The 57,671-nt window shown below is 63.8% G+C and carries 43 protein-coding genes (1 of these 43 running past the window's edge); 7 read left to right on the forward strand and 36 right to left on the reverse strand.

Translation table 11 applies throughout. The annotated features are described in order from the left end of the window. The 15 genes from ACTHLA_RS10200 to ACTHLA_RS10270 all read right to left on the reverse strand — a co-directional run. A partial coding sequence (locus tag ACTHLA_RS10200) for a hypothetical protein (protein ID WP_440188324.1) occupies positions 1 to 223 on the reverse strand: 223 nt, incomplete at its 3' end. Between the two features lie 3 nt (positions 224 to 226). Continuing rightward, positions 227 to 2,584 (reverse strand): ABC transporter permease, encoded by a 2,358-nt coding sequence (locus ACTHLA_RS10205; protein ID WP_440188327.1) that lies wholly within the window; start codon positions 2,582 to 2,584, stop codon positions 227 to 229. 3 nt (positions 2,585 to 2,587) lie between these two features. After that, positions 2,588 to 3,292 (reverse strand): ABC transporter ATP-binding protein, encoded by a 705-nt coding sequence (locus tag ACTHLA_RS10210; RefSeq protein ID WP_440188330.1) that lies wholly within the window; start codon positions 3,290 to 3,292, stop codon positions 2,588 to 2,590. Between the two features lie 27 nt (positions 3,293 to 3,319). Next, positions 3,320 to 4,222, reverse strand: a complete 903-nt coding sequence (locus tag ACTHLA_RS10215; protein WP_440188333.1) for a universal stress protein — start codon at positions 4,220 to 4,222, stop codon at positions 3,320 to 3,322. Between the two features lie 13 nt (positions 4,223 to 4,235). Further along, entirely contained in the window at positions 4,236 to 4,892 is a 657-nt protein-coding gene (locus ACTHLA_RS10220; RefSeq protein ID WP_440188336.1) for a helix-turn-helix domain-containing protein, read from the reverse strand. Positions 4,893 to 5,107: 215 nt separating this feature from the next. Next, positions 5,108 to 5,755, reverse strand: a complete 648-nt coding sequence (gene fixJ / locus ACTHLA_RS10225; protein WP_440188339.1) for a response regulator FixJ — start codon at positions 5,753 to 5,755, stop codon at positions 5,108 to 5,110. Continuing rightward, entirely contained in the window at positions 5,752 to 7,287 is a 1,536-nt protein-coding gene (locus ACTHLA_RS10230; RefSeq protein ID WP_440188342.1) for a two-component system sensor histidine kinase NtrB, read from the reverse strand. Before ACTHLA_RS10230 ends, fixJ begins: the two co-directional genes overlap by 4 nt. Before the next feature lie 183 nt (positions 7,288 to 7,470). Continuing rightward, complete coding sequence (locus tag ACTHLA_RS10235; protein WP_440188344.1) at positions 7,471 to 8,118, reverse strand: BON domain-containing protein; 648 nt, start codon at positions 8,116 to 8,118, stop codon at positions 7,471 to 7,473. An 88-nt stretch (positions 8,119 to 8,206) separates the two neighbouring features. Continuing rightward, a complete protein-coding gene (locus tag ACTHLA_RS10240; RefSeq protein ID WP_440188347.1) occupies positions 8,207 to 8,821 on the reverse strand; it encodes a response regulator transcription factor in 615 nt (204 codons plus the stop codon). Positions 8,822 to 9,114: 293 nt separating this feature from the next. After that, a complete protein-coding gene (locus ACTHLA_RS10245) occupies positions 9,115 to 9,792 on the reverse strand; it encodes a helix-turn-helix transcriptional regulator (RefSeq protein WP_440188350.1) in 678 nt (225 codons plus the stop codon). 136 nt (positions 9,793 to 9,928) lie between these two features. Next, a complete protein-coding gene (locus ACTHLA_RS10250; protein ID WP_440188353.1) occupies positions 9,929 to 10,813 on the reverse strand; it encodes a hypothetical protein in 885 nt (294 codons plus the stop codon). Then, on the reverse strand, positions 10,770 to 13,322 hold the full coding sequence (locus ACTHLA_RS10255) for a hypothetical protein (RefSeq protein WP_440188356.1): 2,553 nt from the start codon (positions 13,320 to 13,322) through the stop codon (positions 10,770 to 10,772). Before ACTHLA_RS10255 ends, ACTHLA_RS10250 begins: the two co-directional genes overlap by 44 nt. A 2-nt stretch (positions 13,323 to 13,324) precedes the next feature. Continuing rightward, complete coding sequence (locus ACTHLA_RS10260) at positions 13,325 to 14,083, reverse strand: hypothetical protein (RefSeq protein ID WP_440188359.1); 759 nt, start codon at positions 14,081 to 14,083, stop codon at positions 13,325 to 13,327. Between the two features lie 63 nt (positions 14,084 to 14,146). Then, on the reverse strand, positions 14,147 to 14,614 hold the full coding sequence (locus ACTHLA_RS10265; RefSeq protein WP_440188362.1) for a hypothetical protein: 468 nt from the start codon (positions 14,612 to 14,614) through the stop codon (positions 14,147 to 14,149). Between the two features lie 275 nt (positions 14,615 to 14,889). Beyond that, entirely contained in the window at positions 14,890 to 17,388 is a 2,499-nt protein-coding gene (locus ACTHLA_RS10270) for a cation-translocating P-type ATPase (RefSeq protein ID WP_440188365.1), read from the reverse strand. A 134-nt stretch (positions 17,389 to 17,522) separates the two neighbouring features. On the opposite strand from ACTHLA_RS10270, the gene ACTHLA_RS10275 reads away from it, so the two are divergent. Beyond that, positions 17,523 to 18,395, forward strand: a complete 873-nt coding sequence (locus tag ACTHLA_RS10275) for a universal stress protein (RefSeq protein ID WP_440188368.1) — start codon at positions 17,523 to 17,525, stop codon at positions 18,393 to 18,395. A 25-nt stretch (positions 18,396 to 18,420) separates the two neighbouring features. On the opposite strand, the gene ACTHLA_RS10280 is transcribed toward ACTHLA_RS10275, so the two are convergent. The 9 genes from ACTHLA_RS10280 to hutI form a co-directional block, all read right to left on the reverse strand. After that, on the reverse strand, positions 18,421 to 18,648 hold the full coding sequence (locus tag ACTHLA_RS10280) for a hypothetical protein (protein ID WP_440188371.1): 228 nt from the start codon (positions 18,646 to 18,648) through the stop codon (positions 18,421 to 18,423). Positions 18,649 to 18,771: 123 nt separating this feature from the next. Beyond that, complete coding sequence (locus tag ACTHLA_RS10285; RefSeq protein ID WP_440188374.1) at positions 18,772 to 20,166, reverse strand: L-serine ammonia-lyase; 1,395 nt, start codon at positions 20,164 to 20,166, stop codon at positions 18,772 to 18,774. 42 nt (positions 20,167 to 20,208) lie between these two features. Continuing rightward, positions 20,209 to 21,291: an L-threonine 3-dehydrogenase gene (gene tdh, locus ACTHLA_RS10290; protein ID WP_440188377.1), complete on the reverse strand. Its 1,083-nt coding sequence runs from the start codon at positions 21,289 to 21,291 to the stop codon at positions 20,209 to 20,211. Further along, the gene (locus tag ACTHLA_RS10295; protein WP_440188380.1) at positions 21,288 to 22,484 is read right to left on the reverse strand and encodes a glycine C-acetyltransferase; all 1,197 of its coding nucleotides are present in this window, start codon (positions 22,482 to 22,484) and stop codon (positions 21,288 to 21,290) included. The genes tdh and ACTHLA_RS10295 overlap by 4 nt, the downstream gene beginning before the upstream one ends. Positions 22,485 to 22,603: 119 nt before the next feature. Further along, positions 22,604 to 23,020, reverse strand: a complete 417-nt coding sequence (locus tag ACTHLA_RS10300; protein ID WP_440188384.1) for a type II toxin-antitoxin system VapC family toxin — start codon at positions 23,018 to 23,020, stop codon at positions 22,604 to 22,606. Beyond that, a complete protein-coding gene (locus tag ACTHLA_RS10305) occupies positions 23,017 to 23,259 on the reverse strand; it encodes a FitA-like ribbon-helix-helix domain-containing protein (protein WP_440188387.1) in 243 nt (80 codons plus the stop codon). The genes ACTHLA_RS10300 and ACTHLA_RS10305 overlap by 4 nt, the downstream gene beginning before the upstream one ends. A 57-nt stretch (positions 23,260 to 23,316) precedes the next feature. Further along, positions 23,317 to 24,972, reverse strand: coding sequence for a urocanate hydratase (gene hutU, locus ACTHLA_RS10310; protein ID WP_440188390.1), 1,656 nt, complete (start codon positions 24,970 to 24,972; stop codon positions 23,317 to 23,319). After that, positions 24,969 to 26,507 carry a histidine ammonia-lyase gene (gene hutH, locus ACTHLA_RS10315; protein ID WP_440188393.1) on the reverse strand — a complete coding sequence of 513 codons (1,539 nt, stop codon included), beginning with the start codon at positions 26,505 to 26,507 and terminating at the stop codon, positions 24,969 to 24,971. Before hutH ends, hutU begins: the two co-directional genes overlap by 4 nt. Then, positions 26,497 to 27,693 (reverse strand): imidazolonepropionase, encoded by a 1,197-nt coding sequence (gene hutI, locus ACTHLA_RS10320; RefSeq protein ID WP_440188396.1) that lies wholly within the window; start codon positions 27,691 to 27,693, stop codon positions 26,497 to 26,499. The genes hutH and hutI overlap by 11 nt, the downstream gene beginning before the upstream one ends. Before the next feature lie 53 nt (positions 27,694 to 27,746). On the opposite strand from hutI, the gene ACTHLA_RS10325 reads away from it, so the two are divergent. Both ACTHLA_RS10325 and ACTHLA_RS10330 read left to right on the forward strand, forming a co-directional pair. Continuing rightward, the gene (locus ACTHLA_RS10325; RefSeq protein WP_440188399.1) at positions 27,747 to 29,117 is read left to right on the forward strand and encodes a formimidoylglutamate deiminase; all 1,371 of its coding nucleotides are present in this window, start codon (positions 27,747 to 27,749) and stop codon (positions 29,115 to 29,117) included. Further along, positions 29,114 to 29,785 carry a GntR family transcriptional regulator gene (locus ACTHLA_RS10330; RefSeq protein WP_440188402.1) on the forward strand — a complete coding sequence of 224 codons (672 nt, stop codon included), beginning with the start codon at positions 29,114 to 29,116 and terminating at the stop codon, positions 29,783 to 29,785. Before ACTHLA_RS10325 ends, ACTHLA_RS10330 begins: the two co-directional genes overlap by 4 nt. On the opposite strand, the gene ACTHLA_RS10335 is transcribed toward ACTHLA_RS10330, so the two are convergent. From ACTHLA_RS10335 to ACTHLA_RS10390, 12 genes are all read right to left on the reverse strand, one after another. Continuing rightward, complete coding sequence (locus ACTHLA_RS10335; protein WP_440188405.1) at positions 29,782 to 30,354, reverse strand: helix-turn-helix domain-containing protein; 573 nt, start codon at positions 30,352 to 30,354, stop codon at positions 29,782 to 29,784. The genes ACTHLA_RS10330 and ACTHLA_RS10335 overlap by 4 nt on opposite strands. Positions 30,355 to 30,395: 41 nt before the next feature. Next, positions 30,396 to 32,021 carry an ABC-F family ATP-binding cassette domain-containing protein gene (locus ACTHLA_RS10340; RefSeq protein ID WP_440188408.1) on the reverse strand — a complete coding sequence of 542 codons (1,626 nt, stop codon included), beginning with the start codon at positions 32,019 to 32,021 and terminating at the stop codon, positions 30,396 to 30,398. 130 nt (positions 32,022 to 32,151) lie between these two features. Beyond that, a complete protein-coding gene (locus ACTHLA_RS10345; protein WP_440188411.1) occupies positions 32,152 to 33,663 on the reverse strand; it encodes a tryptophan halogenase family protein in 1,512 nt (503 codons plus the stop codon). Between the two features lie 22 nt (positions 33,664 to 33,685). Continuing rightward, positions 33,686 to 35,194 carry a tryptophan halogenase family protein gene (locus ACTHLA_RS10350; RefSeq protein WP_440188414.1) on the reverse strand — a complete coding sequence of 503 codons (1,509 nt, stop codon included), beginning with the start codon at positions 35,192 to 35,194 and terminating at the stop codon, positions 33,686 to 33,688. Then, positions 35,194 to 36,660 carry a tryptophan 7-halogenase gene (locus tag ACTHLA_RS10355; protein ID WP_440188417.1) on the reverse strand — a complete coding sequence of 489 codons (1,467 nt, stop codon included), beginning with the start codon at positions 36,658 to 36,660 and terminating at the stop codon, positions 35,194 to 35,196. Before ACTHLA_RS10355 ends, ACTHLA_RS10350 begins: the two co-directional genes overlap by 1 nt. Beyond that, entirely contained in the window at positions 36,657 to 38,204 is a 1,548-nt protein-coding gene (locus ACTHLA_RS10360; RefSeq protein WP_440188419.1) for a tryptophan halogenase family protein, read from the reverse strand. The genes ACTHLA_RS10355 and ACTHLA_RS10360 overlap by 4 nt, the downstream gene beginning before the upstream one ends. Then, positions 38,201 to 38,902 carry a DUF6445 family protein gene (locus ACTHLA_RS10365; protein ID WP_440188422.1) on the reverse strand — a complete coding sequence of 234 codons (702 nt, stop codon included), beginning with the start codon at positions 38,900 to 38,902 and terminating at the stop codon, positions 38,201 to 38,203. The genes ACTHLA_RS10360 and ACTHLA_RS10365 overlap by 4 nt, the downstream gene beginning before the upstream one ends. 168 nt (positions 38,903 to 39,070) lie before the next feature. Beyond that, positions 39,071 to 39,682 carry a CC0125/CC1285 family lipoprotein gene (locus ACTHLA_RS10370; protein WP_440188424.1) on the reverse strand — a complete coding sequence of 204 codons (612 nt, stop codon included), beginning with the start codon at positions 39,680 to 39,682 and terminating at the stop codon, positions 39,071 to 39,073. A gap of 223 nt (positions 39,683 to 39,905) precedes the next feature. Beyond that, positions 39,906 to 43,295 (reverse strand): TonB-dependent receptor, encoded by a 3,390-nt coding sequence (locus ACTHLA_RS10375; protein ID WP_440188427.1) that lies wholly within the window; start codon positions 43,293 to 43,295, stop codon positions 39,906 to 39,908. 814 nt (positions 43,296 to 44,109) lie between these two features. Beyond that, a complete protein-coding gene (locus ACTHLA_RS10380) occupies positions 44,110 to 45,501 on the reverse strand; it encodes an efflux transporter outer membrane subunit (RefSeq protein WP_440188430.1) in 1,392 nt (463 codons plus the stop codon). Beyond that, positions 45,494 to 48,718 (reverse strand): efflux RND transporter permease subunit, encoded by a 3,225-nt coding sequence (locus tag ACTHLA_RS10385; protein WP_440188433.1) that lies wholly within the window; start codon positions 48,716 to 48,718, stop codon positions 45,494 to 45,496. The genes ACTHLA_RS10380 and ACTHLA_RS10385 overlap by 8 nt, the downstream gene beginning before the upstream one ends. 223 nt (positions 48,719 to 48,941) lie before the next feature. Continuing rightward, positions 48,942 to 50,126: an efflux RND transporter periplasmic adaptor subunit gene (locus ACTHLA_RS10390; RefSeq protein WP_440188436.1), complete on the reverse strand. Its 1,185-nt coding sequence runs from the start codon at positions 50,124 to 50,126 to the stop codon at positions 48,942 to 48,944. Between the two features lie 319 nt (positions 50,127 to 50,445). Between ACTHLA_RS10390 and ACTHLA_RS10395 the strand changes: the two genes are divergently transcribed. The 4 genes from ACTHLA_RS10395 to ACTHLA_RS10410 form a co-directional block, all read left to right on the forward strand. Further along, a complete protein-coding gene (locus tag ACTHLA_RS10395) occupies positions 50,446 to 51,168 on the forward strand; it encodes a TetR/AcrR family transcriptional regulator (RefSeq protein ID WP_440188439.1) in 723 nt (240 codons plus the stop codon). Between the two features lie 446 nt (positions 51,169 to 51,614). Continuing rightward, positions 51,615 to 54,692 (forward strand): TonB-dependent receptor, encoded by a 3,078-nt coding sequence (locus ACTHLA_RS10400; RefSeq protein WP_440188442.1) that lies wholly within the window; start codon positions 51,615 to 51,617, stop codon positions 54,690 to 54,692. A 99-nt stretch (positions 54,693 to 54,791) separates the two neighbouring features. Beyond that, a complete protein-coding gene (locus tag ACTHLA_RS10405; RefSeq protein ID WP_440188445.1) occupies positions 54,792 to 56,042 on the forward strand; it encodes an alginate lyase family protein in 1,251 nt (416 codons plus the stop codon). 1 nt (position 56,043) lies between these two features. After that, a protein-coding gene (locus tag ACTHLA_RS10410) for a hypothetical protein (protein ID WP_440188448.1) crosses the window boundary here: on the forward strand, positions 56,044 to 57,671 show its 5' portion. Its footprint extends 229 nt past the window's final position; the window shows 1,628 of its 1,857 coding nt (coding positions 1-1,628); the start codon lies at positions 56,044 to 56,046; its stop codon lies off the right edge, out of view.

Consider the following 57,671-nt stretch of genomic DNA (forward strand, 5'->3'; position numbering starts at 1 on the left):
GTACGCGCTGCACTTCGCCCGCTACGGGCGTAGAGACGATGTAGATGTCATGAATGCGCGTACGGCCCTGATCGACGAGAGCGTATTGCACCGGACCGCGATCAATGATGGCGGTTTCCACGGATTTGGCGTGGGGCCAGACCAGCGCCGTCAAGCCCATGGCCAGAAGGAGGGCGGCGGTCAGCCAGAAGATTGTGGCGAGGCTAAGCTTGGGCGGCTTCATTGTCTATTCCCTCGCTTTCAGCACGCCGACCATGTCCAGCCGGTCGATGCTGCGGCGCACGACCAGCGCCGCCGCCGCGACGCAGGCCAGGGTGAAGGCGATGGCGAAGGCGTAGCCGGATGGGTTGAAGACAAACGGAAACGAGAAGTTTTCCGTGCCGAACAGATGCGTCATCCAGACCGCCATCGCCGTGCCGAAGATCAGGGCGAAGGGCAGGCTTAACAGACTCAAGAAAGCGATCTCGCCGATCAGCACATAGGAGGCCTCAAGACGCGTAAAGCCCAGAAAGCGCAAGGTGGCCAGATCGCGCTCCTGCTCGGCCAGGGTGACGCGCGCCGCCGAAAAGGCGACCCCGCCCGCCATGACGGCGGCGAAGGACGAATAGATGGTGGTCAAAAGCCCCATATGTTCGCGGAAGTTCCGCCGCATGGCGCGCTCAGCCAGGGACACGAAGCTGGCGCCCGCCAGTACGGGCGTTGTCTTCAGTTCCGCGTTGAATGGCTGATAATGCGCCGGGTCGATGCGGATCTGGGCGCCGCTGATCTGACCGGGTTCGCGCATCCAGCGCGCCAGAGCGGTGCGATCCATATAGGCGGAGCCGCCAATGACCGGATCGACGACGCCGACGACCCGGAGCGGACCAGCGATACGCCGCCCCCCGGTTTCAATGGTCATGATCCTGTCCCCTGCGCGGGCGTCCAGACGGTTCGCCAGACTGCGCGACAGCAAAAGCCCGTCCGGCGGCGGGCTGAGGGCGCTCAAGTTTCGTCCGACCAGACGGCTCAGGCTCTGCCCGGCGTCGAGTCCGATAATCACCTCCTCGACGGTGTGGTTGCGATGGGAGAAGGTGACGGCGTCGGCGCGGAAGGGTTCGGCCTGAAGCACGCCGGGCAGGCGCGCTATGTCGTGCATGACGGCCTCATCACGGGGTTCAGCCAGACTTAGGGTGACGTTCTGGCGGTTGGCCAGACCGAAATGCACGTCGAGCATATAGGTCATCTCCGCCGGAAAGGACTGGATCACGATCAGGATCGACATGCCCAGACCGATACCGATGGCCGTTGTGGCCGCACGGCGCGGAAAGCGGATCACCCGGCGCAGGATGATGCGGCTTTTGTCGTCGAGCGCCTCAAGCCTGGAGCCGGCCTTGGCGTTTGCGCGACCGAAACGGGTCGGCATGGGCGGGGCCAGCGCCGCCGCTGGCGGCAACCGGGCCGCGCGCCATACGGCGGTTCCGGCGCCCAGCAGCGACGCGCCGAACGCCGCCGCCGCCGCCAGCGCGACGACGCCCGGCGACAGGGCGAAGTCGAGGCTGGGAAAATGGTAGAACTGCCGGTACTGACCGGCGATGAAGCGCCCATAGACGACGCCCGCGCCGATCCCGGCGGCCAGCCCCATCCCGGCGAAGATCAGCGCGCTTTCGGCGTAGTGCCAGGCGATGGCGAGATCGCCGTAGCCCATGGCCTTGAGGAGGCCGATATTGGCGCGCTCCATGGCGATGACCCGGTCCATCGACATATTGACGAGAAAGGCGGCGACCAGCAGGAAGAAGGCGGGGATGAAGGTGGCCAGAATGCCGAGCTGGTTCAGTTCCTCGCTGAGGAAACGGTCGGACATCATGCGGTCGCGGCCAAAAACGCCGGTGGCGCCGTAAGGCGCGGTCAGGGCGTCGATGGCGGTCATCGCTGCGCGCGCATCGGCATGGGGCGCCAGTTGCAGGACCGCTTCATTGAAGGCGCCGCGCATATCGTAGGCGTCGCTCAGGGCGTCGCGTCCCATCCAGATGACGGCGAAGCGTTCGGGTTGTGGGAACATTTCGCCCGGCGCGGAGACGAAGACGAACTCGGGCGAATTGGCGATTCCGGCGACGATCAGGCGCTGGCGATGGCCATGCAGGACGGCGTTCAGCGCCGCGCCCGGCTTCAGCTTGACGGCGTTGGCGAAGGCTTCATTGACCAGAACCTCGTCGCCGCGTTCGGGCCAGCGGCCTTGCGTCAGCGCAAGATCGTTGACGCGCGGGCGGCCTGACGCGGGCAGCGAGATCAGCCGCGCCGACACCGGCTCGACAATCTGCGGCAGGTCGAGCAGGGCGTAGCCGGAGACGCGTGTTTCGATGGCCGCCACGCCGGGTGCTGCGGCGATGGCCCGCGCCAGACGCTCGGGCGCGCGCACCAGATTGACGGCCAGATCGGCCATGTGACGCTCGGCGTAATAGTTGGCGCGCGTGCGCTCAAGCGCTTCGCGCATCCCCACCGCCATGATCAGCACGGCCAGCCCGCAGCCCAGCACCAGCACGACGCCGAGCGCGTGCATGCGCATCCGCCAGATGTCGCGCAGCAGTTTGGCGTCCAGCGCGCGCATGGCTCACCACACCAGTTCAGAGGGCAGGGCGGGTCTGGCGTTTTCGTCGATGGCGCGCACCTGACCGTCGGCGAAATGCACGATGCGCGATCCCATGCGGGCGATGTCGGCATTGTGCGTGACCACAAGGGTGGTCGCGCCATAGGCGGAGTTGATGCGCGACAAAGCCTCCAGCACCTGCACGCCGGTTTGCAGGTCGAGCGCCCCGGTCGGTTCGTCGCACAGCAGTATGGCGGGGCGTTTGGCGATGGCGCGGGCGACCGCGACGCGCTGCTGTTCGCCGCCGGACAGTTGCGAGGGAAAATGGTGCATCCGTTCGGTCAGGCCGACCAGACCCAGCGCTTCCTCGGCGGACAGCGGGTCGTCGGCGATCTCGCGCACCAGATCGACGTTTTCGCGCGCGGTCAGGCTGGGGATCAGATTGTAGAACTGAAAGATGAAGCCGACATGGCGTCGGCGATAAAGGGTCAGCGCCTTGTCCTTCAGCGCGGTCAGCACGGTGTCGCCGAAACGCACCTCGCCGCTGCTGGCGTGGTCGAGCCCGCCCAATATGTTGAGCAGGGTGGACTTGCCCGAACCGGACGGGCCGACCAGCATGATCAGTTCGCCCTGCGTGATGTCGAAACTGACATCGTTGAGGGCCTGCACCGTCATCGCTCCGGCGCCATAGCGCTTGCTCAGGGCGCGGATGGAGAAGGAAACCGTCATGCGCCCCCCTTTTCGCCGCCGTTTTCATCAGTGCGTCATAAGGACAGGCAGGTCGGCATGGCGCAGCACATGGCGGCTGGCGCCGCCGATAACGGCCTCGACCAGGCGATTGTGGCTGTAGGCGCCCATGACGAGCAGGTCCGCATTGTCGTCGTCGGCGGCGCGCAGCAGGGCTGCGCCGGTCGAAGGGACAGGCTGATAGTGTCTGACGTCGGCGGCCACGCCCTGTTTGCGCAGATAGATCTGCGCTTCGCGTAAAGCGGGCGCCCGATCGGAGTTTTCCTCCACATAGATCAGGCTGACATGCTCGGCGCCGGTCAGGATGGACAGGCTGGCCTCCATGGCGCGTTGCGCCTGCGCGCCGCCGTCCCAGGCGATGGCGACGCGGCGCGGCTCGAACAGGGCGCAGGCCGGGCGGCAGACGGCGGGCGGCGCGAACAGCAAGGGTTTGCGCGTCGCTAAGAGCGCGGGCAGGACGCCGGACTCCGTGGTCAGGCCGCCGCTGTCCAGACGCACGGTGACGATGATGTCGGCGCCGGCGCTGAAACGCGCGATGGCGGGCGCCGCGAAATCGTCGACCGGGGAGAACAGCGCTGAGGGCGCCGCCGCCGTTTCGAAAGCCTGTTCCGTGACGCATAACGGAAGGGCGTGCTGACCGATGCAGTCGGTGACGTGGCGCCGCGCCACGGCGATTTCGCGCTCGTCGTCGCGGATCAACTGGTCGATGACGGCGCCGCCGCCAATGGCGCCCGCCACCGCGCCGGCGCCGAGCGGATCAAGTATACTCATGGGCGGGCGCGAAATATGCAGGATTCTCAGGTGCGCCCTTTGCCGACGGGCCAGACCCATGGCGACCCCCAGAGCGTTGAGTTCGGACATTTCACCCTGAAACAGGCATAATATGCTGGCGAAGCGATGCGGAGCGATCATGGCGAAACTCCCGTCAGGCGGTCATGTCTTCGAGAACGTCGCGGCGCAGGATTTCCAGATGCCGCGTCGAAGCCAGCCTTATGACGCGCGCCGACTTCAGACGGGTCAGGACGCGCGACACGGTCTCGATGGTCAGGCCGAGATAATCGCCAATGTCCGCGCGGGACATGGGCAGGTCGATTTCACGCAAGGCCTCGCCATCGCGGTCGGCGCCCATCTCCAGCAGGAAGGCGGCGACGCGGCCCATGGCGTCGTTGCGGCCCACGGTCAGAAGATGGTCATGCGCGCGCTCCAGCGAGTTCAGCGCCAGATTGAGCAGTTCACGCGAGGTTTCGACCTCGCCGCCCGGACGCAGGACGCGCAGACCGACAGGATTGACGGCATCGGCGAAGAAGTGTCGTTCCGCCCCGGCCTCAAAGCCGAAAATCTCGCCCGCCCTGTGAAAGGCGCAAATCTGGCGGCGTCCGTCGGCCAGCAGGCGATAGACGCGCACGACGCCATAAACGAGGCGGTAGAGCGCGCCTGAACGGTCGCCTTCGGCATAGATTTCAGCCCCGGCGTTATAGACCGTCACCGGTCCGGCGACGGCGTCTTCGCCGCCGACTCCTGCTGGATAAGGCGCTATGGAGGGCGGCGTTGCGGGCGAGACGGCGTGGCTGAAATCGTACATGAGGGCTTCTCCCTGAAATGTGGCGATCTCACTCATGGCGCGAATTTGGCGCCTGCGGTATCCGGTCATGTCCCTAGGGGTTATTACCTAGACAGGCGGCGCAGGGCGCAAGCGATTGCCTTGTCAGCATTTTTGGCCAGCATTTTTACCGGCGACCGGCTGTGGTGCGTCAAACGGTCCCATGCCGGGGGCGCACATGCCGGGGGGCGCATCTGTCAGTTGCGGTTCCGATCGGGATCGCCGTTGTCCGCATTCAGGTCCACGGCCAGGGTCATGCGCACCAGTTCCGGCAGGCTGCGCGCCTGCATCTTGGCCATGATGCTGGCGCGGTGGGCTTCGACGGTGCGCGGGCTGATCTCCAGATCATAGGCGATGGTCTTGTTCGGCAATCCTGCGACGACGCCCTCCAGAATCTCGCGCTCGCGCGAGGTCAGTTGCCGCAGCCGATGCCGCACGTCGGCCGGCGCGACGCCGAGGCCGGTCTTGCTATGCGCGTCAAATCGCGCGCACACGGCATGAATGGCGTCGATGATCGTCGCTTCGCTGTAGGGCTTTTCGATAAAATCGCTGGCGCCGGCCTTCATGGCCGCGACCGCCATAGGCACATCGCCGTGACCGGTCAGCACGATGGACGGCGCGTCGATTCCCCGGCGACGTATTTCGGTCAGCAGTTCGAGTCCATCCATATCGGGCATGCGCAGATCGGTCAGCAGGCAAACCTCATCCGGTTTCCAGCTCGCCGCCAGGAAGGCGCGCGCGCTGTCGTGCGCCTTGACGGTGAATCCGGCGCTGACCAGCATAAACGCGAGCGAGGCGCGCACCGGCGCCTCATCGTCGACAATATGGATCACACGCCCGGTCATCTATGTCCCTTGCCATCGGGCTTGCCCTCGAAATCTTCTGCGAGCGGCAGGGTGAAGAAGAAGGTCGCGCCCCCGTCGGCATTGCGTTGCGCACCGATAACGCCGTCATGCGCTTCGATGATGCGCTTGGAGATGGACAGGCCGATGCCCATGCCGCCCGGCTTGCCGCTGACGAACGGATGAAAAAGCTGCTGCGCCATATCGTCGCTGACGCCGGGGCCGGTGTCTGAGATTTCGACGCGCACCTGACCGACGCCATCCGGGCGCACGCTCAGGCTTAATTGGCGGCGCGGCGCGGCGGTCATGGCCTCGATGGCGTTGCGGATCAGATTGATCAGCACCTGCTGGATCTGCACCCGGTCGACAAATACGGCGTCGTCCTCGATCAGCCAGCTTGTCCGCGTCTGGATGCGTCGCGGACGCGTGCCCGCCAGCGCCAGTTGCAGCGCCTCGTCGAACACCGGGCGCAAGTGTTCGCGGGCCATGCGCGTCGCGCCATGAGTCGCCGCTTCGCGCAGATGATGGATGATCTGACCGGCGCGCAGGGCCTGGCTGGTGGTTTCGCGTAAGGCTTCGCGCGCGGCTTCCGCCGGTTTTCCGGGCACGTCCGCCAGCAGGCGCAGGCTGCCCTGCACATAGTTGGAGATCACCGACAGGGGTTGGTTCAATTCATGCGCCAGGGTGGACGCCATCTCGCCCAGTTCGTTCAGCCGCGACAGCCGCGCGACCTCGCCATGCAGTTCCTGCACCTCGTTTTCGGCTTTGAGGCGGTCGGTGAGGTCGTGCATGAAGCCCGTGAAATAGAGCTTGTCCCCGGCGGAAAATTCCCCGATCGACAGAAGGATCGGGAAGGTCGATCCGTCCTTGCGTTGCGCGGTGACGATGCGTCCCTTGCCGATAATGCGCTTTTCGCCGGTTCTCAGATAACGCTGAAGGTAGCCGTCGTGCTTCGAGCGGTCCGGCTCCGGCATCAGCAGGCTGACATTTTTGTTCAGCACCTCTTCGGCCGTATAACCGAACTGGAACTCCGCGGCGGCGTTGATCGAAATGATGCGCCCAGTATCGTCGATCACCGTGGCGGCGTCGGGCGCGGTTTGCAGCATGGAGCGGATCTGCTCTTCGCGCCAGTCAAGCTGGCTCTGGATCGCAATGGCGCTGCGCTGCGAGCGGCGCATCAGCTCGCCCAGGACAATCACCAAGGTAGCGGACACCGCATAGGTAGAAAAGCGGCTGGCCGATTCTTCCAGGTTTTCATGAAACGGGGCCAGCTTCAACGCCAGCGTCGCCGCTAACAGAAAGGTCAGAAACCCGGCGCGCAATCCGCCGGTCAATGAGGTCGCCAGCACGGCGAACTCAACCAGCATGAAGGATATGCGCGAGGCGATAAGCGGCTCAATCCACAAATAGGAGATGAAGGCCAGCGGCGCCAATATGATCGCAAGGACGTAGCTGGGCCAGCCTTCAAAGCGGCCTGACATGATGGCTGTTAAAATCGGACGCGAACGCATCGGCGGCGCAAGAGCGATGTCCATCACGGCAGCCGTCTCCGCAGGCCAAAACTGCGCGACCCAAACTTGCGGTGCCCAAACTTGCGGTGACCACGTCTTATTGCGCTTATCGAAGGCCGCATCGTCATGAATGGCGTCTTATCTCCTGAAGCCGCACTAAATCCTGTTTGCGGGCGGGCGGATTTGATCGCAGTTAAATGCGCGTTGTCATTTCAGCGCGAGGTGATCGGCGACCGAGGCGACCCCGCGCGTGGACCAGGCGGCGTGTTCGGCTATGCCGCGTTCATGCCAGGCGCTGACCTTGCCCTCCAAAGTCACCTGTCCGCCGGACACTTCGACCCGGATGGCGTCCGCCTCCAATGCGGCGTAGCGTCGCAGCGCGTTTTCAATATTGCGTTTGATGTCGTCGCTGCTGACGGGCGGGGCGATCAGGAGGTGATTGCTGACGCCGGTGACGCCGCTCAGCCTGTGGACGGCCTCGGCGGCGGCGTCCTTCTGGAATTGCCAGTCCACCTTGCCCTCCAGCGTCACCCAGCCGCTCTGGACCTTGACCTTGACCTGTCCCTCGGGTAGCCGCGCGTCCCAGGCGATAATGTCCAGGGCGCGTCGGGCGATTTCCGCATCGCCGGTCTTCTTATCTTCGGGATAGACGACCTTGATATCCTGCGCGACGGCCAGAACGCCCTTGACGCGCAGGGCGATTTTTTCCGCCGTCACCTTTTCGGCGTAGCTGCCGACCGTTCCGGCCAGGGTGGCGACGCCGCGCGCCACCGCGACCGCTATGCGGGCGGCGTCAATGCCGGGATCGAAGGCCAGTTCGTCCAGGATATCCTGACGCAGTTGCAAGTCGTTCATGATCGGTCTCCGAAACTGGGTTTGCGCCTGACGCATAGCGTCTTTTCCCACGAAGACCTTTGACGGGCGTCAAACGCCTCAGCGCGGCTTAAAGCGCTATGCCACGCGCGCTCAAGGTCAGCCGCACCAGATCGGTCATGCTGGCGGCCCGCATTTTCGCCATGATGCTGGCGCGGTGGAGTTCGACCATGCGTGGGCTGATGTCGAGATCCTGTCCGATGGCGCGGTTGGAATAGCCGGACATGATGTCTTTCAGCACCTGACGCTCCACCGAGGTCAGATCGCGGGCGCGGGCGTCAATCTCAGACGAAGGGGGGAAACGTGAGCCGCCGTCGCTGGCGTCCCGGATGGCGCGCAGAAGCGTCTCTCCGTCGAAGGGCTTTTCGATGACGTCGAAGGCGCCGGCCTGCATGGCGGCGATGGCCAGCGGAATGTCGGCCTGCCCGCTGAGCACAATCGTCGTTATGGCGGGTGTGCGGCGCGAGAGGTGTTGCAGCAGCTCCACCCCGTTCATGTGGGGCATTTTCAGATCGGTGATGAGACATATCCTGCCGTCGCCGTCCGCCTGACTCAGGAAATCGGCGCCGCTCGCATGCGTCGTGACGGACAGACCCGACGCCGTCAGCAGAAAAGCCAGAGCCTTGCGGTTCTGTTCATCGTCATCGACGATGTGAATCTTTAGCCTCTCGTCCCCCGCGCCCACGTCACACCCGATTCTCGTCGGTATGACTTAAGCCTGCGATTTTTTTGACGCTTAACTGGCCTGTCACATAAGCATGCACGGTTCCGACCGTCAGGCCGGTAGGTTTTATCGCTTTCATGGTACCGCAACCTGAGCAGGATCGATCTTGTCGCCATCAGTCCCCTGTCAGGGCGCGCAAGTAAAGTCCATCAATCGAGTTTCAACTTACGGTATGCACCCTATATGAAATGACGCGCTTTCATTTAACCATAATCAAAAAAAATCGCCTAAAAGGCGTCGTCTGCGGTGACAGCTTAATCGCGCAGCCCCAGAACGAGCGCCTGCGTGGCGGCGCTTGAGCGCGTGCCCAGCTTGGCGTAGATGGCGCGTATGTGCGAGCGGACCGTATGCACCGACACCCGGCAGGCCGTGGCGATCAGCTTGGGGCACTGGGCGCGCGCCAGCCCCAGCAGGACGCGCGATTCGATGGGGGTGAGGCCGAAGACCTCGGCGACCGCCGCCAGTTCGCCGTCCAGCACCGGGGCGGCGGGTTTGATCACCAGCTCGATGAGGCCCTCTGACGGTCCATCGGCGTCCTGCAGCAGACGCGAGCGGATCACGGCCCAGTCGCCATTGGCCAGATGCGCGATCTTGCGGCGCCATCTGCGGCCGCTGTTGCGAGATACGACAAGCATTTCGTCGAGATCCGATTGAGATTTCGGCGTCCCCAGGCGCACGCGTCCGCCTGTAAAGCTGACAACGCCCTGTTCAATCAGCTCACGCGCTTTGGCGTTGCCAAACTGGACGCCGAGGTCGAAGCTGAGAATGAAACGGGCGTCCTTGTCGAATTCAAAACTATCGGACAGCCAGCTTTGCTGATCATGCCCGCCCGCCGTCAGGCCGACCGACAGGCGGTCCAGCGACGCTCCGATCGCAACAGGGGCATGATGGTGCGCGTGATGAGACGGTTGAGAGATGGGATATTGCAACATAGGGTCATTTCCTTCGCGTCAGCCCTCGCCGGGGGCTTTTTGAAAGTCCGCTGCAGGTTTGCGTCTGAAGGGACGGCGCCAGACTACCAGAGCGAACCTGTGATGAATTGATACAGGTCAAGCCTGCGGCGCGCGTTCATCGTGGAGAGACGTCGATGGTGATGACGTCGCTGTAATGGCCTGCCATCTTGCCCTCCACGGCGCCGAGCGTGACATCCAGCGGCAGGGAGAGGCCGTCGACGCTGGGCGGGGGATCGAGCGCCCGCAGGTTCACCTGCGTCAGGTTAAGCGCCTTTCCATCCAGATTCGCCGTGTAGGCGACCGGTTCGGCGGACGGCAGAGTCTCGTTGCGCATGACGCCGCCATTGCGCGAGCTTACGACCGCCAGGACCGGGGTGTTGGCGCGCACCTGCACGAAGGCGCGCCTTTGTTCGCCGCTCGACATCTGCCCGAAGTCGAGCGTCGACAGCGTGCCCTGCCCGAAATGACCGGAAGCGCCGGCGATATTGACCTGGGCGCGCGAGGGTACGTTCAGCAGAAAGGCGCCGCGGCTGATGACGCGCGCAGCCTGACCGTCGAGGCGGGCGCTGACCGCCAGAGGCGTTGTATAGCTTCCCGGCGCAAGCACCGCGTCGCGGCTCAGGACAAGCTCCCAGTGCGCCGTGTCGGCGGGATGGTCCGGCGTCAGATGCAGCGTGACGTCCTGACCGGCGGCGAACGCGCCGACAGGCCGAATGTCGAACAAGACGGCAGGTGCGCCGCCAATCGACAGGTGGTCGATCGGGCTAAGGTCGTCCTTCGTCAGGGAGAGAACCGGATCGCAGCCGTCCGGGTCGTCCAGCCGCGCCGTGACGTCTGCGGTCGCGCGCACGGTTGCGAAGGCGAACGGATCATAGGCGACGGGCGAAATGCGCAGATCGCTCAGGGTTACGGCGCAGGCCTGAGCCGTTCCCGCCAGCACAAGCGGGACAAGCGCGCTAACGGCCAGGCTGATCGCCAGATTGGCCGCCAGATTGGCCATTGCGGGAAATATCGATTTTGCCGACATTGATAAGGCCTTTCCTGTCATTGGGGATGGTGAAGCGCGCGACCGGAGCGTCGTTGAAGACGATCTCGTAGTCGCCCGGTCCGAGGCTGTCGGCGGCGAAGCGTCCCGCCGAGTTGGTGAAGATGGTCTGCGGCGCGAACGCCTTGTCGGTCAGGCTGCGCAGCTCGAAGGTCTGCTGGGCCAGCGGCGCGCCATCCTGGCTGAGGTAACCGAGCGCCAGCTTCCAGTAAGGCGAGCCGATCTGCACGCGATAGCCGGTCGCCGCGCCCGGGAAGACATGCGCGGTCGTGTCGCCGAAATCGTAGGTGTCCGGCGCGCCTGTGACGTCATATCCATAGGTGCGCTCAAGATAGACGCCATCAAGCGGAACGACGGCGGGCAGGAGGCCGCCGCGCGCCGCCACACGACCCGCCTCGTCCCGGACAGTGACGCGGGCGCCTTTGAGACTGTCATGCACGGGAAAGGCGATGAAGCCGCGCGGAGCGGGGCGGGCGAGACTCCAGGCGCCGTCGGCGAACACCAGGGCCGAGGAGACGCGCAGGTCCGACAGGCGCGTATCGCCGCCATTGGCGTTGTCGGTATAGATGACATTATCCTCGGCATGGGCCAGCATGCGGTTGCCGTAATAATCGACATAACCGGAGACGCCCTGGTGATCGCTGTCCTGCGAGACCTGGATGCGCCCGCTGACATCGCCGACCGCCTGATCGGCGTAGCGCGAAATATTCAGCGTGCGGCTGTGCGGCGCGCGCGTATCGTAAAGGGCGTTGGCCGAGGTGCGCTCGCCCAGACGCAGGTTGAGCGCCAGCAAGACATAACCGCCGTACCCGCCGCGCGGGCCGCGTTCGACGCCGAGTGTCAGGGCCGTGGACAGGCGTCGATAGGCCCGCGTCGCCGAAAATTCCAGACGGCGTTCCGCCGGACTGTGGCGAAAGTCCTCGGCGTGCAGGCCAAGGGCGAGGGTGCGCAGCGCGCTGCGCCACTCTAAACGGCTGTCGACGCGCCAACGCTCGTCGTTTTGCGATGGCGCGGTCTGCCAGGGCGAAGCAAAATTCGCCGACACGGTCTCAGCCGAGACGGTGGCGACAAAGGATTTTTGCAGCCGCCCCTGATGCTCGTGGCGAAAATCCAGCGCCGCCGCTGAACCGCTGCGGCCGCGGTATCGGCTCACGGCGGCGGTCAGCCCCAGGATGCCGGGACGCGCGCCGAGGCTGAGTTCGCCGGAGGCCAGACTGTTGCCGCCGCCGAACTGTCCGCCGCCGCCCAGGGTGAAGCGGTCGCCGAAGCCGCGCCGCCAGTAGCCGGAGGCGATGATCGGGCCTGCGTATTCGCCCTGATTGAAGCTGGGCCGTTGCGCGGCGGAGAAGGCGAAATCGGTGACGCCGCTGGCCAGAAGATTGGTGGAATTGAATAGGGAAAGCGAGGCGACTTCGCGTCGGCCATAGATGTCTTCGACTATCAGCTTGACGGCGCTGCTGCCATAGGGCGCGCCGAAATCGGAGAACTGGTAACGACCGGGCGACATGCGCATGCGTCGCGTTTCGACGCCGTTGACCAGAACGATGACGGTGGAGTCGCGGTCGAGCGTCAGGGCGCTGCGCCCCGATGGATGGATGTTTTCAAACGGGCGGATGCCGTCATAGTCGCGGCTGACGCTGACGCCCAGCGCCGCGCCGCCGCGTTGAAACCCGGTGACAGGCACGTTGAACTCGCCCGCGCTGACACGGATGGCGCTGTTGAAGAAATCCCGGCTGAGGCTCGTTTGCGCGCGCGTCCATTTGGTCCCCGACGAGAGGTCGGACCACAGCCCGCCGAAGCGGAAGACCGTTCCGCCAAATCCGCCCGCGGTGACGACGCCGTCGATTCCGACCTTGAGCGGTTGGCGCGTCGTCTCGCCGAGCGAGCGCGTATAGACCTGATCGACGGTGGCGTTGATCGCCGCGGCCAGCCGCGCCGGCGGCCGCATGCGCGCAAAATCCGGCGCCCCACGCCCGAAGACGCTGACCTGCTCAATGCGCAGATTGTCGCGACTGGCTTCGATATGCGCCTCCAGGGTGGCCATATCGAAACGGAACACCAGACCCGCTTGCGAGAGTTGCTCGATCGGAACCTCGCTCCGTCCGCCGATCTGGGTTTCCAACGCCGATCGGGCGCTCGGCGACAACAGATCGCCAAGCAGCGCCATCAGACGCACGCAGTCGATGGTCGCATGTCCCGCAGCATCGACCTCAACCGTGATGTCGCCGAGGTTTTTATCGTTCAGGATCAATGGCGCGATCAGCGATGTACGTCGCTCTTGCGGCGGTTTTGGCGACGGTTTTGGCGACGCTTTTGGCGGCGTCTGTGAGGTTGAAGCGGCCGTATTCGACGCCTGGGCGACGGGCGGCGCAGTTTGCGCCAGGGCCTGACTCCAGATCGCCGCTGCGGTCGCCGGCGCGGCGTAAAGCCACTTGCGGCGACCGCGGCCATATGGGCGGAACATGGTCAGCCCGCCGAAGCGAGCTGAAGCTGCGCGCCTTGACCGATGGCGCCGTCAAGAACGACGCGCCGCTGGGCGCCCGGCGCCAGCATGGAGGTCTCGCCGAATTTCAGCTTCATGATCTCCAGATCTTCGCTCTTGCCGTTGCGCAGGAGCCGCCATTTCAACGCGCTGAGATCGGCGACGGCGTCGCCGGAATTGGCGACCGTGGCGACAAATCCCGCCGATTTGGCGTCCTTACCGGCAAGCGGCGTCAGATTGCTGACGATGGCGACATCATCATGCGCCTTGAGAGGCTGCACGACGGCGGTGGTGTTGAAATTCAGCATGATGGCGACGCGCGACGTGGTGCCGGGCTTCACCTCGCGTTCGACATAGTTGATGTTGAGCTGCTTGACGCGCACCACATAGATGCGGCCCTGCGTGATGGCGGGGTCGCCGATATAGCGAACCTGAAAGGATTGCGCAGCGCCCGGCTTGATGCTGGCCTGGGGCGGAAAGATCAGAAACTGGTCGTCCGCAGGCGTAAAGGCGCGTTTGCCGTCAACGTCGACATCGACGCTGAACACCGCCAGCTCGGCGTCGAGCTGAGTGGCGTCGGTGTTGATGACGGTGAGGCGCGTCTGCGATTTTGGGCCCTTGGGCGCCAGAAAATAGGTGAGAGGTTGCACCTGATAGGCGGTGGCGGTGACGCCAAGACATAAGGATGTGGAAAAAGCGGCGAGCGCGATGGCCGCAAAGCGACGGGTGACGGGAGTGACCATGTGAATAAACTCCGCGAAGATCAGAGAAAAAGCGGCGGCGCCGGGCGCCGCCGCTCCGGGGACTTAGTTGACGGTGAGCGTGAAGCTTTCCGAATAAGTCCCCGCCGCCCAGGGCAGACGGCTGACGACCATGGTCATGTCGCCAGGGACGCCCAGGGCCAGCTCCGGTCCCGGCACCAGGGGCACATTGGTCGTGCTGGTGGAGCTGGGGATCTGGTTGGTCTGATAGGCGTTGATCGGACCGGCGAGATCGACGCCATAGGTGTAGGCGATGGCGTCAATGCCGTCATTCTTCAGGTTGCCGTTCGACGGCGTCACCTTCAGGGTCGGGTGCAGACCATAGTTGCATTGCACGACAAGGTCGGCGATGCGTTGCTGCGACAGCTTGTTGATGTCGAACGCCTGGTTGGACACCGTCACGCCGCAGACTTGCGGTACGTTGCCGCTGGTGGTGACGGTGGCGGCGAAGGCCGAACCGGACACGGCGGCGGCGGCGATGGCCGCGATGGCGAGAATACCTGTATAACGCATGATGAATCTCCTATTCTAGAGGGGTCTATGGAAAGCCCTGAGCTTTCGCCCCCTATTCAGACGCAAAACGCGCGCAGCGGCATCGCGCAGCCGTATTAGCAATGTTGCTATTCTTAACTATTTTTAAATACATATATCTATCACTTTGAAATATAATAATTATTTACCACTAGTATTGCGAGCGCCCAACCTGCGAATACACGTCGCACAGGCGATTTGATCTTTATCAATTTGCAGATATGCGTCCGACGTCTTCAAGCGGAGGCGCGGTCTGTTCACCGCGCAAAAGCGCGTCGCCACAACGGCTTGAGCGCTTCCAGAACCGTCACGACGATGACCGCCGCTAAGGGCGCCGGACTGAGCGCGGCCAGTTCCGGCGACGTCATGTCAAGCACAGCATGCAGCCACGGCGTCGTCAGGATCAGCGTCAGCGAGATCGCAACGCCCAGGACCAGCAGGATGAGCGCTCTGCCGGGCTTGCGCACCGCGGCGACCAAAGATCCCTCATAGCTGCGATTGACCAGAACCAGACCGACGAGAACGAGCGTCAGGCTGCAAAACACCAGCATGCGCGCCTGGCTCGCGTCCAGCCATTGCAGGCCGAGGACAAAAACGGCGGCGAGGACGGTGAAACCGACAAGGCCCTGCACCAGACCCCACAAGAGCAGTCGTCCCGGCAGCAGCGGCGCATTGGCGCGGGCGGGTTTGCGCCGCATGATATCGGCTTCGGGCGCTTCGTTCTCGAAGACCAGAGAGCAGGCCGGATCTACGATGAGTTCCAGAAGGGCGATATGCAGCGGACCCAGTATGACCGGAAGACCCGTGAGGAGAGGCAGCAGCGCCATGCCGGCGATCGGCACATGCACGGAGACGATAAAACACATCGCCTTGCGCAGATTATCGTGAATGGTGCGGCCCAGGCGGATGGCGGTGACGATGGCGCTGAAATTGTCGTCCAGCAATACCAGAGCCGCCGCCTCGCGCGCGACGTCGGAGCCGCGTCCGCCCATGGCGACGCCGATATGCGCGGCTTTGAGCGAAGGGGCGTCGTTGACGCCGTCTCCGGTCATGGCGACAATCTCGCCGTCCTTTTTCAGGGCCTCGACGATGCGCAGCTTCTGCAGCGGCGTGATGCGCGCAAAGACGCAGCAGTCGCGCGCGGCCTTGGCCAGGGCGTCGTCGTCCATGGCCTGCATCATATCGCCGGAAATGACGATCTCGCCTGGCAGGCCCGCCTGCCGCGCGATGCTGGCGGCGGTGAGGGGATAGTCGCCGCTGATCATAATGACTCGCACGCCCGCCGCGTTGCAGGCCCTGACGGACTCCGGCACATCCTCGCGCAGCGGGTCGGCCAGCCCCGCCAATCCCAGATAGGCGAAAGTGAAGCCGCGTTGCGTCTCAGGCAGGAGGCCGTCGTGCCGCGCCCCGGCGATCGCCAGCACGCGCATGCCATCGCGCGCCATCAGATCGACGGCGCGCATGACCTTGTCCCTTTGCGCGTCATCCAGTCCGCACAGCTCGCAGACGGCTTCGGGCGCGCCCTTGGCGGCGATGCGCGGCGTGTCATCGGCGTCCCTCCACACCTGAGTCATCGCCATCAGGTCCGGGCGCAGACCATAGGCGCGCACGAGATCGCGATCGTTTTGCAGCCCCATGCGCTCGGCCAGGGTATGAAACGCCGTCTCCATCGGATCGAAGGGCTGGCTCTCGCTGGCGAGAACGCCGGTCAGGGCCAGATCGAGGAAGGCCTCGCCGTCCGGTGACGCGGCCGAACGCCAGATGCGGTCGTCGGGCAGCCGCATCTCCACGACCGACATCTGGTTCTGCGTCATGGTGCCGGTTTTGTCGCTGCACAGCACCGTCGCCGCCCCCAGCGTCTCAATGGCGGCGGCGTCGCGCGTCAGTACACGGGCGCGCGACATCCGCCACGCGCCCATCGCGGTGAAGATGCTGAGGACGAGTGGAAACTCCTCCGGGATCATCGACATGCCCAGAGCGACGCCGCCAAGCGCGGCGGCCAGCCAGTCGCCCCTGAGAAGACCATATGTCACGAAAACGACGGCGCATACGCCTGCGGCCAGCAGTCCGAATATGCGCACAAGGCGCCGGGTTTCGCGGCGCAGGCGCGGCGGCTCGCGCACGAGCGCGCCCAGGCTGCGGCCGATCTGGCCGATCTGGCTGTTAAGGCCAGTCGCGGTCACCTGCGCCAGCCCCCCGCCACGGACGATCAATGCGCCGCCCCAGACCTTGTCGTCGAGCGTCACAGCCTTGCTCACCGGCGCCGATTCGCCCGTCAGCAGCGATTCATCGGCCTGCAGATCGTGGCATCGCAACAGACGCGCATCCGCCGCGACGCGTCCGCCTTCCTCCAGCACGATCAGGTCGCCGCGCGCCACTTCGCGCCCCTCGATCCGTCGCCGGACGCCGTCGCGTATCACCCAGGCGCGCGGACTGGTCATGCGCCGCAGGCTTTCCAGAACGCTCTCGCTGCGCGCTTCCTGAATGATGGCGACGGCGATGGTGATGCTGGTGAAGGCGGACAGGATGGCCGCTTCCAGTCGGCTGCCGAGCAGCAGATAGATCAGGGCCGCCGCCAGCAACAGGCTCACCATAGGCTCGCGTACGACATCGGCGGCGATTCGCCACAAGGCGCGCGCCTCGGAATGCGGCAGTTCATTGAAACCCTCTTTACGCAGGCGCGCCGCGGCTTCGGCCTCGCTCAGCCCGACCGGTTCCTCCGTAGCAACTGCGGGTGGTGGGTTGGTTTCGGACATGATCGCCTCCAGTCCGTTCGCAGACTGTCCTATGTCCGGCCTCTACGGCTTGATCGCGGTCAATGCGGCGACGGAACGCGCCGCCAGACTTACATCGCCAGACTTAAATCGAAATCGCGGCGCCAGGAGGCGTTATGACCGTCAAATCCATTCTTTGCCCGTATCAGGGTTATGAGTATGAGGCTGCTGCGCTTCAGGAAGCCTGTCGGCGCGCCGCTGCGGCGGGAGCGGAGTTGCGCATCCTCTACATCACCGGCCCCATCGCAGCCTATCCCGATCTTTATGGCGCGGATGTCAGGACGCTGGAGACCGAGGCGCTGGATGAGGTCGAGCGCGCGCAGATAGCGGCGGCGGGCGTGGTCAAGAGGTTTAACCTGCCTTTCAGCGTCGAGCGCCTCGCCCCGTCGGCGCCGACCTTGCCCCGCGCGATATTTTCCTCAGCGACCGTATCGGTTTCCGCCGCCCTGCCGCCGTTCGGACGCGTTTCGGACCTTGTGGTCATCGGGCGGGCCGAGACGGGGCCGGAACAGGATCTCCATACCGTCGTGACCGCGATTTTAGAGACAGGCGCGCCCGTTCTGGTCATGCCGCCCGGGCTGGTCATGCCGCCCGCGCCTGCGAAGGCGGCCCCCGGCGAAGGCGCGGTTGTGGTCGCCTGGGACGGAAGCCTGCCGTCGAGCCGGGCTTTGCGGGCCGTCGCCGCCCTGCTGCCGCCCGGGCGTCTGGTGCAGCTTCTGCGCATCCGATCGGCCCGCGAGACATCTCCTGGCTCGGAGTCAGGCGCCGTCAACTGGCTGGAGCTGCAGGGTTACCGGGTCCATGTCAATCATAGCGGACCATTCGCGGTGACGGCGGCGGAAGCGGTGCTGCGCGCCATTGAGGACATGGACGCGAGCCTGGTGTTTATGGGCGGCTATGGCCACAGCCATCAGGGCGAGATGCTGTGGGGCGGGGTCACGCAAGACATGCTCCGGCATGCGCGGACTCCGCTTTGCCTCTGTCACTGAATTCCCGGGTCACTGAATTTCCGGGTCACTGAATTTCCGGGCCTTCATTCGACCGATGCGCCATGAGCATGCCGATGGCGATGCCGGACGCCAGACCGGCGGCGGTCGCGGCGGTCAACGCGACATTGGGATGGGCGATGGCGCTGCGACGCGCCTCTCTGGCGGCGATGCGAAGCGATTGCGCCATGTCCCTGACCTGATGGCGCATATCGGAAATGGCGTGGTTGTCATGTTTGCTGGAGGTGAAGAACATCGCGCGGCTCCTCTGCTGTGCGTTTGAGCCTAGCATTAGGCAGGCCTGAAAACCGGGCCTTGATGAGCGTCAAACATGCCCCTTTTCAATCCTTTCAGTTCAGGCGCGGCGGATGACTTCGCCTCAACACTCGATGACGTTGACCGCCAGACCGCCCTGCGAGGTTTCCTTGTATTTGGAGGACATGTCGATGCCGGTCTGGCGCATGGTCTCGATCACCTGATCGAGCGTGACGCGGTGCTCGCCGGTGTCGCGTATGGCCAGTCGCGCGGCGTTGGCGGCCTTGACCGCGCCGATGGCGTTGCGCTCAATGCACGGTATCTGCACGAGGCCGCCGACCGGATCGCAGGTCAGGCCGAGATTATGCTCCATGCCGATCTCGGCGGCGTGTTCGATCTGGGCCGCGTTCCCGCCCCAGACCGCCGCAAGCCCCGCAGCGCCCATCGAGCAGGCGACGCCGACCTCGCCCTGACAGCCCATCTCCGCGCCGGACAGCGAAGCGCGCTGTTTATAAATCATGCCGATCCCGGCGGCGGTCAAAAGGAAGCGCCCGATCTTCCCGTCCGCGCGCGTATCGCCTTCGTTCCAGCCGTCAAAGGCGCAATAATAGCGGATCAGGGCCGGTATCACCCCCGCCGCGCCGTTGGTGGGGGCGGTGACGACGCGACCGCCGACGGCGTTCTCCTCATTGACCGCCATGGCGAAGACATTGAGCCAGTCGAACAGGCGCTCCGACTCCTGATTGTGCTGCTCGTGCGTCAGGGCCTCGAAAAGCCTGCGCGCGCGGCGCTGGACGCTGAGGCCGCCGGGTAAGACGCCCTCCGAGCGCAGGCCGCGGTCAATCGCGCCGCTCATGGCCTGCCAGACGCGCAGGAGACCTGCATCCGTCTCGGCGCGCGGGCGTTTGGCGTCCTCATTGGCCAGAACGACATCGTAGATATTGCAGGCGTGTCGCGCGCATTGCACAAGTAGTTCCGCCGCCGAGGCGAAGGGCAGGGGGCCGTTGGCGGCCAGGCCGATCAGGTCGTTGTCCGGCGGACGGCTCAGTTGTTCCGCCGAGGCGATGAAGCCGCCGCCGACCGAATAGAAGGTGGTGGCGAAAACCTCCGCGTCCGCCTTGTTATACAGGCTGACCGTCATGCCGTTCGGATGGATGTCCGGCAGGATGTCGCCGCGAAAATCGACGTCGCGGCGATAGTCGAAATCGACCGTCGGGCCGCCGAACAGGCGCATCTCGCCGCCGTTTTTATACCGGGCATAAAGGGCTTGCGCCTCGTCGGGGTCGATCGTGTCCGGCTCTGCGCCGAGAAGGCCGAGAATCGCCGCCTTGTCCGAGCCGTGGCCGATGCCGGTCAGGGCCAGCGATCCCTGCAATTCGACCTTCACCCTGACGGCGCGATTCAGCGCTCCGGCGTGATGCGCGTCGATCAGGGCGCGCTTGGCGATGCGCATCGGCCCGACCGTATGCGAGCTGGACGGGCCGATGCCGATTTTGAAAATGTCGAAGACGGACAGCATGGCCTTATCTTTTCGCAGCAGGAGAGTCTGTTTGGGAAGGCGCTACGCCCAGTTCAGCACGACCTTGCCCGACTGACCAGAGCGCATGATGTCGAAGCCCTGCTCGAAATCGGCGGCGGGCAGGCGGTGGGTAATGATGCGCTCCAGCGGAAAGCCCGCCTCGATCAGGCCCAGCATCTTACGCCAGGTCTCGAACATTTCGCGGCCATAGACGCCGCGCACCGTCACCGCCTTCATGATTACATCCGACCAGTTGAACAGGGTCTCGCCCGCCGGTATGCCGAGCAGGGTCAGAGCGCCGCCCATGCGAAGATGCTGAAGCGCCTGTGGAATCGCCGGTTTGGCGCCGCTCATCTCCAGCGCCACGTCATAGCCGTGCGTCACGCCCAGTTCGTGACGGACATCGTTCAGATCTTCCTTCGAGACATCGACCGTGCGCACATCGGCGACTGTCGCCGCCAGCGCCAGACGATACGGATTGATGTCGGTCAGGGTCACCGACCGCGCGCCCGCAAATTTGGCCACGCCCGCCGCCATGATGCCGATCGGACCGGCGCCGGTGACGAGCACATTCTGGCCCAGCATGTCGGTCTGCTGCACGGTATGGACCGCATTGCCGAACGGGTCCAGCACCGCGCCGAGTTCATTGGACACGCGCTCCGGCAGGGGCACGACATTGAAGGCCGGGACCACGACATAGTCGGCAAACGCGCCGGGCCGGTTGACGCCGATGCCTTTAGTGTCCGGGTCGAGATGGAAGCGGCCCATGCGCGCGGCCTCGGAATTGAGGTCGATGACATGCCCCTCGGCGGAAACGCGCTGACCGAGGCGCAAAGATCGCGTCACCTCGGGTCCGATCTCGACGATCTCGCCGGCAAATTCATGGCCGGTGATCATCGGGACCGGCACATTCTTCTGCGACCAGTCATCCCAGTTATAGATATGGATGTCGGTGCCGCAGATGGCGGTGTGCGTCACCTTGATCAGCACATCCTGCGGGCCGGGTTGCGGCACGGGCGCAGAGGTGCGCCAGATGCCCGGCTCAGGCCTGAGCTTGGCAAGGGCCGTCATCTGAGTCGGCAGGGTGCGCGCGGTCATGCTGAGAGGCCTTATGTCGTCGCTCATTGGACCACCCCCAGCTCGCGCCCGACTTTGGTAAAGGCGGCGATGGCGGAGTCGATCTGTTCAAATGTGTGCGCCGCCGACATCTGGGTTCGTATGCGCGCCTGACCGTCCGGCACGACCGGATAGGAGAAGCCGATGACGTAAACGCCTTCATCCAAGAGGCGCGCAGCCAGGGCCTGCGCCAGACGCGCATCGCCGAGATTGACCGGAATGATCGGATGCCCGCCCGGCAGGAGATTGAAACCGGCGGCCTGCATGCCTGTGCGGAAGCGCTCGGCGTTCGCCGTCAATTGTGCGCGCAAATCATCGCCCGCCTCGGCTAGGTTGATGGCCTTCATGGAGGAGGCCGTGACGGCCGGGGCCAGGGCGTTGGAGAACAGATAGGGCCGGGCGCGCTGACGCAGCAGGTCGATGACCGGCTTTTTCGCCGCAATATAACCGCCCATGGCCCCGCCCAGCGCCTTGCCGAAGGTGCCGGTCAGAATATCGACGCGGTCAGACACGTTCAGCCGATGGGCGGTTCCGGCGCCCTTCGGCCCGACAAAACCGGTGGCGTGGCAGTCGTCCACCATGACCAGAGCGTCATAGCGGTCGGCCAGGGCGCAGACGCCCTCCAGCGGCGCATAATAGCCATCCATCGAAAACACGCCGTCGGTGGCGATCATGATGGTGCGCGCGCCGTCCGCCCGCGCGGCTTTGAGCTGCGCTTCAAGATCGTCGAGATCGGCGTTGCGGAAACGGTAACGTTTCGCCTTGGAAAGCCGCACGCCGTCAATGATGGAGGCGTGGTTGAGGCTGTCGGAGACGATGGCGTCCGCATCGCTTAAGAGTGGCTCGAACACCGCGCCATTGGCGTCGAAACAGGCGGCGAACAGGATGGCGTCTTCCTTGCCGACGTAAGACGCGATGCGCGCCTCAAGCTGCTTGTGCAGGTCCTGCGTGCCGCAGATAAAGCGCACGCTGGCCATGCCGGAGCCGTGGGTGCGCAACGTTTCGCGGCCCGCCTCGATGACGTCGGGATGATCGGCCAGGCCCAGATAGTTGTTGGCGCAGAAATTGATCACTTCGCGCCCGTCCTGCAAGGTCAGGGCGGGGCGCTGCATGGAGGCGATGACATGCTCCGGCTTCTTCAACCCGCGCGCCTCGATATCGGCGAGCGTGTCCAGCACATGGGCGTAAAATTGCGAGCGCATGGCGTTTCTCCATTATAGTGGAGAAAATGTACAATATGATGCGATTTGTTGCAATTGAAATTATAGCGGCTGGCGTCGCAACCGTTCAGACCGGATCGCAAGCAGGCAAGGGCCTTCGATCAGGAGAAGGGATTAAGTAGTGTCAGGCCAAGCGCTTCAAAGTCTTTCACATTACGTGTCGCGATGGCGGCGTCATGCATTCTGGCGATGGCGGCGATCTGGGCGTCGAACTGGCTGATCGGGCGGCCTGTTCGTTCGCGCGCGGCGACAATATCAGCATAGGCGGTCGCGCATTCGGCGTCGAACGCCAGGACGCGACCGGCGAAGTCCTCAGCGAAAATGGCCGTAATCGCCGCCATCAGGCCTTCCCTGCGCCGTCCCGCCTCAAGCCGCGCGACGCCGTAACGGATTTCGGCTTCGGTGATGGCTGTGGTGAAGACCTGCGCAGGCGTCTGCGTTCCCAGCCACATGATCACCGCCGGATCGGGGGCGGGACGCAGCAGTTCGGACAGCACATTGGTGTCGAGGACAATCATTGGAAATCCGGTGGCGTGCGCACGGCTTCGCGCAGCGGCAGATCCAGATCTGCGCTGATGCCATTGAGGCGCCCCAGAATGGATTGCGCCAGATTCTGAGGCTTCGGCGCGCTGGCCGACAGGGCCGCGCGCAGGATGTCGCGCGCCTCATCCTCCATCGAGCGATTGTGCTCGGCGGCGCGAATCCGAAGCCGCGCTTTCAAAGCGTCGTCGAGATTACGGATTGTCACACTGGCCATGGAGCTTGCCTCCCATCAATGATTGCATATTAATCATTGATAGCAATGGGCGCAAGCCTACAAGATCCCCGGCAGGTCCAAACCCTTCTCACGCGCGCAGGCCAGGGCGATGTCGTAACCGGCGTCGGCATGACGCATCACGCCGCTGGCAGGGTCGTTCCACAGCACGCGCCCCAGCCGTTTGTCGGCGGCTTCGGAGCCGTCGCAGACGATTACCATGCCCGCGTGCTGCGAATAGCCCATGCCGACCCCGCCGCCGTGGTGCAAGGAAACCCAGGTCGCGCCGGAGGCCGTATTGAGCAGGGCGTTGAGCAAAGGCCAGTCGGACACCGCGTCTGAGCCATCACGCATCGCCTCGGTTTCCCGGTTCGGCGAGGCGACCGAGCCGGAATCGAGATGGTCGCGCCCGATGACCACAGGCGCCTTCAACTCGCCGTTACGCACCATCGCGTTGAAGGCGAGGCCGAGCCGATGACGGTCGCCCAGCCCCACCCAGCAGATGCGCGCAGGCAGACCCTGAAACCGGATGCGCTTTTGCGCCATGTCGAGCCAGTTATGCAGGTGCGGATCGTCCGGGATCAGTTCTTTGACCTTGGCGTCGGTCCTGTAAATGTCCTCAGGGTCGCCGCTCAGCGCCACCCAGCGGAACGGACCCACGCCGCGGCAGAACAGCGGGCGGATATAGGCGGGCACGAAGCCGGGGAAGTCGAAAGCGTTGTTCACCCCTTCATCGAAGGCGACCTGACGGATATTGTTGCCGTAATCGACCGTCGGCACGCCCGCCTTCTGGAAGTCGAGCATGGCGCGCACATGCTGCGCCATCGCAGCGCGCGCCGCTTTCGCCACGGCCTTCGGGTCGCGTTCGCGCATCTCCATCCAGTGCTCCAGACTCCAGCCCGACGGCAGATAGCCGTTAACCGGATCGTGCGCCGAGGTCTGGTCGGTCAGAAGGTCGGGCCGCACGCCGCGCGCATAGATGTCCGGCAGAAGATCGGCGGCGTTGCCTAAAAGCCCGACCGAAATCGGCCTGTCGGCGCCCTGGATCATGGCCAGAGCCTCATCGAGCGTATCGGCCCGGTGGTCGAGATAGCCGGTGCGCAGCCGCATCTCGATGCGCGAGGCCTGACATTCGATGGCCAGGCACGAAGCGCCCGCCATCACCGCCGCCAGCGGCTGGGCGCCGCCCATGCCGCCAAGCCCCGCCGTCAGCAGCCAGCGGCCCTTCAGATCGCCGCCATAGTGCTGTCGGCCCATCTCGACGAAGGTTTCATAGGTGCCCTGCACGATGCCCTGCGTGCCGATATAGATCCACGACCCCGCCGTCATCTGGCCGTACATCATCAGCCCCTTCCGGTCGAGCTCGTGGAAATGCTCCCATGTGGCCCAGCGCGGCACGAGATTGGAATTGGCGATCAGGACGCGCGGCGCGTTCTCATGCGTCTCGAACACCCCGACCGGCTTACCTGACTGGATCAAAAGGCTCTGATCGTCGCCCAGGCGTTTCAGCGTCTCGACGATGCGGTCGAAACTGTCCCAATCGCGCGCCGCGCGTCCGATGCCGCCATAGACGACCAGCTCCTCAGGTCGCTCGGCGACGTCGGGATGCAGATTGTTCATCAGCATGCGCAGCGGCGCCTCGGTCAGCCACGAACGGGCCGAAAGCTCTGTTCCCGTGGCGGGCCGGATGATGCGGCTGTTGTCGAGACGGTTCATGCGTCAACTCCGGGCAAGGAAAGGTCAGCGGCCTTCAGGACGGCGCCGTTGCGCGCCAGCCTGATCATCGCCTCAAGGTCAGGGTGAAAATGCCGGTCGTGATCCAGCGCGGGCACGGCGTCGCGGATCGTTTTACGCACCCGCTCCAGTGCGGCGGAGGAGGCGAGGGGCTGATGAAAGTCGCAACCCTGCGCGGCGGCCAGAAGCTCGATGGCGATGACGCAAAAGGCGTTGGCTGTCATGTCCATCAGGCGGCGCGCGCCGTGCGCGGCCATGGAGACATGGTCCTCCTGATTGGCCGAGGTCGGGATGGAATCGACGCTGGCCGGATAGGCCTTCTGCTTGTTTTCCGACACCAGCGCCGCCGCCGTCACCTGCGGGATCATGAAGCCGGAATTCAGCCCCGGCCTCGGCGTCAGGAAGGCGGGCAGGCCCGACAGGGCCGGATCGACCAGCATGGCGATGCGGCGTTCGGCGATCGAGCCGATCTCGCATGCGGCCATGGCGATCATGTCGGCGGCGAAGGCGACCGGCTCGGCGTGGAAATTACCGCCGGACAGGGCCTCGTCCGTTTCGGCGAAGATCAGCGGATTGTCGGACACGCCATTGGCCTCGTCCGTCAGGGTCGCGGCGGCCTGACGCAACAGGTCAAGGCAGGCGCCTAAGACCTGCGGCTGGCAGCGCAGGCAATAGGGGTCCTGCACGCGCTCATCCTCCTTCAGGTGCGAAGCGCGGATGGCCGAGCCTTCCATCAATGTGCGCAAACTTGCCGCAACCTCGATCTGGCCCCGGTGGCGGCGCAAGGCGTGGATGCGCGCATCGAACGGCGCGTCCGATCCCTTGGCGGCCTCGGTGGAGAGCGCGCCTGCGACAAGGGCGGTTTGCAACAGTGCCTCAGCCTCAAACAGCCCCGCCAGCGCATTGGCGGTCGAAAACTGCGTGCCATTGAGCAGGGCCAGCCCCTCCTTGGGGCCGAGGACCAGCGGCGGCAGGCCGGCCTGGGCCAGCGCCTCGGCGGCGGGTCGGCGCGCGCCCTGCATGTCCACTTCGCCTTCGCCGATCATCACGGCGGCCATATGCGCCAGCGGCGCCAGATCGCCGGAGGCGCCGACGCTGCCCTGACAGGGAATGACGGGGATGATGTCGAGGCGCAACATATCCTCCAGCCTTCGCAGGGTTTCCACCCGCACCCCCGAAGCGCCCTGCGCCAGGCTGGCCAGTTTCAGCGCCATCATCAGCCGCACGACGGCGCGCGGCGAGGGGGCGCCGACCCCGGCGGCGTGCGACAAGACGATATTGCGTTGCAGGGCCTCCAGATCGTCCGCCGCAATGCGCGTCGAGGCCAGCTTGCCAAAGCCGGTATTGATCCCGTAGACCGGCTCGCCCTTCGCCAGAATGCGCCCGATCGCCTCGGCGCTGGCGCGCACCTTGTCATAGCAGAGCGGATCGAGCGCCGCCCCGGCGCCGAGATAGATGTCGCGCCATGTCGAAAGTGACACGGCGCCGGGATCGAGGCGCACCGGTTTAATGGACATGGGGGACTCCCTTGAAGACGCGGGCGTAAAGCGGGTTGAAGCCAATCGGATAGACAAGCTGTTCGGGACGTTCGACGTTCCAGATCGCCAGATCGCACGCCTTGCCCGCCTCCAGGGTTCCGATCTCCTCGGACAGGCCGAGGGCGCGCGCGGCGTTGCGCGTCACGCCGAGCAGGCATTCCTCGACGGTGAGGCGAAACAGGGTGGCGGCCATATTCATGACCAGTAGCGGCGAGGTCAGCGGCGAGGTGCCGGGATTGCAGTCGCTGGCCAGGGCCATCGGCACGTTTGCTGCGCGCAGCTTGTCAACCGGCGGCGCCTTTGTCTCGCGCAGGTAATAGAAGGCGCCGGGCAAAAGCGTCGCCACGGTTCCGGCCTGCTGCATCGCCGCCACGCCGTCATCGCTCAGATATTCAAGATGGTCGGCGGACAGGGCGCCGTAGCGCGCCGCCAGCGCTGCGCCGCCGAGATCAGAGAGCTGCTCGGCGTGCAGCTTGATCTTGAGGCCCTGCGCTTTTGCGGCAAGAAAGACGCGCTCCGTCTGCTGCGGCGTAAAGCCGACGCCTTCACAAAAGGCGTCCACCGCGTCGGCCAAAGGCGCAATCTGCGCGATCATCGCGCAGACCTCGTCAATATAGGCGTCGGACCGCCCTGCATATTCCGGCGGCAGGGCGTGGGCGCCGAGAAAGGTGGTGACGATGCGCACGGGCCGCAGTTCCTGCAAACGCCGGGCGGCGCGCAGCACCTTGATTTCGTCCGCAAGGGTCAGTCCGTAACCCGACTTGATCTCCACCGTCGCCACGCCCTCGGCCAGCAGGGCGTCGAGACGCGGCAGGGCCTGTTGCACCAGTTCCGCCTCGCTGGCGGCGCGCGTGGCCCGAACCGTTGAGAGAATGCCGCCGCCCGCTTGGGCGATGTCTTCGTAGGACGCCCCCTCCAGCCGCATGCGAAACTCCGCCGCGCGGTCGCCCGCATAAACGAGGTGGGTGTGGGGGTCGATCAGGGCGGGCGTGATGAGACGCCCCTTCACATTGATGCGCTCGCCCCGCATCGGCGGCGCCGTATCTGCCGGTCCGGCATAGAGGATGCGCCCCATGGCCTGTGCGACGACGCCGTTCGCCACGACCCCGGCGTCACGGGTCATGCTGGCGAGGCGGGCATTGGTCCAGATCAGGTCGCAGTGCATATCTCGACACATAATGTATAGACATTATGTCGCGCAAGTGCGATTTTGCATCCATGACCGAGAGCTTCTGGTGTGACCATATCTGGCTGAACGGCGTCTGGGCGCGCCATGTGCGCCTGACGTTGGCGGACGGCTGCGTCGCCAGCCTGACTCATGATGTCGCGCCCGCGCCGCAGGACGAACGCTGCGCCGTCGTTCTGCCCGGCCTGCCCAATCTGCACAGCCACGCCTTCCAGCGCGCCATGGCGGGCCTGACCGAACGCGCCGGACCGGACGGCGACAGTTTCTGGAGCTGGCGCGACCTGATGTACCGCTTCAACGCCCGCATCGGCCCGGACGAGATGCGCGCCATCGCCGCCATGGCCTATGTCGAGATGCTGGAGAGCGGCTTTACGCGCGTCGGCGAATTTCACTACCTGCATCACGCGCCGGACGGACGGCCTTACGCCGATCCGGCCGAGATGGCGGCGGCCCTGTGCGCGGCGGCGGACGCAACCGGCATCGCCATGACCCTGCTGCCGGTCTTTTACGCCCATGCGGGCTTCGGCGGTCAGGCGCCCAGCCCCGCTCAGGCACGCTTTATCAGCGATATTGACGGTTACGCCCGCCTGCTTGAGGCCAGCCGCCGGCATGTGGCGCGCCTGCCTGACGGCGTCGTCGGCGTCGCGCCGCATTCGCTGCGCGCTGTGACGCCGGACGAACTGGCCGCGCTGATCCCGCTGGCGGGGCAGGGGCCGATCCACATCCATATCGCCGAACAGATGCGCGAGGTCGAGGATTGCCTCGCCTTCAATCATCAAAGACCGGTCGAATGGCTGCTCGATCACGCCCCGGTCGATGCGCGCTGGTGCCTGGTCCACGCCACCCATATGACGCAGGCCGAGACGGAGCGCCTCGCCCAAAGCGGCGCCGTGGCGGGGCTGTGCCCGATCACCGAGGCGAATCTCGGCGACGGCCTCTTTCCGGCGGCGGCCTATCTCGAAGCGGGCGGCGCCTTCGGCATAGGCTCGGACTCCAACGTGCTGATCAACGCCTTTGAGGAGTTGCGGCTGCTGGACTACGGCCAACGCCTCGGCCTGCGCGCGCGCAATGTGCTGGCCGCGCCGGGACAATCGAGCGGGGCGCGCCTATTCGAGGCGGTGGTGCGCGGCGGGGGTCGCGCGCTCAACGCCCCAGATGCGCTTGAAACCGCCGCGCTTGCGCCCGGCGCCGCAGCCGATATGGTGACGCTGAACGCGACTCATCCTGCCCTTCTTGCGCGTTCGGGAGACGAGATTTTGGACGCCGCCATCTTCGCCGCCGCTTCCTGCCCGGTGGACTGCGTTTACCGCCGTGGCCGCAAGATCGTCAGCGGCGGTCGCCACGTCGCACGCGACGCGGTGGTCGCTGATTATCGCCGCGCGCTGGAGGCCCTGCGCGCATGACGCGGCCCCTCTATGTCAGCATCCGCGACGATATCGAAACTCAGATCCGCTCCGGCGCGCTGAAGCCCGGCGACCGCCTGCCGGTCGAACACGAACTGATGCAGACCTACGCTTGCGCGCGCATGACGGTGAACAAGGCGCTGAGCGCCCTGGTCGCCGACGGCCTGATCGAGCGGCGTAAGCGCGCGGGCACCTTTGTGCGTTATCCGCAACTGGACGCGCCTGTGCTGGACATTCCCGACATCGAGGCCGAAGCGACGGCGCGCGGCGACGATTACCGCTTCGAGCTTTTATCGCGCCATATTCTTCAAGAGGATGGCGCGCGGCTGCTCCACCTGACCGGCCTGCATCATGTCGGCGGGCGCGTCCTGGCGCTGGAGAAGCGTCTGATCCATCTCGACGCCGTTCCCGCCGCGGAGACGGCGGACTTCACCCGCGGCTCCCCCGGCCACTGGCTGTTGCAGCAGGCGCCGTGGACGCGCGGTGAAACCCGCATCGGCGCCGAACCCGCCGGATCTGCGCGCGCGCGGCAGGCGGCCTGGGACCGCGATACCGCCTGCCTCGTCGTCTGGCGCCAGACCTGGTTGAACGACCGCCGGGTGACGCAGGTGACGCAGCATTTCGACGGCGCCGCCTACCGCGTCACCGCAGCGCTCAGAAAAGCCTAATCCGCCATCACGACCAGAAACGCCTTCAGCCGTCCGTTTCCGGCATTGCTGATGCTGTGCGGCACGTCGGCGCGGTAGCGCAAGGTGTCGCCCGCCTCCGCCTTTTGCTGCGCCTCGGCGGAGATGACCAGCGCTTCGCCGTCGAGAATCGACAGATGTTCGCGCGCCCCTGACGCATGCGGCTGCGAGGTCAGCGAAGCGCCGGGCTCGATCTCCAGCAGATACCATTCCGATGCGCCGGTGGTGTCGGGCGGGCTCAGGATCTGCAAGGTGCAATGGCCGTCAGCGGAGCGGATGCGCGGCACATTGTGCGCCTCGACGCGCTCGATCGCCTGCGCCTGTTCGTCCTCGCCGTCGCCGATCAGTTGCGGAATATCGACACCCAGCGCCTGAGTCAGCGCCCACAGGGTCGCGAAGGTCGGATTGGCCATGCCGCGTTCGATCTGGCTCAGCATGGAGCGCGACACTTTCGACAGGGCCGCCAGATCGTCAAGCGACAGGCCCTGCGCTTTACGCAGGGCGTGCAGCCGCTTGCCGATGTCAGGCGCCTTGCGCGCGCGCGATGTCATGCGGGCAGGGTAAGCGATCGGAGCACGGAAAGGAAATCCTTTTAGCCCGGATGCAGGCCGGGCGCTTCTTGCCCGGTGCGCGCGACATATTCGGTGTAGCCGCCTTCGTAGCGATGCACGCCTTCGGGCGTCAGCTCCAGCACGCGGTTGGACAGGGCCGACAGGAAATGCCGGTCGTGCGACACGAACAGCATGGTTCCCTCAAAGTCGACCAGCGCCTCAACCAGCATCTCCTTGGTCGCCATGTCGAGGTGGTTGGTCGGCTCGTCCAGCACCAGAAGATTAGGCGGATCGAACAGCATCCGGGCCATGACCAGCCGCGCCTTTTCGCCGCCGGACAGGACGCGGCAGGGTTTCTCGACATCGTCGCCGGAAAAGCCGAAACAGCCCGCCAATGTGCGCAGCGCCCCTTGCCCCGCATGCGGAAAGGCGCCGTCCAGCGATTCAAAAATGGTCTCGTCGCCGTCAAGAACGTCCATAGCGTGTTGGGCGAAATAACCCATCTTGACGCTGGCGCCGAGGATGACGGTCCCCCGATCGGGCGCATCCGCGCCCGCCGCCAGTTTCAGTAACGTCGATTTGCCCGCGCCATTGGCGCCCAGCACGCACCAGCGCTCCTTGCGGCGCACCTGAAAATCGAGACCTGTATAGATGACGTGCGCGCCATAGCTCTTATGCACGCCGCGCAAATTCAGCACCTCCTCGCCGGAACGCGGCGGCGCGCGGAACTCGAACTGGATCGACTGTCTGCGGCGCGGCGCCTCGACGCGCTCGATCTTGTCGAGCTTCTTGACCCGGCTCTGCACCTGGGCGGCGTGGCTGGCGCGCGCCTTGAAGCGCTCGATGAACTTGATCTCCTTGGCCAGCATGGCCTGCTGGCGCTCATATTGCGCCTGCCTTTGGGCTTCGGTCAGGGCGCGCTGCTGGTCGTAGAAGTCGAGATCGCCCGAATAGGTGATCAGGGAACCGGCGTCGATCTCGACCACCTTGTTGATGATGCGGTTCATAAAGGCGCGGTCGTGCGACGTCATCAAAAGCGCGCCGTCATAAGATTTCAGGAAGCCTTCCAGCCAGATCAGGCTCTCAAGGTCGAGGTGGTTGCTGGGCTCGTCGAGCAACATGGCCTCCGGCCGCATCAGCAGAATCCGCGCCAACGCCACGCGCATCTTCCAGCCGCCCGACAAAAGGCCGACATCGCCGTCCATGCGCGCCTCGCTGAAGCTCAGGCCCGCCAGCACCTCGCGCGCCCGCGCCTCCAGCGCGTAGCCGTCCAGTTCTTCAAAGCGCGCCTGCACATCGCCGTAGCGCTCGATGATGGCGTCCATCTGATCAGCCTGATCGGGGTCGATCATGGCGGCTTCCAGGTTCGCCATTTCGGCGGCCAGAGCGCTGACCGGCCCGACCCCGTCCATGACGGCGGCGACGGCGCTCTGGCCTGCCATTTCGCCGACCTCCTGGCTGAAATAGCCGATGCGCACGCCTGGATCGATGGCGACCTGCCCGTCATCGGGCGCGTCCTGACCGGTGATCATGCGGAACAGGGTCGATTTGCCCGCGCCGTTCGGCCCGACCAGTCCGACCTTCTCGCCTTTTTGCAGCGTCATCGCGGCGTCGATGAACAGGATCTGGTGGCCGTTTTGTTTGCTGATGGCGTCGAGACGGATCATGAAAGCTTGACTGCGAGACGGAGTGCGACAGACGCGGACGCGCCCTGGCGCAGGGCTTTACAGGCCCGGCCTGCTTTAGGGAAGGGCTGCTTGAGGTTGGCGCCGCAAAAAAGAGCGGCGCCCGCCCGCCTCAGGCTACGTTCAGGCCGTTGCGCTCGATAAAGCTGAGATGGTCGGGCATGCTGTCGAGCGCGCGCGCGGTGACCTGCTCGATCTCACGCATGCGCCTGTCCAGCTCCGCCTCGGGCAGGATATCGGCGACAGGATGATAGCGTTGCGGCGTGATGTGCTGGCCGTGCATGACCGCCAGCCAGCTGACCTCGTTGAACAGCTCGTCATCATGGCGGTAGAGGCGGGCGTTCTCTTTGAAAATGGCGATCCTGTCCGCAAGCGTATTCGGGATGTCCATCGTGCGGCAGTGATTCCAGAACGCGCTGTCGCTGCGTTCAGTCGCCTTGTAATGCAGGATGATAAAATCGCGCACCTGTTCGTATTCGGTCACGGTGCGGCGGTTGTAATAGTCGATATCAGGCTGATTGAAACTCTTATCCGGGAAGTTGTCCATAAGCCGGGCGATGGCGGACTGGATCAGATGGATCGAGGTCGATTCCAGCGGCTCTAAAAAGCCGGACGCCAGGCCGATGGCGACGACGTTTTTGCTCCAGGGTTTGCGCCGTACGCCCGCCTTGAAGCGCAGCAGGTTCGGTTCGGAGATCGCCGCGCCGTCCAGATCCCGGTTAAGGCTGTCGAGCGCGGCGTCATCGCTGAGAAAATCGCTGCAATAGACATGGCCGTTGCCGGTGCGCGATTGCAGTGGAATGCGCCATTGCCAGCCCGCCGACTTGGCGGTGGCGCGCGTGTAGGGCAGGAGATCAGGCGCGCGTTCGCAGGCGCGGGCCACGGCGCGGTCGCACGGCAGCCAGTGGCTCCAGTCGATAAAGCCGGACCGCAGCGTCTTTTCGATCAGCAGCCCGCGAAAGCCGGTGCAGTCGATAAAGAGGTCGCCCCCAACCGTCTCACCTGAGGCTAAGGTCAGGCTTTGAACGTGGCCGCTTTCGCCATTCTGCGCGACATGGACGATCGTGCCTTCGGTGCGCGTAACGCCTGCGGCCTCGGCGATATCGCGCAGGTAGCGCGCATAAAGTCCGGCGTCGAACTGAAAGGCGTACGAAATTTTGCTTAAAGGGGAGTTGGGGCGCTCGTAATCGGGGCGCTGGAATTTGCGGGCGCGGGCGGCCCGAACCATGAGACTATACTGGTCCAAAGGCGCCGCCTTGCCCAGATGCTTATAGCGCAGCCAGAAGTGATGGAAGTGAACGGCCTCCATATTAAAGCCATAGGGGCCGAACGGGTGAATGTAGCTGTCGCCCTTGCGGCCCCAGTCCACGAACTCGATGCCCGCCTTGAAGGTCGCGTTGGTCCTTCGCATGAAGTCGTTCTCATCCAGGCCCAGCAATCGGTTAAAATAGAGGATATGCGGGATCGTCGCCTCGCCGACGCCGACGGTGGCGATGGCGTCCGATTCAATCAGGCGGATCTGGATCGCGTCGTCGCGCAGCAGTTTGGACATGGCGGCGGCGGTCATCCATCCTGCTGTGCCGCCGCCGACGATGACGATGTTGCGAACTCTGAGATCGGTCATGAATGACGTGCCTTAAAGCGCGTTAAGGAAGAGAAGCGGGGCAGTATTGCCGCAGAAAATCGCCATGCGGCAGCATGCCGCCGACAGTCTTGAGCATGGCGGCTCGCATCGAATCGAGGCTTTCGCTCACCATCTTGGGCGGCAGGGCGGCCACGATCGGATCATAGGTTTTGGGCAATATGCCCTGACCGAGAAACACCGCGATCCAACTGGCCTTGGAGAACAGCTCGTCCTCATAGCGAAAGGCGCGTCCGACCTCGTGAAACAGCGCGATCTTGTGCTGCAAGCTGTCCGGTATCGGCATGGTGCGGCAATAGGTCCAGAAGGATGTGTCGTCGCGTTCCGTGGTGCGATAGTGCAGGATGATGAAATCGCGCACCTGTTCGAACTCGACGCGCATGTGGCGGTTATATTCATCGCGCACGATGTCGGGCAGGCTGGCGTCGGGATAGAGGGTGATGAACCGGCTGACCCCCTCCTGAATGAGATATAGCGAGGTCGATTCCAGCGGCTCCAGAAAGCCGGCGGACAGGCCGATGGCGATGACGTTCTTGGTCCAGAAGCTGTCGCGGCGTCCGGCCTTGAAGCGGATCTGCCGCGGCGTCCCCAGCATGGCGCCGGGCAGCGAAGTCACCAGCAGGTCGTGCGCCGTCTCGTCGTCCATATGGGCGCGGCTGTAAATATGGCCATTGCCGGTGCGGCGCTGGGTGGGGATGCGCCATTGCCAGCCCGCCGGACGCGCGGCGGAGCGCGTATAGGGCGTGATCGGGCCGGCGTGCTCGCACGCTACGGCCAGAGCCGAGTCGCAGGGCAGCCAGTGGCTCCAGTCATGATAGGCGACGCCCAGCGTCTTTTCGATCAAAAGGGCGCGAAAGCCGGTGCAGTCAAAGAACAGGTCGCCCTCGACCGTCTGGCCGTGATCGAGGCTGAGCTGCGTGACATAACCGCTGTCTGGATTCTGCCTTATGGTCTCAACCTTGCCCTCAACGCGCCGGACGCCGCGCGCTTCGGCGTAGCCGCGCAGATAGCGCGCGTAGAGCGTGGCGTCAAAATGATAGGCGTAGCGCATATGCGAGCCCGGCTTGCGCGGATCGGGGTCGGGCAGGGCGAAGCGGTTGTCGCGTGCGGCCAGGGCGCACAGGCTGTAATCGTCGATGGGACGCCGATTGCCGCCCGCGCGGCTGTGCAGCCAGTAATGATGAAAGTCGATGCCGTTCATATCGACGCCGTGGCTGCCGAACGGGTGTATATAGGCTGACCCCTTCCTGCCCCAGTCGATGAACTCGATGCCCAGCTTGAACGTGGCCTCGGTCGCCCGCATGAAGTCGTCTTCCTCGATTCCCAGCATGCGGTTAAAGTTGATGATGTCGGGTATGGTCGCTTCGCCGACGCTGATTGTGCCGATCTCTTCGGATTCGATCAGGATGACTGAGACATGCTCAGGATTGAGCAGGCTCGACAGCGCCGCCGCGGTCATCCAGCCCGCCGAGCCGCCGCCCAGAATGACGATGTTCTTAAGTTGCCGCGTCATTATATATCACCCTGCTGTCGCCGCAGAAACGCCGTCAGGCCGTCGCGATAGACGCCGTGCGGCGGCATGGCCTTGGCCACCTGAGCGATCTGGCCGCGCAGACCGCCCAGAAAACCATTAATCTGCTCCGGCGGCGTCTGATCGGCGATCCGGTCATAGCGCTCAGGCCGGCGGCCCATGCCGAAATGCTGGATGATCCAGTCTTCAGCCGTGAACGGCTCCAGATCGTAGGCGACATGCAGGCCCCGGCTTTCAAACTGCGCGATCTTGGCCGCCAGCCGCTCATCCACAGGCGTCGCCGCGTCGCGCCAGTAGGGCGGCGCGTCCGGCGCGACCTTTGTGAACAGCGCGCGGTTGAACAGCTCGGCATGGCGATAATCGTCACGGAACTGGCGATTGAATTCGCGGCGTTCAACCATCATGTCGTTTGAGAGCGGCAGAAGGTCGACAAGCCGCTCGATGTCGCGTTGTAAAAGCAGCATGGGCGCCGCGGTCACGGGTTCAACCACGCCCGCGGCGTGACCGATCGCCACGCAATTGCCGCGCCATGCGGCGGCGCGATGGCCAAGCTTGATCTCGCCGCGCTCCAGAACCTGGCCGTGCGCCTGCTTGGCCTGATCCTCGTCCTCCGCGGCATAGACGGTGAGCCTTAGATCGGCGCCCTGAACGCAGGTCAGCGCGCTCCAGCCGAAGGCGGCGGCGGTCACGACCCGCGCCGAAGATCCCAGACCCTGGCGTGGCCAGCGGCCGCTCAGCCAGCGCAGACGCCTTTGCGACGTCAGCGCGTCAGCGTCGGCAAGACGCGCCTGCGGTCCTGTGCAGTCGATAAAGAGATCGCCATGCAGCGTGCGCCCGTCCTCAAGGCGCAAGGCGCTTATGACGTCCCCCGCGCGGTCGATGGCGGCGACGGAGCCTGAGACGTGCGTCGCCCTGGCGCCGATCAGGCGCTCGAAGAGGACGCCATAGGACGCTGCGTCGAACTGATAGCCGTATTCCGCGCGTGACAGTGGATGGCGCTCGTCCTCCGGCGGGTGGGCGAAAACGCCGTTCTCCGCCGCGATCGCGGAAATCAGAAACGGCGATAGTGTGTCGATTCCGCGCTGCACGAGATAATGATAGAAGACGACGCCGTTCAGGACCGGGAAGGGCGTGTGATAGGCCTGCGTCCAGGTGTGGCGATCCTGGCCCCAGCCCCAGTTCACGTAGCGCGCGCCGAAGCAGAAGGCCGCATCGCTGTTCAGGACAAGCGCCGCTTCGTCAAGACCCAGCCTGAGGTGCAGATCATAGGCCGAGGGCGTGGTGACGCCGCCATAAAAGGCGTCGCTGGGTTCTGACGCCGAAGGTCTGAGCCAGATGATTTCAAAGCGCGCCGGCGACTGCTGGCACAGGGCGGCGACGGTCATTATAGCGGCCAGTCCCGAGCCGCAGACCACGATGCGGCGCAAAGGCGAGTCTGATGGCGTCATCCCAAAACCGCCTTTGCGCTCAGGGGCTCGACGCCCGACGCGGCGCCGGCCTGTTGCAGGAAGGCGGCGTGGCCCGGGGCGGCGGCGACGGCCTTGCCGATGCGCGCGCGCATCGCCTCGGCCTCGGCGAAGACCTGATCAAACGATAGCCGATCGGCGCGCGGATCGTAGCCATGCGGGATCAGGTTCTGGCCGATCAGAACCGCGACCCAGCTCGGTGGCAGGAAGACGCCAAATTCGTAGCGGATCAGATGGCCGCGCGTCATCCAGGCGCTTATCTTCTCTTGCAGGCTGTCGGGCAGCGTCATAGCGCGGAAATAACGCCACATCTCGCTGTCATCGCGCTGCGTGGCGACGTAGTGCAGCAGCAGGAAGTCGCGCACGCGCTCAAAATTCAGCGCCATGCGGCGGTTGTATTCATCGCGGTCCGACGCCAGGAAGCGTTTGTCGGGTAGAATCTGGATCAGCTCGGTAATACCCTCCTGGATCAGGTGGATCGAGGTCGATTCCAGCGGCTCTAAGAAACCGGCGGCCAGGCCGATGGCGACGACGTTTTTGTTCCAGAACAGGCGCCGCCGTCCGGTGGTGAAATAGAGCTGGCGCGGATCGGCCAGGGTCGGGCCGTCCAGATTGCCGAGCAGACGCGCGGCGGCGGCCTCATCGGAGATGAAGTCGCTGCAATAGACATGGCCGTTGCCGGTGCGGTGCTGCAGCGGTATGCGCCACTGCCAGCCGCTTTCCAGCGCCGTCGCCTGGGTGAAGGGGATGAGCGGTCCGCGCGATTCGCACGGAACCGCGACGGCGCGGTTGCAGGGCAGCCACTGGCTCCAGTCGTCATAGCCAGTTTTCAGCGCCTGTTCGATCAAGACGCCGCGGAAGCCCGAGCAATCGACAAAAAGATCGGCCGCTATGCGGGCGCCGTTGTTGAGCGCGACGCAAGCGACATGGCCGGTTTCGCTATCGAGGCTGGCGTCGATCACCTTGCCCTCGATCCGCCTTACGCCCCTGGCCTCGGCATATTGGCGCAAGTAGGCGGCGTAACGCGTCGCGTCGAACTGGTAGGCGTAGCCAAAGCTCGACTCCACGGCGTCAGGATCGGAGGAAGGGCGGCGGAAGCGGGCCTGTTCCGCCGCCAGAATGGAGTAGGCGAAATCGTCGAGCCTGTGCGCATAGCCCTGCCGCCGAAGCCGAAGCCAGTGCTGATAAAAGGGCAGGTCGTCGATCTTCTGGCCGAAATCGCCGAAGGGGTGGATGTAGGAATCGCCGATTCGCCCCCAGTTTTTAAACGCGATGCCGAGTTTGAACGTCGCCTGCGTGAAGCGCATGAACTCAGCTTCGTCGATGTTCAGCGCCGTATTGAAGCTGCGGATGGCGGGCAGGGTGGCCTCGCCGACTCCCACCGTGCCGATCTCTTCGGATTCGACGAGGGTGATGGCGACAGGCAGGCCCGCCAGCTTGTGCGCCAGCGCCGCCGCCGTCATCCACCCGGCGGAGCCGCCGCCGAGGATGCAGATGCTTTCAATCGGTTGCGCCGAAAGGGTCATGCCTGCGCCTCCGGAACAATCTGAACGAAGATGTTGCCGGTCAGGCGTCCGCGCCTCGGATCGGCGCTGAAAGTAAAGTCGGGCGGAATGACGCCCGAATGCATCAGGCAGCCCTGATACAGCATAATGCGGTTAAAGCGGGCCTCGGCGAAGAAAATCTGTTCGAACGCGTCATTATCGCTGCCGACAAAACCGGTGTCGGCGGCGTCGATGCGCGCGCCTTCGGCCTCAAGACGGCGGCGTAAATCCCCGGGCGCCGCTGGATCGGGACGCTCAAGGCCGGATGCGGTGTGGCGGTAAAAGGCCGTCCCGGAGCCGGGAATGTCATGCAGATGATGCAGGATGGCGATGAGCGATGGATCGTCGCTATCGATGTGGGGAATGCGTTGCACGCCGCGCAGGTCTTGCGCTGCGGTGGTCACCAAGGAGAAGCTGGCTTCCGTAACGGCGAAATAGGCGGCGTTAAACGCATCGCGAATGACCGGAGAGAGGGCTTGCAGGGCCTGAAGCACATAGCGGGAAGCCGCGTCGGTCGGACCGATCTGGCGGCGCAGCCCCGGATAGGCGGTGCCGGTTTCCTCTGGAAAGGGCGCTAAGGCGGCGGCGGCTTCAACAAGGGCGGGCGCGTCGGGAAAGAAATCGTCGATGACGATGACACGAGACCTGGAGCGACCGATCTCATGAACGGCGACTTTCATCGGCGGCATACTCTCTTTCGGCCTTCTTGTCGGCGAGCCTGCGGTTTGAAGGCTGGGATCCGGCGCTCATAGCCGGATCCCGCCTTGGTATAAGATTAAATCACACGCCGCCCCGTGTCATCCGAAACGGATGTGGTGATTCGTCGCTGTGGCTTAATGGCCTGAAGGTTACTTAGTGTCCGGCGCGGTCAATTCAGCGACGGTGGACTTTGCGTCGAATATATCCGGCTGCTTGGTCACGCCTTCAAAATTCGCCTGATCGCCTTTGCCCATCTGTATGATCAGCACGGCCTGCGGCACCTTCTTGGGCTGCCAACGCTCCATCATCGCAGGCGGGGCGTCGCCGCCGCCGAAGCCGCCGGTGGATGGCCCCAGATTAACGTTAGGATTGTTGCCATTGACGTCCGTGCCCGTTCCCATCCCAGCCTGGGTTGGGCCCATGAACTGTCCGGTGCGGCCCGCCAGATCGTCAGCCCCGCCAACCTCCACATTGTTAAAGGATGAGGATATGACGGCGAACCATTCATAGCCGGATTCCTGCGTAAATTCGGCCGCGCGCAGCATGGCGAACTTCACCACTTCGTCCTTCTTAGACTTAGAATCGCCCGTATAGATGACGGCGTAACGTCCGCCATCCAGCGGATGCGTCGTCCAGCCTGCGCCGCCCTTGGGGCCAGCTTCCTTATAGGTCGCCTTGGCGGCCATCGAGGCGCTCGGCGCCATCGTCATGGCGGCCCCAAGCAGAAGCAGGACGGGCGCCCATGTCAAAGATCTTTTCATTCTAGGCTTCCTCTGTTGTGTTTCTTGGCGACATCCACCGGTTCAGCCTGAAGTCTGTCGAGACCTGACTTACCCGGCGGCAATATACACTCTTTTATGGGTCCCGTTAGCCCCTGGATGTTTCTCCTCGTGGCGCTCCGTTGAGATCGGATGTCTTTTGCGGGGTTGGGCTTGAAAAACGACAGAGGAGCGGCGTCGTCCGCCGCTCCTCCATCAGGCGCGCTTAGTATTGATAACGCAGATCGAACACGAAGCGTCGGTCGTTGATGAAGCTGAAGCGGTCAACGCGGGTGCCTTTGGCGTCAATCTGAGCGGTCGCCTTGTTCTTTGTGTCGAGCAGGTTGGATGCATTCAGGCTGACTTGCCATTGACGGTTGATGTTGTACTTCAAAGACGCATCAAGGAAGCCGACGTCCGAAATAAAGACCGGGTCGCCCGTGATGTAGTCATGATAGGTGTCCAGGTATTCCGAACGCCAGTTATAGGCGATACGGCCTTCCCATTTGTTGTCCTGATAGATACCGACGATGTTGAAGATGTACTTCGACTGGCCGAGCAGGTTTTTGACGCCGAAACGGTAAATGGTCTGCGGATCGTCCGGCACGCCGTCGCCGTTGGCGTCGGTATAGGGCGGAGGCGGCGTCGCGTTGGAGTCGATATAGGTGAAGTTGGTTTGCAGACCCAGATGCGAGAGAGGTCCGGGCAGGAAGTCATAGAACTGTTGATAGGCCAATTCGATGCCTTGCAGCTTGGCTTTCGCCTGGTTGACCTGACCACCATAGGTAATGCTGACCGCCTTGCCGTCGAGATTGGTCGTGCCGAGCTGCATGACGCCGGATTCGATGATGTTCGACAGGTTCTTCTTGAAGGCCGCGGTTGAGAGCATGCCGCCCTTGAAGTACCACTCATAGGACAGATCGAAGCTGTCGGCGGTGGTGGGCTTCAGATAAGGGTTGCCGCCCGTGACGCGCAACTGGCTGAGGTTGACCGACTGATAGCCGCGATCGACATGATAGAGCGGATCGGTCGGGTCGGTGATCGTGGGATAAACGACATTGCTGGTGATGGCTGAGGTCGTCTGGCCCGCGCGCATATCCTGAACATTGGGTCGGCTTAGATTCTTACTGGCGGCGAAGCGGATCAGCATTTCGCTGTTGAGGTTCCACTTCAGGTTAAACGAGGGCAGCCAGTGCTTGTCCGAGACGTGGACGGTCTGCGGATCAGAGTGACCGACCGTCAGGCTGGCCGGGCAGGCCCGGTTCACCTTGGTGGCCTCCGTGTAGCCGGCGGCGATGTCCGCAGCGCTCAGCGGCGTCGTCAGCAGGGAGGGGCAGAGGAAGGCCGCCGTCTGGGGCAGGAAGTCCTGCGCCGCATCATGAGCTTCGGCGGTCGGGGTGCGCGGCGCTAACGGCGTCGAGGCGATCTGCTGATCTTGGCCGAACGGCGTGTAGGCCATGAAGCCTTCGGAATCCAGCGTGGTCTGGGTGTAGCGGACGCCGAAATTGCCGTCCAGCGACATGCCGTTGTCGAATTCCTTACCGTAGGTGAACATCAGATAGAAGTTGTCAGTCGCTTCGCGCACGGTCGAGACGTTGGCCGGGTTGTAGATCGGATTGCCCTTGGCGTCGATCTGCGGATGGTAGCCGGTCTTGGTCGTGCCGTCGGCATTGTTGAAGGTCGGCTCAGCCGCCAGATACTGCGCCATCTTCAACGGATCCATCAACAGATCCGAACGAATGGCCAGGAACTTGGTATTCGGGCCTTGCAGAACGCCGCCGCGATAGAAGTTCGCCAGATCGACCGTCTCATAGGCGGGGGTCTTTTCCGTCGCGAACAGACCCAGGCCCGTGCCCATCCAGGCCGGCGCAATGCCCGACCAGTTGACGCCGGCTTCCTTATTAACCTGGCTGCGGATGGTGCGGCGGCCGCCGACCTTCACCGACTTGAACCAGCTGTCGCCGGCGAAATCGTACTGGACGTCCAGTTTAACGGACTTCAGATCGCCCGTGCCGTCATGGTGGCCGTCGCCGGCATAGAGCCAGAAGGCCGCATTGGGATCGGCGGTGCCGCTTTGTGGCGGCGGCGTGTAAGCGTAGATCGGTTTGCCGTTCGCATCGGTGCCGGTCTGTACGGCGCCAGCGACATTGCCCGGATTGATCTGCGTACGCGGATCCGGCGTCAGGGTGACCTGCGGATGATCGAGGCCCGGCACGATGGTCGCCGTGGCCCAGGTTTGCGCGCCGCCCCAGGTTTCATTCGAGGTTGCCGAGGCCTTGGTTTCCTGTGCGTCGAACTCGACATACCAGCGGTCGGCGGGCCGCCACTTGACGTTCAGGCTGAGGTCTTCGGTAACCGTCGTTTCCGTCTTGCCGATGCCGAGAATCGTTGGTCCAAGGCCATAGGCGCCGATCCAGCCGTCGTCGCTGCTTGTCACCGTGCCGCTGGTCATCAGGCCGCCCGTAACCGGGAAGGTGACTTCGCAGTAGTCGTTCGGCTGGCCGTTCGGCACGTTACACAGGTTCAGCGCGCTGGGATTGACGTCGTTATAGGTTGCGTTGGTGACCGTATAGTGCTGGTTGTTGGCGCCGTCCGGGAAGGATTCCAGCGTATGCTCAAGGCTGTCGGTCTTGTTGACGACGCGGATATATTTGCCCGTAACGCGCGTATTGTCATTCTTCCACTGGGCGGCCAGATAGGCGCTGCTGCGGTCGCGATTGACGTTGCTGGTGCGCAGCTGGAAGCCTTCGATATCGCCCACGATGGGCGCAGTTGAGGTGCGCGCGACGCCGTTCTTGAGCTGCTCAGGCGTGCCGTCCGGATTTAAGCCGGTTGAGCGCGGGATCGGGGCGGGCTGCTGCCAGCCATTATAGGCGGATTTCAGGTTCGAGGTTGAATAAGAACCCATCAGGCCGAATTCGCCGTGGCTGGTCTGCCAGCGGTTGCCGATGACGGCGTTGTAGGAGGGCGACCACTTCTTGGCCAGATCGCCGTAATTCCAGTCGGTAGAAACCGCCAGGAAGAAGCCCTTCCGGTCGAACGGCTCTAAGGTGCGCAGATTGATCGTACCGCTGATGCCGCCTTCGACCATGTCGGCGGACACGTTCTTGAAGACGTCAACCGCGCCGACAAGCTGCGGCGGAATGCTGGACCAGTCGAGCGACCGGCCGCCATTGGCCGAAAAGGCGTCGCGGCCGTTGAATTCCGAGCGGACGAAGCCCAGCCCGCGAATCAGGTTGCCGCGGCCTTCAGGCGACGGAAAGTCCGGGCTGCCGCCGATCGAGAAGCGCGTCACGGTCACGCCCGGAACGCGCGCCAGAGCTTCAGCCACCGACAGGTCGGGCAGGGCCGACACGTCCGAAGCGGTGATCGAGTCAACGAAGGTTGTCGCCTTGCGCTTGATCTGCGCGGCGTTTTGCAGAGCGTTACGGATGCCGGTGACGACCACGACGGTCGAATCGGCCTTGTCCTTCGGCTTTGCGTCGGTCGTCGTATTCTGAGCTTCCGCCTTCTGTTCGGGCGTCGCGTCCTGCGCGTGAGCCGATGTGAAGGACAGGGCCGCGGCGATAGCCGTCGTCCCCAGCAGAATACGCGTTAATCCTGAACGTGATGTCATGTAGCGCCTCCCAAGCGTCATTTGATTTTAGTATTGTCTGTCCTGTTCGCACGGTTTTGTCCGACCTTTTTAAACGACAACCTCACGATTGCGCGTCGAACCGGGCGTCAGAGTCTTTGGCGCCAGGCGTGTCATCCTTGCGCCGTGCACGCGGTTTGCGAATATGAGAACCGGCCTGAAGCCGCCGCTCAAAAAATCGGGCAGGATTATGGAATGTCCATGCGCCGACGCATACCGGCATGCGATTGCCTCGCTATAGCCACGTCGCGCTGGAAGCGCTTCGAAGCTTCGAGGCGGTTTTTACGATTCTCCCTGTCTCTAGCGCCGTCTGCACAAATTATAATGCCTACGGATCTTTTTTTATGAGTCCGTCAAAAATACGCACTTGTTGCAAGGATATGCAATTGAAAGCGATATCCCGCCTTCATTACGTAAATGTAATGTTGCATTATTGATACAGGTATATGGAAGGCGCTTTCAAATTTGAAACCAATGCGCCTATTATAGACAGTATGTTTTATAGACCTATATTCAGTTTAAAAGAAAGTCTTAAACAGAAACGTTTATGCCAAACACGTTCATACTATAGAAATGATGCAATAATCGGTGTGAAGGGCCGGGTATGCGCGTATAATTTAGTCGGAGTATTTTTTCTGAAAATCTCTGTCAGGCTGGCGGGCTCGCCTGAAACTCAGACAAATAAATGTGCGGAAAGCGTCAGATGTACGCAAATACAGCACGTACGCAGAATTCAAGGGGGGCAAGCCCCAGGCGACGCGACGAGTCCCGCTGCAGCATCGTCTGAGGCTTTTTTTTAATTCGTCCCGCCCCAATCGCCGCCGATGGCGCGGATCAGGGCGATGCTGGCCTGATATTGGGCCGCTCTGACTCTGAGGGCTTCGCGCCGGATGCTCAGCAAGGCGCGTTCGGCGTCGAGGACTTCCAGTTGCGAGGAGGAGCCTTCGCGGTAGCGCGTCTGCGACAGGTCGTAGGCGCGCGAGGCCGAGGCGACGGCGTCGGTTTCGGCCTGTTCCTGCCGCCGCAGAGAGTCGAGATCGGACAGACTGTCCTCGACCTCCTGCACGGCGACGAGGGCGTTCTGGCGATAGCTGGCGAAGGCGGCGTCGAGGCCGCCCTTGGCGTAGTCGATATTGGCCTTGCGCGCCCCGCCGTCAAATACGGCCTGCGACAGGGCCGCCGCCAGCGTAAAGGTCGCCGAGGCCGGGTCGAACAGGCTGGCGGTCTTCGGCGAGGCGTAGCCGCCCTCCGCGGTCAGGCTGAGCGAGGGCAGCCACGCCGCCTTCGCCACCCCGACGCGCTGGGCGGCGGCGTTGAGGTTTGCTTCGGCGGCGATCAGGTCGGGGCGGCGGTTCAGCACGTCGGACGGCAGACCGGCGGGGACGGCGGGGACCGTTCCGGCCCAGGGTTGTTGCGCCCAGCGCTGCGCCTCCAGCTCGAATCCGCTGGCCGGTTCGCCGACCAGAACGGCCAGGGCGTGCAGGGCCTGCGCGCGCTGCTGATCGAGTGCGGCGGCGGCGGCCTCGGTCGCGGCGACCGCGGTCGTCCTGCGCGCCAGATCGAGTTCGGCGACATCGCCTTCGTCATAGCGATGCTGGGTGACGGCGAGGCTCTGACGGTAGGCGTCGAGCGTCTCCGCCACGATGGCGCGGTCCTCGTCGAGCGCGCGCAAGGCAAAATAGCTTTCGGCCACGCGCGACTGGATCAGCAGTTGCGCGTCTTTCAGAAGGGCGGCGCTGGCCGTGGCGTCATAATTGGCGGCTTTGGCGGCGCGGTTCAGACGGCCGAACAGATCGACCTCATAGCTGAGATCGGCGTTGACCGTATGGACATTGGCCGCCTTGCCCGGCGGTTGCAGATAGGTCGAGCGCGACGGGCTGTAGCCGACAGATAGCTGCGGCCACAGGTCCGAACGGGCGGAGCCCAGAAGGGCGCGCGCCTGCTCCAGATGCGCCGAGGCCAGCGCCACATCGTTATTGGCGCTCATGGCGCGCGCGATCAGCCCGTCCAGCGCGTCGTCGTGGAAGATCAGCCACCACTGACCGGAAGCGGGCGCGGGGGTGGCGGCGACGGATTGCGGGCCGGCAAAGGCGGCGGGCGGGGCGGGCAGGGCCGCCTTATCAACCGGAGCTGTGGCGCAGGCGCTCAGGAGGATCGCCGCAGAGGCGAAGGTGAAGACTTTAAGCATGAGAAGATTCCTCGGAACGGGCGGAAGCCTCGTGCGGGATTAAAGGATCGTCCTCGCCCTCGAAGGTCGAGGTGTGCGCCTTGAGCGGACGGTTGCCGCTGAGGGCGCGCAGGAGGACATAGAAGAAGGGCGTCAGGAACAGGCCGAGGAAGGTGGCGCCGATCATGCCGGCGAACACCGCAACGCCCATGGCCTGCCGCATCTCGGCCCCCGCGCCGTGCGAGAAGACCAGCGGCACGACGCCCATGATGAAGGCGAACGAGGTCATCAGGATCGGGCGCAGACGCAGGCGGCTGGCGCGCACCGCCGCCTCCATCGGGCTGAGGCCGGACAGCTCCAGTTCGCGCGCGAACTCCACGATCAGGATGGCGTTCTTGGCCGACAGGCCGACCAGCACGAACAGGCCGATCTGGGTGAAGATATTGTTGTCCGAATGGGTGAGGAAGACCCCGATCATAGCGGACAACAGACCCATCGGCACGATCAGCAGGATCGACAGGGGCAGGACCACGCTTTCATACTGGGCCGCCAGCACGAGGAAGACGAGCAGGATGACCAGTGGGAAGATGACCGCCGAGGAATCGCCCGCCAGGATCTGCTGATAGGTCAGTTCGGTCCATTCAAAGCTGACGCCCTGCGGCAGGGTTTCGCGCGCCAGCTTTTCGATGGCGGCCTGGGCCTGGCCCGACGAATAGCCGGGGGCGGGCGCGCCGTTGATGTCGGCGGTCAGGAAGCCGTTATAGCGGCTGGCCGTGACCGGGCCGTAGGAGGGCTGGACTGTCATCACGGCTGACAAAGGCACCATCTCGCCGCTCGATGAGCGCACCTTCAGATTGCCGATGTCCTCCGGCGTGGCGCGATAGGGCGCGTCGGCCTGGACACGGACGCTGTAGGTGCGGCCGAAGCGGTTGAAGTCGTTGACATATTGCGAGCCGAGATAGACCTGCATGGTGGCGAAGATATCGCTGACCGAAACGCCGAGTTGTCGCGCGCGGGTGCGGTCGATATTGGCGAAGACCTGCGGGACATTGATCTGGTACGAGGAATAGACCCCGGCCAGTTCTTTGGTCTGGTTGGCCTTGGCGACGAAGGCCTTGACCGCCTTGTCAAGCGCGGCATAGCCGAGCGCGCCGCGATCCTCCAGTTGCAGCTTGAAGCCGCCCGTGGTGCCAAGGCCCAGCAGCGGCGGGGCCGGGAAGGCGACCACGTTCGCGCCTTGAATGCCGGCGAACTTGGCGTCGAGCGCGCCCGCGATCGCGCCGGCGCTCTCGGCCTTGCCATGACGTTCGGCGAAGGGCTTGAGCGGCAGGAAGACGACCGCCTGATTGGAGGCGATGGTGAAGCCGTTGATCGACATGCCGGGGAATTCGATGGCGTGCGCCACGCCCGGCTGTTTCAGGGCGATGTCGGAGACCTGGCTGGCCACGGCCTCCGTGCGGTCGAGCGTCGCGCCGTCCGGCAGTTGCACCATGCCGACCAGATAGGCCTTGTCCTGCTGCGGGATAAAGCCGCCGGGCACGATCTGGAACATCAGGTAAGCGCAGCCCGCCAGCACGGCGTAGAGGCCGAGCATGGCGGCCTTGCGCGAGGCGACGCCGCCGACCGTCTTGCCATAGGCGTCCGAACCGCGATGGAACAGGTCGTTGAAGCGGCGGAACAGGCCGCCGAGCATCGCGTCCATGAAGCGCGTCAGGCCGTCCTTGGGCTGATGATGGCCCTTGAGCAGCAGGGCCGCCAGGGCCGGGGACAGGGTCAGGGAATTGACCGCCGATATCACGGTCGAGATGGCGATGGTCAGCGAGAACTGACGGTAGAACTGACCCGACAGGCCGGTGATGAAGGCCAGCGGCACGAAGACCGCGACCAGCACCAGCGCGATGGCGATGATCGGACCTGAGACTTCGCGCATCGCCTGATAGGTGGCGGCGCGCGGGCTCTTGCCCATCTCGATATTGCGCTCGACGTTTTCGACCACGACGATGGCGTCATCGACCACGATGCCGATGGCCAGCACCAGTCCGAACAGGGTCAGGGTGTTGATGGTGAAACCGAACAGATGCATGACCGCGAAGGTGCCGATGATCGAGACCGGGACCGACAGAAGCGGGATGATTGAGGCGCGCCAGGTCTGTAAGAACAGAATGACGACGATCACGACCAGCAGGATGGCTTCGAGCAGGGTGTGGATGACCGAATTGATCGATTCCTGCATATATTCGGTCGTGTCATAGGCGATGCGGAAATCGACGCCTTCGGGCATGGATTTTTTCAGCTCCGCCATCGCAGCGCGCACATCGTGCGACACCTGCAGGGTGTTGGCCCCGGCAGTCAGGAAGATCGGGATGCCGACGGCGGCCTTGCCGTCGAGCAGGGAGCGCAGGGAATAGTCGGACGCGCCCATTTCAACGCGCGCCACATCGCCGAGCCGGGTGACAGAGCCATCCGCGCCGGTCTTGATGATGATGTCGGCGAAGTCTTCCGGCGTCTTCAAACGCCCTTCGGCATTGACCGACAATTGCAGCACATTGCCAGGCAGGCCGGGTGAGGCCCCGACGGAGCCTGCGGCGGCCTGCACGTTTTCGGAGCGGATGGCGTTGACGACATCATTGGCCGACAGGCCGCGCGCGGCGACCTTTTGCGGATCGAGCCAGACGCGCATGGCGTAATCGCCGCCGCCGAACATCTGGATCGGACCGACGCCCTTGATGGCCTGCAAGCGGTCCTTGATGTGGATCAGGGCGTAGTTGCGCAGGTAATTCACGTCATAACGTCCATTGGGCGAGACGATATGCACGACCATGGGCAGGGCGGACTGGCTTTTCTGCGTGGTGACGCCGAGCGCGCGCACGTCTTCGGGCAGACGCGCCTCGGCCTGCGACACGCGGTTCTGCACCATCTGCTGCGCCAGGTCCGGGTCCGTGCCCAGCTTGAAGGTGACGGTGAGCGTCATCGTGCCGTCAGTCGTCGCCTGCGACGACATGTAGAGCATGTTCTCGACGCCGTTGACCGACTCTTCGATCGGGGCGGCGACGGTTTCGGCGATCACCGAGGGAGAGGCGCCCGGATAGACGGCGCGCACCACGATCTGCGGCGGCACGACTTCGGGATATTCCGACACGGGCAAGGTCTTGAGCGCCAGCAGCCCCATGACGAGGAGAAGGACGCTGATCACCCCGGCGAAGATCGGCCGGTCGATGAAGAATTTGGACAGGTTCATGAAAGTGCCCCCTTGATATGGGCTGAAACAGATAATCTTTCCCCTCTCCCCTCCACGCGGGGAGAGGACGAGAGCCGAGCCGTCAGGCGAAGGCGATCGGGTGAGGGGGTGTGCGCCGGTTAAGTGCAAGCGTCGGGCGGCCCCTCACCCGACCCTCTGCGCCCTGCGGGCTTGCAGGTCGTCCTCTCCCCATGGTCATGGGGGAGAGGGGGCGTAAGGTGGTTTAGGCGCTGGGTTGCGTGGGCAGGGCGGCGACCTGTTCGGCGACCGTCGCGCCGGGGCCGATATGCTGCACGCCGTCGATCACCACGCGGTCGCCGTCATGCAGGCCGTCGGTGACGACGCGCAGGCCATTGCCGAGCGATGCGCCAAGCTTGACCTCGCGATAGGCGACCTTGTGGTCCTTGCCGACGACATAGACGAAACGCTTGTCCTGATCGGTGCCGATGGCCAGTTCCGATACGACAATCGCCGGATGCGTCGCCGCTTCGCCGAGGCGCACGCGCACGAACTGACCGGGGATCAGCCGCCCGTCGGCATTGTCGAACACGGCCCTGACGCGCAATGTGCCGGACGCGCTGTCGAACTGGTTGTCGATCAGTTGCAGATGGCCGTTCAGGGTCTGGCCGCCGTCATCGAGCGTGACCGGCACGCGCGTGAGCTGGGCCTCGCCGCCCTCTTGACGCAGATCGCCGAGCATCTGGTCGATCACGCCTTCGTCGGCATCAAAGCTTGCATAGATCGGGCTGACTGAAACAAGGCTGGTGAGGGCCTGGGCCTGCGGCCCGGCGGCGACGAGATTGCCGACCGTGACTTCGATGCGGCCGACGCGGCCCGACACCGGCGCGCGCACCTGAGTGTAGCTGAGATTAAGATTGGCGACCTGCAAATGCGCGCGGGCGGCGTCGAGACCGGCCTCGGCGGCCTTTAAGTCATTGGTCTTGCTCTCCAGTTCCGACTGGGCGATGGCGTGATCGCCGAACAGGCGCTGGGCGCGCGCCTGTTCGGAGGCGGCCAGGGTCAGACGGGCCTGGGCGGCGACGACGTCGGCGCGCGCGCTGGCCGCCTGCGCCTCATAAGGCGCCGGGTCGAGGGTGACCAGCAGATCGCCAGCATGGACCAGCGCGCCTTCGCGGAAATGAATCGCCTTGATCATCCCATCGACGCGCGGGCGGATATCGACCCGGTCCACGGCTTCGAGATGGCCGGAAAAATCATTCCAGGCGGTGATGTTCTGCGTCTTGACGATAGCGACCGTGACAGGGGCGGCCTGCTGGGCGGCTTGCGAATGGGCCTCGCCGCCAGAGGAGAGGGCGGCGACGCTGACCGCGCCCGCCAGGGCGATGACGGCGGCGGAGATCAGCAGGGGCTTGGCGTAGGGCCGGTGGAGAAGGGACAGATAGGGCATGGGGGCGCCTTTGGTATCTTGGGGGAGGAGGCTGGGTTTGCGGCTTGATATGCGCTCGCGAACACCCATTTATGTACTGGTTCGCAAATTAATAGGGACGGCGGGCCATCTTGTAAACATATTTTTGTACCAATTCGCACAAAAATATGTTTTGCCTTGGATTTCAGGCGCAGACCGCCGTTCGCGCCCTATGGGCGGCGAGGCTGGAAAAGATCGTAAAACGACGCTAATGTGACGATAAGGATATAGAGCCGAGGTCGCCGAAACCTGTCAGCAGGCATGTCAGCGGGCATGGGGCCAAACGGAGTGTTGCGTAAACATGGAAACCCTGGAAGCGAAAACCGCTGGACTTTTCGACCTCGAACCGAACGATTGCGGCGGTCAGGCCGTGGATTCCGCCGCGTGCGGCGCGGGCCTGAAAAAGCGCGGACGGCCCAGGGCCTACGATCCTGACCAGGTGCTGGAGCAGGCGCTGGAAGTTTTCTGGCAAAAGGGTTTCGCCGCCACCTCACTCGACGATCTGGTCGAGGCGACCGGCGTTAACCGCCCCAGCCTCTATGCCGGTTTCGGCGATAAGGAGGCGCTTTATATCAAGGCGATGGCGTTTTATCAGAATCGCCTGCGCGCCCAACTCGACGGCATTCTGACCTGCAATGGTCAGGGCGATACGGTGCGCGCCATCATCGACCGCTATTTCGACATTCTGATTCGCGCCTATACCGGCGAGGCCGACCACCCCTTAGGCTGCGCCTTTATGTGTACGGCCCTGACCGACGCGCCGCAGCACGAGTCGATCCTCGACATGCTGCAACGGACCATCGAGAATTTCGACCGCCGCTTCGAAGACTTTTTCACCGCGGCGCAAACCTGGCGCTGCTTGCCCGCCGAGGCCGACCCCAGGGTGCTGACCCAGATGGTCAGCGGCCTGACCCAGAACCTTCTGGTGCGCGCCAGAGCCGGCGCTGGTCGCGCAGAGCTAACGGGCATCGCCCGCAAGACGACAGAATTCCTGTTCCCGGACATCCGCCCGACCTCGAATTAGGCGAGCTTTGCGTATCTTAAATCGGTGCGCGGGTTCATATATGGAGACGCGGGCGGGTTTCCCTTCCTGCAGGGCCCTGCGTTGGCGCGTCCCGGTTTCACGATTTTCTTCTCGCCCAGGTGTCTGAATTCAGGCATAAATGCGTCAGGACGCCGCCGCAGGCGCAATGGCGCGCCACGGCGCTGATCCGCGCAGGCTTTTGTTTCAATTATCGGGACAATTTCAGCGGCGCGAAGCGAACCCGTCACGAAGCGGCCCCGACATTGTCCCGATTATAGATACGGCATCCGTTAAAATGTGACATAAGCGCCACGGAAAGACGGCAAGGCGCGCAAATGCGCCCAAAATAACGTACCTATATATGAATTGCTGTTGCGTTTATCGTCATTTCAAAGCTGTATAACAAAAAACCCGCATGCGGCGGGAACAACAAGCAGGGATAAGAAATGACCAGATCACGCTTTTCGGCGCCGTCGCGCGCCCTCATGTCGGCCAGCGCGCTCGTCCTGACCTTGGCGCTCGCCGGCGCCGCCCATGCTCAGGATGCAGCGCCTGCCCCATCCACATCCGCCTCTGCAAAAGATGACACGCTCGTCGTTGTTACCGGTTTCCGCAAGGCCTATGCCGACGCCATTCACACCAAGCGCGACAGTATTGAGATCGTCGATTCCATCAATTCCGACGGTCTGGGCCGCTTCCCTGACCTGAATGTCGGCGAGGCGATCCAGCGCATTCCGGGTGTGCAGCTTAACCGCGAGGCCGATTCCCGCAACGCCACCATCTCTTTGCGCGGCCTGCCCGGAACCTTCGCGCGCACCACTTTGAACGGCGGCGCCTTCGCCGATCCGATTCTCGGCAGCGCGACCAACGCCGCCTCAACGCCGCTGGGCGCCTTCGATTCCGATATCTTTTCCTCGATTGCAGTGGTGAAATCCCCGGACGCCTCGGATATGGCGGGCGGCCTGTCGGGCAATGTCGATCTGCGCATCGCGCCCGCTCTGTCGCGAAAAGACGGCAAGTTCTTCAAGCTGTCCGAGGAATACGACACGCTTGGCAAGCTGGCCAGCCCCTCGATTACCTTCGGGATCAACCATCATTTCAGCCCCGATCTCGCGGTCTTCGGAACCATCGCCTACAAGAGCGAAAAGTTCCGCCGCGACTCGATCTCGGTCAATACCTGGGCCAACAAGCTCGGCGCCATTCAGGTCGGCAACCAGCAGAAGGCGGGGCAAAATCCGGTCTATGACGCGCTGGCGGCGCAATATCCGGGTGGGATCTATTATCCGTCGCAGGTGCGCCAGTTCAGCCGCAACAATGTCGGCCACCTTCTGTCGGGCGCAGCGGGGTTTGAATGGAACGCCAACGCCAACTGGAAACTGGGCGTCACCGGCTTCTACACCGAACGCAATCTCGACCAGGGCACGAACGACCTGCAATATATCAATACCGATGCGGGCAAGGGCAGCAATTCGTCGCTGAGTTCGTCCTCCAAGGTCGTGCATTTCACCGAACTGGGCGATCCCTATACGGTCGATACGCCCAACGGAACGCGCGCCTATATCAATTCCTTCACCGCCGAGAATGTCGCAACCTATGACTCAACGCGCTCGGAACCGGCCAAGGAATCGACCTGGTCCGTCAACCCAAGCTTCAGCTTCCATAACGACACATGGCGGCTGGACGGCGAGGCGACGATTTCGCGCGCCGAGGTGCTGGCCAACCAGATCGAGCTGGACGTGGTGCAGAACCCGTACAAGAATCTCAGCGGTCTGAACGGCAATGTCGCCTCGGTCTATACCGGCGGCGACGATCTCAGCAACGCCGTCTATTCACTGACTACGCCGAACACGACCCATATCAGCCCCGGCGGCTACCCGGTCGCCTCCGCCGCCAATCAGGCGACGCAGGCGGGCGACGCGCTCGGCAACAAGTTCGGCGTCAGCGGCACCAATGGCCACGCCGACAACATCCTCAACGCCGTCCAGCTCGACGCCGAGCGCTTCTTACCCGAAGGCGGCTTCTTCTCCAGCGTCCAGTTCGGCCTGCGCTATGAACAGGGCCGCTACAAGTCCACCGGTTCGCGCAACTCGTCGCTGGGGACGCAGACCCAGAACATCACTTCGGACATGGTCCACGCCGAACCGGCGACGAAGGACTTCTTCGACGGCAATGCCCAGGGCATGAACAGCAACTGGTTCCAGGCCGACGTTAACCAGATCCTGGCCGCTATTACCCCGATCGACCCGTCGCAACTGCCTGCGCAGTACGCCATGACCAGCGATGACGGCGTCTTCCTGACCCCTTACGGCGTGGTCAACAACTATTGGGATCCGAACTACTGGAACAACAATTTCACCAATGAGAACGACGTCGCCTCCCTCTATCTGATGGGCAAGTTCAAGAGCCAGGTTTTCAGCATTCCCGTGCGCGGCAATATCGGCGTGCGCTATGAGGACACGCAGAACCGCATTGTCGCTCTGGACTGCGTGAACTGCGACAAATCGACGGCCACGGCGCCGGCGCCGGTCAATCACAGCATGGAGACGCGCACCTACAAGAACCATTACGATTACGCGCTGCCGTCCTTTATTGTGGCGGCGGACCTGACGAATGATCTGGTGCTGCGTTTCGCCGCCTATTCGACCTATGTGCGTCCGCAGCCGCGCGACACCGTGCCGACCACGGGCGTTTTGTCGCCGGAGCCGACCGACACCGTGCCGACGACCTATTACACCAACCCCAGCTATAATGTGACGCTCGGCGCGACCAATCTGAAGCCCTACACCTCCGACTCGTTCGACCTGTCGCTGGAATGGTACAACCGCCCGGGCGGGCTGGTGGCGCTTGACGTGTTCGAAAAGAAGATCAAGGGCTATATCGGGCCGATCACCGATGCGAACGTGCTGTGCCCGTCGGACGGCAAGATCAACGGCGTCGATTACGGCCTTGGCGCCCTGACCATTTCCAATGGCCAGTGCCTGAGTTCCAACACCTTCCCCGACTCCTCGGGAACCAATGTGCAGGCCACCGTCAGGGTCAGCGGCCAGACCAATCTGACCCCGCTGACCGTCGATGGGGTCGAGTTCAATGTGCAGCAGAATTTCGACTTCCTGCCGGGTTTGTGGAAGAATTTCGGCGGCGCGTTCAACTATTCCTACACGACCGTATCGGGCAAGGACGCCAGCGGCGCCAAGCTGACCCTGCCGGGCGTGTCGAAGAACAATCTCAACCTGATCGGCTATTACGAAACCAAGAAATTCGGCATCCGCCTCGTCTATAATTATCGCGGCGAATACGATCTGGCCGCGGGCAACACCTTTGTCGGCGACGCGCGCACTGTTCGCGCGCGCAGCCAGCTCGACGCCTCGGCCTCCTATCATATCAACAAGATGTGGAGCGTGTCGGTCGATGGCTTCAACCTGACCGACGCCATGCGCGCCGAATATGAAAACGATCCGATGTTGCCGCGCCGTCTCGACTATGACGGACGCACCTACGAAGTGACCCTACGGGCGAATTTCTAGTTCTCCCGCCCGTACCCTGGCCGTCCTGCGCGCTTGCGGGACGGCCTTTTTTTCTCGCCTTCGTCGCGGCGGCGGCGTTCAGTTTTTGCGGAGCCGCAAATGCGCCTGTTCTCATTTTTACTATCCGGCCTGACCGTTTCCTGTCTCGTCCTTGCGGGGGCGCCCGCCTTCGCCGCGCCCTCATGCGACGGCGTCAACGGCTATGCCGCCGAGGGTCAGCGCACCTTCTTATGGCGGCCCGACGCGATGGCGTCCGTAGCCGTCGACCTCAAGACCGATCCGGCCTACGCCGCCTTGCTGAAAGAGGCCGACGCCGACCTGCACAAGGGGCCGTGGAGCGTCACCGACAAGACGCACGCAACGCCCAGCCATGATCCGCACGACTATATGAGCATCGCCCCTTACTGGTGGCCCGATCCGGCGCAGCCCAATGGCGAGCCCTATATCAATCGCGATGGCCGGGTGAACCCGGAACGCGCCACCGAGGCGTTCGACCGCACGCGACTGGGCGAGATGAGCGAGGCGGTTAAGACCTTGGCCCTGGCCTATCACTATAGTCATGACGCGAAATATGCAGCGCGCGCGGCGGAGATTTTGCGCGTCTGGTTCCTTGACGCCAAGACGCGCATGAATCCGAACATGAATTTCGCTCAGGGCGTACCGGGCCGGACGCCGGGGCGCTCCTACGGTATCATCGACGCCGCCAATTTTCTGGATGTGACCGAAGCGATCGGCCTGTTGCAGCCTTCGGGCGCGCTGAGCCCGGAGGAGACAACGGGCCTGAAGCAATGGTTCGGCGATTTCGCCGACTGGATGGTTACGAGCGACAACGGCAGGACCGAGCGTGACGCTAAGAACAATCACGGCATATGGTACGACCTGCAACTGACCGACTATGCGCTGTTTTCCGGGCGCGCGGATCTGGCGAAGGAGGTCGCGTCGGCCTTCGCGCAGCGCCGCCTTGAACCGGAAATGGCGATGGATGGATCGCTCCCCCAGGAGCTGGCGAGAACGCGCTCCTTCCACTACAGCACCTGGACGATGCAGGCCGTCTATGACGAGGCGGCGCTGGCGTCTTGCGTCGGCGTCGATCTGTGGAACTGGAAGGCCGCGGATGGACGCTCCTTGTGGCTGGCGACCGATTTCCTCGCGCGCTACGCTGGTCATGAAGGCGACTGGCATTGGCAGGAGATCGCCATGAATACGGACGATCTCTATGAGGCGCTTTTGCGCGCGGCCTGGGGCTATAAGGACCGCTCGCTTGACGCCAAGGCCGATATCTACCGAAAGACCTATGCGACGGCGCCCATCAATCTGATCTATCCGCCCCTGCCGGCGAAGGGCCAGTAGGATGCGTCGCGCATTCCTGCTCGCGACATTGGCGATGGCTTCGTGCGCCGCGCCTGTCTTCGCCCAGAACCTTTCGGCGCCGATGAACGCGACGGTCCGCCTGCGTCTTATGCCGCAGACCGAAGCGCTGCTGGAGCAGGTGATGACGCAAGGCCGGACCTTACGCCTCGACGGTCAGGACGTGTTCGGCGCCGGTGACAAGTTCTTGGGCGGCAAGATCGCCGACGGCATGGCCTTCGTCATCGTCGGCATGGACAAGGACGATCCGCGTCTTCCCCGCTACGAGGCCGGGTTTCGCAAGCTGGCGCAACTGACTCTGCACGACAAGCTGACGACCTGGGGCATCTATTATTATATGCAGGCCCTGGCCAAGTTGAAGGACGCCGGACGGCTGGAGGCCTGTCTCGATCCGCAGACATTGGCGGCATTAAAGACGAAACTCGACTGGCGCAGCTTCGTCGATCCGGATTTCAGACTGATCGACCTGCCCAACAACTATTACGGCGTCGCCTTCAGCATCGCGCAACTGCGCCACAAGCTCGGCTGGGAGGACGCCAGCGGCATGACCACGCTGCTGGATAAGACGCTGGCGCATTATCGCACCTACTCGCAGTACGGCTTCGCCGACGAAACCGACGGGCAGGGGCGTTTTGACCGTTACAGCATCCTGCTGATCGGCGAGTTGTCGCAGCGCTATATCGAGGCGGGCCTGACGCCGCCGCCGGATGTGCGCGACTGGCTGCGTGAGTCCGCGAAGGTCTTGCTCTTGCGCCTTAACGAAGAAGGCGACGGCTTCGAATATGGCCGCAGCATCGGACCCTATGGCGAGACGGCCTTTCTCGAAGTCTTAAGCGCGGCGGCGACGCTGAACCTCCTGACGCCGCAGGAGCGCGACGCGGCCTATAGCTACAGTTCGATCGTCGCACAGCGCTACATGGACTTTTGGGTGGATGGGCGGACGGGTTCGGTCAACATGTGGGAAAAAGGACGAAAAACCGACGATTATCGCGGAAAAAACCGCATTCTCGGCGAAAATTTGAGCCTTGCCCGACAATATATCTACACCAACGCCGAATGGAACGCGCTCGGCTATCGCGACGTCGCCCCGACAACCGATCTTGCCGCCTGGCGCGCCGCGCAACCGCCTTTGACCCTGACCTGGTTCGCCAAAGGCGACTATGATCGCGCTCTGGTGACAGTGATCGACGATCAGAGGCTGTTCGGCCTGCCGCTGATCAATGGCGGAGAGGACCAGCATAATCATTCGCCCTATTTTCCGCTGCCGTTTTCACCGGACCTGATCAGCGGCGTTCCTGACGGCGCCGCGCCGCAACTGATTGTGCGCTTTACACTGGCCGACGGAACTGAGCTTGAACCTTTGAGCTATTTCCGTGACGTCGAAGCGCATGCCCTGCCAGGCGGCGGCGCGGAAGTGCGCTACGACCAGGCGAAGATGGACCGTCTGGGTCAAAAAACGCCGCAGCCGGATGCGCGTCTGGCGGCGCGCACGCTTTATCGTTTCTCGAAAGGCGAAGTGACGCGCGAGGATGTTTTCACGCCCGCCGCGCCGTTGGACGTCGCCGCCATCGACCTTGAATTCGCCAGTTACAGCATGACGGCGCATCTGAG

The organism is Asticcacaulis sp. (assembly GCF_051956075.1).
Lineage (GTDB): Bacteria > Pseudomonadota > Alphaproteobacteria > Caulobacterales > Caulobacteraceae > Asticcacaulis.

What these genes read in the sequence shown, in the direction of transcription:
- ACTHLA_RS10205 (WP_440188327.1), bottom strand. Translation starts at nt 2,584, where the DNA reads ATGCGCGCGCTGGACGCCAAACTGCTGCGCGACATCTGGCGGATGCGC.
- ACTHLA_RS10210 (WP_440188330.1), bottom strand. Translation starts at nt 3,292, where the DNA reads ATGACGGTTTCCTTCTCCATCCGCGCCCTGAGCAAGCGCTATGGCGCC.
- ACTHLA_RS10215 (WP_440188333.1), bottom strand. Translation starts at nt 4,222, where the DNA reads ATGATCGCTCCGCATCGCTTCGCCAGCATATTATGCCTGTTTCAGGGT.
- ACTHLA_RS10220 (WP_440188336.1), bottom strand. Translation starts at nt 4,892, where the DNA reads ATGTACGATTTCAGCCACGCCGTCTCGCCCGCAACGCCGCCCTCCATA.
- fixJ (WP_440188339.1), bottom strand. Translation starts at nt 5,755, where the DNA reads ATGACCGGGCGTGTGATCCATATTGTCGACGATGAGGCGCCGGTGCGC.
- ACTHLA_RS10230 (WP_440188342.1), bottom strand. Translation starts at nt 7,287, where the DNA reads ATGGACATCGCTCTTGCGCCGCCGATGCGTTCGCGTCCGATTTTAACA.
- ACTHLA_RS10235 (WP_440188344.1), bottom strand. Translation starts at nt 8,118, where the DNA reads ATGAACGACTTGCAACTGCGTCAGGATATCCTGGACGAACTGGCCTTC.
- ACTHLA_RS10245 (WP_440188350.1), bottom strand. Translation starts at nt 9,792, where the DNA reads ATGTTGCAATATCCCATCTCTCAACCGTCTCATCACGCGCACCATCAT.
- ACTHLA_RS10250 (WP_440188353.1), bottom strand. Translation starts at nt 10,813, where the DNA reads ATGGCCAATCTGGCGGCCAATCTGGCGATCAGCCTGGCCGTTAGCGCG.
- ACTHLA_RS10255 (WP_440188356.1), bottom strand. Translation starts at nt 13,322, where the DNA reads ATGTTCCGCCCATATGGCCGCGGTCGCCGCAAGTGGCTTTACGCCGCG.
- ACTHLA_RS10260 (WP_440188359.1), bottom strand. Translation starts at nt 14,083, where the DNA reads ATGGTCACTCCCGTCACCCGTCGCTTTGCGGCCATCGCGCTCGCCGCT.
- ACTHLA_RS10265 (WP_440188362.1), bottom strand. Translation starts at nt 14,614, where the DNA reads ATGCGTTATACAGGTATTCTCGCCATCGCGGCCATCGCCGCCGCCGCC.
- ACTHLA_RS10270 (WP_440188365.1), bottom strand. Translation starts at nt 17,388, where the DNA reads ATGTCCGAAACCAACCCACCACCCGCAGTTGCTACGGAGGAACCGGTC.
- ACTHLA_RS10275 (WP_440188368.1), top strand. Translation starts at nt 17,523, where the DNA reads ATGACCGTCAAATCCATTCTTTGCCCGTATCAGGGTTATGAGTATGAG.
- ACTHLA_RS10280 (WP_440188371.1), bottom strand. Translation starts at nt 18,648, where the DNA reads ATGTTCTTCACCTCCAGCAAACATGACAACCACGCCATTTCCGATATG.
- ACTHLA_RS10285 (WP_440188374.1), bottom strand. Translation starts at nt 20,166, where the DNA reads ATGCTGTCCGTCTTCGACATTTTCAAAATCGGCATCGGCCCGTCCAGC.
- tdh (WP_440188377.1), bottom strand. Translation starts at nt 21,291, where the DNA reads ATGAGCGACGACATAAGGCCTCTCAGCATGACCGCGCGCACCCTGCCG.
- ACTHLA_RS10295 (WP_440188380.1), bottom strand. Translation starts at nt 22,484, where the DNA reads ATGCGCTCGCAATTTTACGCCCATGTGCTGGACACGCTCGCCGATATC.
- ACTHLA_RS10300 (WP_440188384.1), bottom strand. Translation starts at nt 23,020, where the DNA reads ATGATTGTCCTCGACACCAATGTGCTGTCCGAACTGCTGCGTCCCGCC.
- ACTHLA_RS10305 (WP_440188387.1), bottom strand. Translation starts at nt 23,259, where the DNA reads ATGGCCAGTGTGACAATCCGTAATCTCGACGACGCTTTGAAAGCGCGG.
- hutU (WP_440188390.1), bottom strand. Translation starts at nt 24,972, where the DNA reads ATGAACCGTCTCGACAACAGCCGCATCATCCGGCCCGCCACGGGAACA.
- hutH (WP_440188393.1), bottom strand. Translation starts at nt 26,507, where the DNA reads ATGTCCATTAAACCGGTGCGCCTCGATCCCGGCGCCGTGTCACTTTCG.
- hutI (WP_440188396.1), bottom strand. Translation starts at nt 27,693, where the DNA reads ATGCACTGCGACCTGATCTGGACCAATGCCCGCCTCGCCAGCATGACC.
- ACTHLA_RS10325 (WP_440188399.1), top strand. Translation starts at nt 27,747, where the DNA reads ATGACCGAGAGCTTCTGGTGTGACCATATCTGGCTGAACGGCGTCTGG.
- ACTHLA_RS10330 (WP_440188402.1), top strand. Translation starts at nt 29,114, where the DNA reads ATGACGCGGCCCCTCTATGTCAGCATCCGCGACGATATCGAAACTCAG.
- ACTHLA_RS10335 (WP_440188405.1), bottom strand. Translation starts at nt 30,354, where the DNA reads ATGACATCGCGCGCGCGCAAGGCGCCTGACATCGGCAAGCGGCTGCAC.
- ACTHLA_RS10340 (WP_440188408.1), bottom strand. Translation starts at nt 32,021, where the DNA reads ATGATCCGTCTCGACGCCATCAGCAAACAAAACGGCCACCAGATCCTG.
- ACTHLA_RS10345 (WP_440188411.1), bottom strand. Translation starts at nt 33,663, where the DNA reads ATGACCGATCTCAGAGTTCGCAACATCGTCATCGTCGGCGGCGGCACA.
- ACTHLA_RS10350 (WP_440188414.1), bottom strand. Translation starts at nt 35,194, where the DNA reads ATGACGCGGCAACTTAAGAACATCGTCATTCTGGGCGGCGGCTCGGCG.
- ACTHLA_RS10355 (WP_440188417.1), bottom strand. Translation starts at nt 36,660, where the DNA reads ATGACGCCATCAGACTCGCCTTTGCGCCGCATCGTGGTCTGCGGCTCG.
- ACTHLA_RS10360 (WP_440188419.1), bottom strand. Translation starts at nt 38,204, where the DNA reads ATGACCCTTTCGGCGCAACCGATTGAAAGCATCTGCATCCTCGGCGGC.
- ACTHLA_RS10365 (WP_440188422.1), bottom strand. Translation starts at nt 38,902, where the DNA reads ATGAAAGTCGCCGTTCATGAGATCGGTCGCTCCAGGTCTCGTGTCATC.
- ACTHLA_RS10370 (WP_440188424.1), bottom strand. Translation starts at nt 39,682, where the DNA reads ATGAAAAGATCTTTGACATGGGCGCCCGTCCTGCTTCTGCTTGGGGCC.
- ACTHLA_RS10375 (WP_440188427.1), bottom strand. Translation starts at nt 43,295, where the DNA reads ATGACATCACGTTCAGGATTAACGCGTATTCTGCTGGGGACGACGGCT.
- ACTHLA_RS10380 (WP_440188430.1), bottom strand. Translation starts at nt 45,501, where the DNA reads ATGCTTAAAGTCTTCACCTTCGCCTCTGCGGCGATCCTCCTGAGCGCC.
- ACTHLA_RS10385 (WP_440188433.1), bottom strand. Translation starts at nt 48,718, where the DNA reads ATGAACCTGTCCAAATTCTTCATCGACCGGCCGATCTTCGCCGGGGTG.
- ACTHLA_RS10390 (WP_440188436.1), bottom strand. Translation starts at nt 50,126, where the DNA reads ATGCCCTATCTGTCCCTTCTCCACCGGCCCTACGCCAAGCCCCTGCTG.
- ACTHLA_RS10395 (WP_440188439.1), top strand. Translation starts at nt 50,446, where the DNA reads ATGGAAACCCTGGAAGCGAAAACCGCTGGACTTTTCGACCTCGAACCG.
- ACTHLA_RS10400 (WP_440188442.1), top strand. Translation starts at nt 51,615, where the DNA reads ATGACCAGATCACGCTTTTCGGCGCCGTCGCGCGCCCTCATGTCGGCC.
- ACTHLA_RS10405 (WP_440188445.1), top strand. Translation starts at nt 54,792, where the DNA reads ATGCGCCTGTTCTCATTTTTACTATCCGGCCTGACCGTTTCCTGTCTC.